Source organism: Kitasatospora sp. NPDC018058 (genome assembly GCF_044327205.1).
GTDB lineage: Bacteria > Actinomycetota > Actinomycetes > Streptomycetales > Streptomycetaceae > Kitasatospora.
In genome coordinates this window covers 1-57,671 of the sequence record NZ_JBIRFA010000039.1, presented here as the reverse complement: position 1 = coordinate 57,671, position 57,671 = coordinate 1, and the positions used below count along the sequence as shown (strand labels likewise).

Here is a 57,671-nt window from a genome sequence, read left to right as displayed (position 1 = left end):
AGCGCTTCGTGATGCTGGAGCGGCTGCCCCTGACGTCCAGCGGCAAGGTCGACCGGCGCTCCCTGCCACCGGCCGTGGCCGGGCCGGCACCGCGGCGCGAAGGCCTCACGCTCACGCCCGGCCAGGCCCGTCTGGCCGGGCTCTGGGCCGACGTCCTCGACGTCGAGGCCGAGGTCATCGGCCCGCAGGCGGACTTCTTCGAACTCGGCGGCAACTCGCTGCTGCTGGGCGTCCTCATCGGCCGGCTCGCCCGGGAGGGCGTCACGCTGCGGTACGCCGAGGCGGTCGCCGCGCCTTCGCTCGCCCAGATGGCCCGCACCTTGGCGGCCACAAGCTCCGCCCCGGTGCCGGCGATCCCCCGGCCGGCACCGGGCGCGGTCCCCCTCCATCCCCAGCAGCAAGGCCTGTTCGCGATCTGGCAGGCTGATCCCGAATCGCTGGCGTACAACATCCCGGTGCGCCTGGAGCTGACCGGGCCGGTGGACCCGGAGCGGCTCCGAACGGCGCTGGGCACCCTGGTGGCCCGGCACGGGGCGCTGCGAATGCAGTTCACCGTCGGGGCCGACGGGGTCCGCCAGGAGCCGAGCCCGCCCGCCGCACCGGAGTTCACCTTCCTGCCCGCCCCCGACGAGCGGACCGTCGCCGGCTTCGTGCGTCCCTTCCGGCCCCACCGGCCCGACGGCGCACCCCTGCTGCGCGCCCTGCTGGTGCGCGCTCCCGGCCCGGACCGGCACGAGCTCCACCTCGACACCCACCACGCGGTCTTCGACGGGGTCTCGCTGCGCATCCTGGTCGAGGAACTGCTGACCGCGTACGCGGGCGAGCCGCTTCCCGAGCAGGGCGCGGACTACCGCGCGGCGGCGCACTGGGCCCGCGACCGGGCCGTGCGCGGAGACGACGCGGCGGACGAGGAGTACTGGCTGCGGCAGTTGGCGGACGTTCCCACGGCGCCGGTGCTTCCCGTGGACCGCCCACGCGGGCCGGTGCGGGCCACCAGGGGAGCGATGGTCAGTGCCGTGCTGGGAGCCGAGCAATGCGCCGACGTCCGCGCGGCGGCACGTCGGCACCGCACGACGGCGTTCGGGGTGCTGTTCGCCGCGTGGGCCGCGACGCTGGCCCGGATCTCCGGGCGCCGCGACTTCACCGTCGGCACCCCCACCAGCGGGCGGGTCCATCCCGATCTCGACGCCGTCGTGGGCATGTTCGTGAACACGGCCTGCCTGCGCGTGCGGCTGGACGACGGCCCGGTGACCCTGGGCGACCTCGTGGCGCAGGCGGACCGGCTGGCCCGGGATGCGCTCACCCACCAGGGGCCCCCGTTCCCCCAGCTGGCGCAGCGGCTCGGGCTGATGCCCGAGCCGGGGCGCAACCCGCTGTTCGACGTGCTGTTCGCGCTCCAGGACATCGACTTCCACGAGGTGCGCCGGGGCGGGCTCACCGCCCGTACCGAACTGGTCAATCCGGGAACCACCCGCTTCGACCTCAACCTCCAGGCCTACCTGCGGCCCGACGCCTTGAGGCTTGACCTGGAGTACGCGACCGACCTCTACGACCGGGCATCCGCGCAGTGGCTGCTCGACGCGTACCTGGAGGCCGTGACCGAGCTGCTCGACAATCCCGCGGCCCCCGTGATCCGGGCGGGCCGCACGACACCGGCCGTCGACCTGCCGGACTTCGACCTGTGAGGGCCGCCGACGTGGACACGAAAGAGACCATGACCACCGCGTTCCAGCTCAGCCGAGCCACCCATGCCTTCCCGGAGCAGACCGCGTACTGGACCTCGCTGCTGGCCGGCTGGGAACAGCCCACCGTCCTGCCCCGCGACTTCCTGGCCCACGCGGGCGAGCCCTCGCACGACCAGGTCCTGGTGCCGCTGTCGGCCGCCTGCGCGGCCCGCTGCCGCGCCATGGTCAAGGACCGGCCCGCACTTGCCCAGGTGCTGGTCGCGGCCGTCGTCGCGATGCTCGGCGCACGCGCCACCGACACCGAGCAGGTGCAGGTGGTGACCGGCTACCGGCGCTCCCCGACCGCACGGGACGTCGCCTTCCCCCTCGGGGTGACCGTCACTCGGCAGACCACGCCGCGCGAGCTGCTCGGCGCCGCGCGGTCCGCCTACCAGGAGGCGACCGCGCACCTGGACGTGCCCGTCGCGCACCTGATGCGCTCCCAGGGGCACCTGCCAACCGACTTCGCGGCCGGCGTCGACGGGGAGCTCTCCGCGGCGCAGGCGGCGGACGCCGGGTGCGTGGTACACGCCGACGTACGGCTGCGCGACGCCGAGCCGCACCTCGTGCTGCGCTACCGCGCCGACCTGTTCACCGCGGACACCGCGCGGCGGCTGGCCGACTCCTGCGTCCACCTGCTCGGCGCGGTGACCCGCGCCCCGGACGCCCCGGTGGCGGACCTCCTGGACGCCTCCCCCGCCGAGCGTGCCGCGATCGCCGGGTTCAACGCCACCGCGCGCGACTTCCCGGGCGACGTCCCGCTCCACCGCTTCCTGGAGCGACAGGCCGCCCGGAGCCCGCAGTCGGTCGCGATCCGCGACGACGGCACCACCTACGGGGAACTGGACCGTCGCGCCAACCAGCTCGCGCACCGGCTGCGCGCCGCCGGCGTCGGCCCGGGCACGGTCGTCGGCGTGTGTCTCACCCGCTCGCCACTCACCCTCACCACGATCTACGCCGTCCTCAAGGCGGGCGGCGCCTACCTGCCGATCGACCCGACCCTGCCGGCCAACCGCATCGCGTACATGCTGGAGCACAGCCGGGCGGGCATCGTGGTCGGCGACGGTACGACGCGGGACGTGGTCCCGGCCACCGGGACCTTCCTCGACGTGAGCGAGCCGGGCGTCCTCGACGGCGACGCGCTGGCACCCGAAGGCGGCGCGGGACCCGACGACCTCTGCTACGTCATCTACACCTCCGGCTCCACCGGCCGCCCCAAGGGGGTCATGCTGGAGCACCGGGCCGTCGTCAACCGGCTGGTGTGGATGCAGCGCGCCTACCCGCTGACCCCCGACGACGTGATCCTGCACAAGACGCCGTTCACCTTCGACGTCTCCGTGTGGGAGATCTTCTGGTGGACGCTCGCCGGGGCATCCGTGTGCACCCTCGCCTCGGGTGCCGAGAAGGACCCCGCGGCGCTGGTCTCCCGGATCGGCGAACACCACGCCACCGTCATGCACTTCGTCCCGTCGATGCTCCAGGTGTTCCTGCAGTACATCGAACGCGACCCCGGCGCGCTGGCGTCGCTGCGACGGGTGTTCGCGAGCGGCGAGGCCCTGGGCACGGCCCATGCCGTCCGCTTCGCGGAGCTGTTGACCGGCCCGTCGGGTGCCGAGCTCGTCAACCTGTACGGCCCGACCGAGGCGGCCGTCGACGTCACGCACTTCCCGTGCGCGGACCTCGACCCCCGGGCCGGCGTCCCGCTGGGGCGGCCGATCGACAACATCGTCCTGCGGGTGCGCACCCGGGCCGGCACCACCGCCCCGGTCGGCACCCCGGGCGAGCTGTGCATCGGCGGGGCCGGTCTGGCCCGTGGGTACCTGAACGCGCCGGAGCTCACCGCCGAGCGGTTCGTCGAGGACCCCGAACTGCCGGGCGGGCGCGGCTACCGCACCGGCGACCTGGCCCGCTGGCTGCCGGACGGGACGCTGGAGTACCTCGGCCGGATCGACACCCAGGTGAAGATCCGCGGCTACCGGATCGAGACCGCGGAGATCGAGCACGTCGCCGAGTCCACGCCCGGTGTCGCCGCCTGCGCCGTCCTCGCCCTCGACGACGGCGGAGACCGCAGCCTGTGCGCGTACGTGGTGCCCGGCCCGGGCTACGACGAGGCGGCGGTGCGCGAGCGGCTGGCGGCCGAGCTGCCCGCCTACATGGTCCCGCAGTTCATCGTCACCCTGCCGGCGATCCCCACCACCCACAACGGCAAGCGCGACGTCAAGGCCTTCCCGCCGCCGCCCCGGCCGACCACCGACGCCTCGGGCCCCGCCCCGACGAGCCCGGTCGCGGTCCGGCTCGCGGAGATCTGGGCCCGGGTGCTCGGCGTGGAGACCATCGGGGTGGAGGACAACTTCTTCGCCCTGGGCGGTGATTCGATCAAGATCGTGCGGGTGCTGGCCGAGGCGCAGCACGGCGGTCTCGACTTCACCTTCCAGGACCTGTTCGCCCATCCCACGCTGGCCGGCCTGGAGCCGCTCGTCCGCCAGGGTGCGCCCCGGGGCGAGGTGGCGGAGGAGGCGAGCCCGCTGACCCGCGAGGACGAGGCCCTGCTGCCGCCGGACGCCGTGGCCGCCTACCCGCTGTCCGCGCTCCAGGCCGGCCTGCTGTACGAGGTGGAGCTGACCGGGCACCGGCCCGGGCTCTACCACGACGTGGTGAGCTACCGCGTCGGCGAGCCCCTCGTGCTGGACGCCTTCCGCGCGGCCGCGGACGCGGCCGCCGCCCGTCATCCGATGCTGCGCAGCTCGCTGCACGTGTCCGGCTACAGCGAGCCGCTACAGATTGTTCACGCCGATGCGCCGGACCTCGTCGAGGTGACGGACCTGTCCGAGTTGGACGAGGCCGCGCAGGAACGGGAGCTGGCCGGCTTCTACGATCGTGAGCTGGCCCGCAGTTTCCGCCCGGAGCAGGGCGGCCTGGTGCGCGTCCGGCTGCACCTGCTGGGCGAGCGCGGCTACCAGTACAGCCTCAGCTACCACGCGGCGGCGCTGGACGGCTGGAGCGTCACCGTGGTCCATCACGACCTGTTCGCCGCCTATCTGGCACTGCGCGCGGGCCGGGAGCCCGAATTCGCCCCGCTCGGCTCCGACTACGAGCGCTTCGTCCGCCTGGAGCGCGCCGCGGTGGCGTCGGCGGACAGCCGTGAGTTCTGGCAGGGCGTCCTCGACGACCACGACGGCGTCCGGCTGCCCCGGTACCCCTTCGACCCCGCGGCCCCCACGCAGGCCCCCGGCGTGGTCATGCACGACGTCCCGCTGGCGGCCCCGGTCCCGGCCGCCGTCGAGCGCGTCGCCGAGCGGCTGAACGTCCCGGTGAAGTCGGTCCTGATGGCGGCGCACGTGGCCGTGCTCGCCTTCGTCACCGGCTCCGGCGACGTGCTGACCGGCTATGAGCACAGCGGCCGGCCGGAGGTCGTCGGCGGTGACCGGATCGCGGGCCTGTTCCTCAACACGGTGCCGTTCCGGGTCCGCGTCGGCGACGGCAGCTGGGCCGACCTGGTGCGCGAGGTGTACCGCACGGAGACCGAACTGCTGCCGCACCGGCGCTACCCGATGGGTGAGATGAAGCGCGTGCGGCAGGTCCAGGAGCCCTTGTTCGAGGCCGTCTTCAACTTCACGCACTTCCACCTGCTCGACGACCTGCGCCGCGACCACGGGCTGCGTCTCGTACGCAGCCAGGTCGCCAGCGAGACCGAGTTCCCCTTCCGCGCCGAGTTCTGGCAGGACGCCTTCAGCGGCGAGGTCGCGCTGTCGCTGCACTACTACCGCGACGTCTTCCCGGCCGACCAGATCGAGCGGATCGCCGGCTACTACCGGCGCGCCCTGGAGCTGCTGACCGCCCGGCCCGAGTCCAGGGTCCGCGAGACAGCCCTGATGGGCGAGGAGGAGCTGGAGCTGCTCACCACGGGCCTGGCAGGCCCGGTGCGGGAGCTGCCGGAGGGCGGGACGCTCGGGCTGTTCGCGGCCCAGGTCGCGGCCCGGCCCGACGGGATCGCCGTACGCCACCGGAGCAGCACGTTGACCTACCGGGAGCTGGACACCGCGTCCGCTCACCTCGCCGACCGGTTGCACGCGTCGGGGGTCCGGGCGGGTGACGTGGTCGCCACCCCGATGGACCGCGGCATCGGGTGGGCGGTGAGCGTCCTGGCCGTGCTGCGGCTCGGCGCGGTGTACCTGCCGCAGGAGCCGACCGATCCCCCCGCCCGGCTGCGCGCCATGCTGGCCCGCTCCGCGAGCCGGCACGTCCTCACCGGCGCCCGGCACCGGGACGCGCTGGCAGAAGGGCTGGCCGGTGACGGCGATGGCCCCGCAGTGCTCTGCTACGAGGAGTTGACGGCCGAGCCGTCCGGGGACCGTGCGCCCGGCGCCGCTCCGGCTCCGGCCGATCCGGCCTACCTGATCTTCACGTCCGGTTCGACCGGCGAGCCCAAGGGCGCGCTGATCCACCACGAGGGCATGCTCAACCACCTGCTTGCCAAGGTCGACGCCCTGGGGATGACGGCCGAGGACGTCGTGGCGCAAGTGGCCACCCAGTGCTTCGACATCTCCGTGTGGCAGCTGCTCGCGGCCTGGGTGGTGGGCGGGACCACGGTCGTCCTCGACGCCGAACTCGTCACCGACCTGCCCGGCTTCGCCCGGGCCCTGGAGGACGAGCGCGTCAGCGTGCTGGAGGTGGTGCCCTCGTTCCTGGACGCGTTGCTCGGCGAACTCGCCGACCGTCCGCGTGCGCTGCCGGCCCTGCGCTGGAACCTGGTGACCGGGGAAGCCTTCCCGCCCGCCCTGAGCCACGGCTGGTTCGAGCGCTACGACGTGCCGATGGTCAACGCGTACGGGCCGACCGAGACCTCCGACGACGTCACCCACCACGTGCTGACGGGCCCGGCGACCGGCGAACGCCTGCCGGTGGGCCGCCCCATCGCCAACACCAACATCCACATCGTCGACTCCGACGGCCGGCCCGTCCCGTTCGGCACCTACGGCGAGATCCTGGTGACGGGGACGGGCGTGGGGCTCGGGTACCTGAACGACCCGGAGCGCACCGCGCGGGCGTTCGTACCCAACACCCTGGACACGCTCCCGTCGGTGTCCGGACGGCTCTACCGCACCGGTGACATCGGACGCTGGCTGCCCGGCGGGATCCTCGACTGCGCCGGCCGCCGCGACCACCAGACGAAGCTGCGGGGCTTCCGGATCGAGCTGAGCGAGGTCGAGGGGGCGCTGGCCGCGGTGCCCGGCGTGGACCACGCCGTGGCCCTGGTGCGCCGGGACGGCGGCCGGGACCGGCTCGCTGCCTGGTACACGGGCACGGCCGAGCCGTCGCCCGGAGCGCTGTCCGCGGCGCTCGCGCGGACGCTCCCCCGGTACATGGTGCCGGACGTCTTCGAACGCCTGGAGAGCTTCCCGGTGACCCGCAACGGGAAGGTGGACCGCGCCGCACTGAGCCGCCGCCCCCTCACCGACCGCCACCGGGAGGTGATCGAACCCCCGGCGAACGCCGCCGAGTCCGCGATGATCGCGGCGTTCGGCGAGATCCTGGGCGTGCCCGCGGACACCGTCTCGGCCACCGCCGGCTTCTTCGACCTCGGCGGTCACTCGCTGGCCGCGATGCGGCTCGCGGCCAGGCTGCCCGGGGTGTCCCTGCGGGACGTGGTGGACCATCCGACGCCGCGGGCGCTGGCCGCGCTGGCCGCCCGGACGGCTCCGGGCGTGGCCGCCGAGCGGGCCGGGGACGGGTCGGCTGCGGGTCGCGGCGTCGACCCGCTCACCGATCTGACCGCGATCGCCGGGCTGCCGACCTCCGGCCCCCTGGCCACGGTCGTCTGCTTCCCCTTCGCGGGAGGCACGGCCGCCAGCTATCTCGCCTTCACCAGGGCACTGCACGAGGCGGGGGCGCCGGTGCGGGTGCTGGCCGCCGACTTCGGCCACGCCCTCGCCGACGGCGCCGACGTACGGGATTTGGCCGCCGCGGTGGCCGACCGGGCCGAGGGGCCGCTGGTGCTGCTGGGTCATTCGGCGGGCGCCGCGCCGGCCGTGGACACCGCGTTCGCGCTGCGCCGCCGGGGCCAGGAGCCCGCACACGTCTTCGTGGTCGCGTCCCTGCCCCGCTCCGACGACCCTGCGGACCACGACCCGGAGGAATCGCTGCGCCGGGGCGACGAGGAGGTGTGGCAGTGGCTCGGGCAGTACACCGGCCTGGACAAGGCCGGGCTGCCGGCGGCCGAACTGCGCCGGATCGCCCAGGACTTCCGGCGGGACTCGGCCGCCTCGGCCCGCTCCTGGACACGGCTGCTGGCGCTGCCGGCCGGCAGCGCGCTGGACTGCCCCCTGTCGCTGCTGCTCGCCGCGGACGACCCGCTCACCCGGCACCACGAACAGCACGTGCACCGCTGGGCCCGGCTGACCCGCGAGCTCGACCTGAGCATCGCCGGCCACGGCGGTCATCACCTCAACTCGACCCGGCCGGACTTCCTGGCCGAGCAGGTCCGGAAGGCGGTCCGACCGTGAGGGCGCAGGCTGCCCACGAGCTGGGGGCGCCCCACGCCTTCCTCGAACTACCCGATTTTGTCGAGGAGTTCTCGACCCACCTGAAACTGGAGGGACTCAACCCGGCCGGGTCCATCAAGCTCAAGGTGGCTCGGGCGATGGTGGAGAACGCCGAGGCCGACGGCGTGCTCAAGCGGGGGGCGCGGCTGATCGAGTCGACCTCCGGGAACCTCGGCATGGCGCTGGCCTCCGTGTGCGCCGCCAAGGGCTTCCACCTGATGGTGATCACCGATCCGAACGCCAACGAGCACAGCATCCGCTTCATGCGGGCGATGGGCGCGCACGTGACGGTCGTGACCGAGCAGGACGCCAACGGCGGGTTCCTGCAGACCCGGATCCGCCTGCTCCATCGCCTCCTGGCCGAGGACCCGTCGCTGGTGTGGCTCAACCAGTACACGAACCCGGCCAACCCCGGGGCCCACCGGGACGGCACCGCCGCAGAGATCTTCCAGGGCTTCGGGGAGCCCGACTGGCTGTTCGTCGGGACGGGCACCAGCGGCACCCTGATGGGCTGCGTCGAGTACGTGCGGACCACCGGGGCGGCCACCCGGATCGTGGCGGTGGACACGCTGGGGTCGGTGACCTTCGGCGGGCCCGCGGGGCGGCGGTGGATACCGGGGCTCGGAGCGAGCAGACGGCCGGAGATCTTCCACGACGACAGGTCCTTCGACAAGGTCCTGATCGAGGAGCGGGACACCGTCATGATGTGCCGCCACGTGGCCAGGACCTACGGTCTCCTGCTCGGCGGCTCCACCGGCACCGTGCTGGCCGCGGTGCGGTCCATGCGCGACGAGATCGCGCCGGGCGCCACCGTGCTCGCGGTCTCCCCCGATCTGGGCGACCGCTATCTCAACACCGTGTACGACGACGACTGGGTGTACGAGCGCTTCGGCGTGACGGATCTGCTCGACATCGAAACCACCGACATGACGAAGGCACAGGCATGACGACAGACGAGGGAGCACCGGTGGCAATGTTCTCGGTGCTGGGCGGCAGTGATGTCCAGGCGCTGCTGGAGGGCCGCGAGAAGGACGTCATCGAGCAGGTGCTCGCGGCGTACCTGACCCACCACGCGGGCGGGAGCGTCAACCCGGACAGCTACTTCCTGCGTTTCCCGGAGAAGCCGGATGCCCGCATCATCGCGCTGCCCGCGTACCTCGGCGGCGAGGTCGGCGTCGCGGGCATCAAGTGGATCAGCAGCTTCCCGGGCAACGTCGCCAGGGGCGAGCCGCGCGCCTCGGCGGTGCTGGTCCTCAACGACTACGACACCGGCCGTCCGATCGCCCTGTTGGAGGCGGCGGGGATCAGCGCGGCCCGCACGGCCGCGTCGGCCGCGCTGGCGTGCACCGTGCTGAGCGACGCCAGGCCCGCCACTGTCGGCGTGGTGGGCGGCGGTGTGATCGCACGCACGCTCTCCCAGTACCTGCACGCGGCCGGCGTCCCGCTCGAGCAGGTCCGCTGCCACGACCTCGACCCGGTGTCTGCCGGGGCCCTGACCCGCCACCTGCGCGAGCGGTACGGCTCCGACGCCCGTGAGGGCGACCTCGCGGCCGCCCTGGACTGCGACCTGGTCCTCCTGGCGACCACGGCACCGGTCCCGTACGTGTCGGCCGACCACCGCTTCCGGGCCGGCCAGTTGGTGCTGAACATCTCGTTGCGGGACCTGGCGCCCGAGACGCTGCTGGCGGCCGACAACATCCTGGACGACGTCGAGCACTGCCTGAAGGCGAACACGTCCCCGCACCTCGCCGAACAGCTCACCGGCGGACGGGACTTCGTTACCGGCACGCTGGCCGGCGTGCTGCGCGGCGAGGTGGCGTGCCGCCCGGACCGGCCTGTCATCTTCTCGCCGTTCGGCCTCGGCGTCCTCGACCTGGCGGTCGGCCACTGGCTGTACCGGCGGGGGCTGGAGGAGGGCCGGCTGACGCCGCTGCCCGGCTTCTTCGGGGAGACGCGACGGTGGTGAGTGGGGAGCGGCCCGCGGCGGCCGATGCCGGACGTCCGATGGCCACCCGGCAACTGGCCGCGGTGGTGGTGGCACGGGCCACGAGCTGTGCGGGCTTCTTCTCCTTCCTGCCCTACCTGGGGCTGTGGCTGGTGGACACCCAGGGCCTGTCCGGCGGCAGTGCCGGCCTCGTCGTGGGCTCCTCCATCCTGGCCAACCGGGCCGGTGCGGTGCTGCTGGTCCCGCTGATCAACCGGCTGGGGCTCAAGGCCTCGGTCGTCTTCGGCTACGTGGGGGCCGTTGCGGTCTTCGTCGCACTCGGTTCGGGGCTTGGCCTTCCGGTCATCGGCTGGCTGGTGCTCGCCACACTGGTCGGCCTGTTCCTGGCGATGGCGACGACCGCGATGAAGGCCTCGGTCGCGGCCCTCCCGGCGGACCAGCGGCTGCGGGGGTTCAGCTACCTCAACATGGCGGTAAACGCGGGATCCGCGGTCGGCCCGGTCCTCGGGGGGCAGCTGCTGCACTGGCACGCGGGCTGGTTGCCGCTGGCGGCAGCGGCGCTCCACCTGGTGGCGCTGGCGACGGCGACGGCGCTGCCCGGCACCCGGCGGGGGTCCGAGCGTCCGGTGCCACCGGCCGGGGGCGGCGGGCACCGCTGGCGCGTGCAGCGCCCGTTCGTGGTCTTCTCGCTGCTGGCGTGCGGCACCTGGGTGGCGTACGCGCAGACGTCCGACGTGCTGCCGGCCTACCTGGGCGACACCATCGACGCCCGCGACCTGGGCCTGGTGTTCACCCTGAACGCCGTGATGGTGGTGGCCCTGCAAGTGCCGATGTCCTGGCTGATCCGCCGGTTGTTGGACGCGCCGCGCGGCGGCTTCGGCGCCCTGTGGGCCGCGGCCTGCGCGGTCCTGGCCGCGTCCGTGCTGCTGTTCGCACTCGGCCGGTCGACCGGCCTGGGCGTGGTCCTCGTGGCGATGGTGCTTTTCACCCTGGCCGAGCTGGTCTGGAGTCCGCTCTACGACGCCCAGATCAGCGAGCGCCGCGGAACGCTTTCCCTACCGGCCGCCTACGCCCTGGCGGGTGTGGCCTCGGGCGCCGCGGAGTCGGTCGGCGCGTGGCTCGGGACCTTCCTGGTGGTCGACCGCTCCGGGTCGGGACTGCTGTCGCCGGCGGCGTCACCGTACTGGGGCGCGGCCGTCCTCGCCCTGCTCACCGGCCTGGCCATGGCCCGGGACGGGCGCTCATCGTCCGCCGATCTGCCGGACGCGCACGAAGGAGAAGGAGATGACCATGAACTGGATGTGTCTGCTCGGGCCTAGCCCCGGCGGGGCCAGGGCGATCAGCCTGCACGGCCACCGGCCGGTGGTGCTGGTGGCCCCGGGCGTGGCGGTGCCTCGCGAAGTGGCGGCGCACGCGGAGCGCGTCGTCTTCTGCCCCATCACCGACCACGACGCGGTGCGGGCGGCGGTGGACCGTCTGATCGCCGAACTCGGGCCGCCGCGCCTCGTCCTGTCCTTCACCGAGTACGCCCAGGAGGTCTGCGCCCGCATCGCGACCGACCTCGGGCTGCCGTCCGTCTCCCCCTCCGCCGCGGCCCGTGCCCGCGACAAGGCGGCCATGCGCCGCCTGCTCGCGGACACGCCCTACGCCTGGCGGTACGCCGCCGGCACCGCCGACGAGGTCGCCGCCGCCGTGCGGGACGAGCCGGACGGTGTCCCGTGGGTCGTCAAACCGGCCGACGGTGCGGGCAGCATCGGGGTGTCGGCGCTGCGGTCGCACGCCGAGCTGGCCCGGTGGCAGGCCGAGGTGGCGGCCGCCGGGGCGCACGGGACGGCAGACGAAGGGCCGGGCACCTCCCGGTACATCGCCGAACACATGGCGGACGGACCGGAGTTCAGCGTCGAGGCGGTCAGCGCGGCAGGTCGGCACACCGTGCTGGCGATCACCGCGAAGCAGACCACGGGCAGCCCCGGCTTCGTGGAGACGGGACACATGGTCCCCGCTCCGCTGCCCGAGAGCGACGCCGAGCGGCTCCGCGAGGCGGTGCGCTGCGTCCTGGACCGGCTGGAGATCCGTTACGGCGCCAGCCACACCGAGCTGCGGCTGGACCCGGTGCACGGGCCCGTGGTCATCGAGACGCACACCCGGGTCGGCGGCGACTGCATCCCGGAACTCGTCGAACTGGCCACCGGCCAGGACCAGTACGAGCACGCGGTGGCGGCCTTGCTGGGTACCGCTCCGGTGCTGACCGCGGGCCCCGTGGCGCCGGGGGCGGCGATCAGCTTCGTGCTGCCGCCCGCCTGCGGAACCCTCACCGGCATCGCCCTCACCCCCGCTGACGACGTCCTGCGGTGGGACTTCGACCGCCGGCTCGGCGACAGCCTTTCGGACCTGAACAGCTCCTTGGACCGGGTGGGCTGCGCGATCGCCCTGGGCAGGACAGCGGTGGAGGCCATGGAGAGCGCCATGAAGGCGACGGCCGGCGTCCACCTCCAGGTCGTCGCCCCCTGATCCGGAACGCCGAGCCACCGGCTCCAAGACGTCCTACGCCCGCCGCCCCGGTACCTGGCCTGAGCCAGGTACCGGGGCGGCGGGCGTTTCGGTGCGGGCTCCCCTCAGATCCAGCGCGACTCCCGGGCGATGCGCAGCGCGTCGATCCGGTTGCGCGCCCCCATCTTCGCCACCATCGATGCGAGGTAGTTCCGCACCGTTCCCTCCGAGAGGTGCATCCGGGCCGCTATCTCGGGGACCGTGTCACCCCGGGCGACGCGTTCGAGGACGGAGAACTCACGCGCGCTGAGCGGGCAGTCACTGTTGCTCAGCGCCGCCACCGTCAGCTCCGCGTCGAAGACCCGCTCTCCTTGGTGCACACGGTGGATGGCCTCGACGAACTGGCGCGGTGACACGCTGCGTTCCACGATGCCGGAGATGCCGGCGGCGAATGCCTGACGGACGAGAGAACGCGTCACCGCGGTGGAGAGCAGAATGCTCCGGCAGCCCAGGTTCGCGATTTTCTCGGCGACGTCGATCGCGTCGCTGTCCTCGCCCTCGAAGCTGATGACCGCGACATCGGGCCGGTGCGTCTCGGCGAATTGCAGCGCAGCGGAGGTGCTTTCCGCGGGTCCGACGACACGGACTTCCTCGCGTCGCTCCAGCAGTGCGGCCAGCGCGACGCGGGACAGATGCAGGTCATCAGATACCAGGACGTCGATTCCCATGCAGTCCCCCTGACTAGTGACTCGGACAACTAGCTAGTCATTGTGGGGATCACGACTGGGTGAAGTCTGGACGCCGTCTATAGACGGGCCCGGGAAAGGAGTGTCGCCCGGTGGTTCGTCAGGTCACAGCTTCTGCGCTCCGTCACCGGTGGCGCGGGCGGGCCGGGGCAGGACGAAGAGCGCGATGAGGACGCCGCAGGCGAGGAGTCCGGCGCCGACCAGCATGCCGAGCGCGTATCCGTCGTTGAGCGTGGCGGGCGTGAGCACACTGCCTGTGCGGTTCGCGGCGACGGTGCCGAGAGCGGCGAGGCCGAGCGAGGCACCGATCTGGCGCGTGCTGTTGAGCACACCGGAGGCGGCGCCCGCCTCGTGCGGCTGGACGCCCCCCGTGGCGATGGAGACGGCCGGCGCGAGGCACAGGCCGATGCCGATGCTGGCGAGGACGGACGGGCCGAGGACGTCGGCCAGGAACGAGCCGTCGGAGCGCATCAGGCCGAACCAGGCGTAGCCGAGCGCGGCCAGCGTGCCGCCGATGATCAGCATGTTCCGGGGGGCGAACTTGTAGCCGAACTTGACGGCGAGGGTGGAGCCGACGACCACGCCCAGCATGAACGGCAGGAACTCGGCTCCCGCGCGGGCCGGGCTGCCGCCGAGCACCCGCTGGAGGTAGAGGGAGACGAAGTACAGGGCCGAGGCCATGGCGCCGCCGAACAGCAGGATGAAGAGATTGGCGCCGGCGACCGAGCGGTTGGTGAACAGGCCGAGGCGGATCAGCGGGTCACGCTTGGTGGTCCGCTCCACCTGGATGAACGCGGCCAGCAGGGCGACTGCGACCACCAGGGTGAGCAGGGTGGTCGGCGAGGTCCACGCGTACTGGTCGGTGCGGACGATGCCGAACACGAGCAGGGCCGCACCCGCCGTGGCCAGCACGGCACCCAGCACGTCCGGCCGGCCGCGGCGCGCGGCCGTGGCGTCCGAGGCGATGCCGCGCCAGGCAAGGGCCAGCGCGAGGGCGGCCATCGGCAGGTTCACGTACATGACCCACTGCCAGCCCGCGTACTGGGTGAGCAGACCGCCGACCAGGACGCCGACGGCGCCGCCGGAGGCGTTCATCGCGCTCCAGATGCCGAAGGCCTTCACGCGCTCCTTGCCCCCGGGAAAGGTCGAGGAGAGCAGCGCCAGCGCGGCCGGCGCGACCGCCGCGGCGCCGATGCCCTGCGCGGCGCGCGCGGCCACCAACTGACCGGGAGTCTGCGCGAGGCCGCCGACGAGGGAGGAGAGGCCGAACAAGCAGAGCCCGAACAGCATCACGCGCTTGTGCCCGTAACGGTCGGCGATCTTGCCGCCCAGCAGGAGCAGGCCGCCGAAGGTGAGGGCGTAGGCGTGGATCACCCAGGTCAGACCCACCTGGGTGAAGCCCAGGCCGCTGGCGATCTGAGGCAGTCCGACGTTCACCACCGTCAGGTCCAGCGACACCATGAACTGCACCACGGAGACCGCCGCGAGGGTGGTCCCGGGCCGCGCGCCGCGCGCGACGACCGTCGTGTTCTCACTTGCCACTTGCGTACTCGTCACCGCATCCAGCCCCTCTGCTTCTGGTCGTGCCAATGGAGTTTCCGACCGTGTTCCGAAATTAGCAGCGGAGACCGCGAGGTGTCGACCGTGCAGGTCAACGCCCGTGCGAACAGCGGGTATCGGAGCAAGGCATGATGGGGCGATGCAGCGAACGAACGCACCGCGCCGACCTGTCGGACGTCCCCCCGTGACCTCTCGCGAACAGATCCTGACCGCGGCCCGTGCCCTCATCGACGAGTACGGGTGGGAGAAGCTCACGGTCCGCCGACTGGCGTCCGAGATCGGCGTCGGGACGACGACCCTGTACTCGCACCTGCGGGACAAGGAGGACCTGCTGTTCCTGCTGATCTACGAGTACGCGGAGCAGATCCCGCACCCCGAGCTGCCGAGCGAGCCGCGGGAGCGGATCGTCACGGCCGCCGTCGCGATCCACGACGGCCTGGCGGCGTGGCCCTGGGCGGCGGAGGTCCTCACCACCGACGGGTTCATCGCCCGGCTGGGCGACTCGTTCCTCTGGCTGGTCGAGACGATCCTGGCCGGGGTCGTCGACGCCGGATGTCCCCAGGACCAGACCGTCCGGATCTTCCGCAGCATCTGGTACTACACGGTCGGCGAGATCCTCGTTCGCGCGCACACCCGCCACCGCAAGATGGACGAGGAGGACCCCACCTGCCTCAACCCCTACTTCGGCAACGCCGACGGCCCGCTCCGACACCCGACCCTGGCCGCCGTCGCCGGCCGGTGGGCGGCCCTGGCCGGGCAGGACACCTTCGAGCAGGGGCTGCGCGCCTTCATCGACGGCCTGCTCGCGCAGTGCCTGGCGGAGACCTCCGGAACACCGGGCGCGGGGTCGAGCTGACCGTTCAACTGTCTACCGCAGACAGTTGAACGGAGCGCGCCGGGCACGGCTTTCCGTGGATCCTTCACGCATTCGCGTGGGTATTTCCTTTTCGCCCGCCCGCGCCTAGCCTCGGTCGACGGTGGCGGCGGGCCCGGAAACGGGCGGACACCCGCGGAAGTCATGAGAAATGCACCTACGAGGGGCCGGGCCCGGCATTGTAGCGTGACCGTATCCCGAGAAAACCTCTCCGCGATCCGGTCCCCGCGATCCGGGGCCCGGATCGCGGGGCCTGACCGTGCTCACCGTGAACCGCTCACCGCAATCCCGTGCCAGACGGGCATCGAACTCGGAAGAAGAGTCGGACCATGAACATCCCTGTCTATATCGCGTCGGCTGCGGCCTGGATTCCGTCCGCGGAATCGGCAGCGGAAGCGGTGGCCGCCGGTCAATACCCCGCCGATGACAATGCCACCAACAAAATACCCTGCCTGCCGGTGGCCCCGGATGACATCTCGGTCCCGGACATGGGAGCGATCGCCGGGCGGAGGGCCCTGGAACGGGCCGAGGAGATCGTCGGCGGCCAGGTCGACCTGATCCTGCACGCGTCGATCTACCACCAGGGCCGCGACCACCACTGGAACTCGGCTCCGTACATCCAGCGCGAGCTGGGCGTCACCGACGCCTTCTCCCTGAACCTGGAGGGGATGTCGAACGGCGGAATGGCGGCGATCGACCTGGCGATGGCCCAGCTCGAGGCCGGCCGGGCCACGAGCGCGCTGATCACCACGGCGGACCGGTTCTGTCCGCCCGGGTTCGACCGGTGGCGGGGCTCGTACGGCATCCTCTTCGGCGACGGCGCCACGGCGATGGTCCTCTCCACGACCGGCGGTTTCGCCCGCATCCACGCCATCGCGTCGATCACTGACAGCTCCCTGGAACCGCTGCACCGGGGCACCGCCCCGTTCACCAACGCGTACGGCGTGGTCGAGAACGAGAACCTGCGCACTCCCAAGAAGTCGTACCTGGAGGAGGTCGGGACGGAGTCGGTACTGCGGCGCGCCGAGGAGGCGCTGATGAGCGTCCTCGCCAAGGTGCTCAGCCGGACCGGGAACAAGCTCGACGACTTCGCCAGGATCCTGCTGCCCAACATGGGGCACGGGCTGATGGAGGCCCAGTTCTTCAAGCCGCTGAACATCCCCGCCGAGCGCACGCTGTGGAACTGGGGGCGGTACGCGGGGCACTTGGGCGCGGGCGACCTGACCGCGGCGGTGGCCCGCCTGGTGGAGAAGAAGGAAGTGAGCCCGGGCGACCGCGTGCTGCTGATCGGCACCGGCGGCGGCTACTCGGTGACCGTGGCGGCGGTGGAGATCGAGTCGGTGCCGGAGTGGCCCGAGACCACGACCGACTTCATTCTGCCCGCCGACGTCACGGCCTGAGTCCGAAACGGCTGCTCGCGCCGTAGCCCGACCCCGTTGAACAGCCGGCCGCGCGGATCCGGACCGCCGGATCCGCCGCCGGTGTGACTCAAGGAGAGCCCTCTTGGCCATGGACCGTTTCGTCCGCGCCTTGATCCAGTGGCAGGCCGGCAGCCGACCCGAACCGGCGCGCACGCTCACCGTGGCGCAGCAGCGCGAGCGCTACGCCGCACAGGCGGCCCAGTTCAGCGCGGGCGCCCGGGACGCGGGCGTCGAGACGAAGGACCAGCTGCTCGACGGCGGAGACGGCGAGTTCGGCGTCCGGACGTATCTGCCGCCCACCGACCGGGGGCGTCTGGTGACGTACCTGCACGGGGGCGGCTGGGCCGTCGGTGACGTCGACACGCACGACCCGGTCTGCCGCCGCATCGCCACCGAACTCGGCGCGGTCGTCGTCTCCGTCGACTACCGCCGTGCGCCGGAGCATCCGTACCCCGGCCCGCTCCGGGACGGCATCGCCGCGTCCGACTGGGCGGACCGCGCCTTCCCGGGCCGCCGGCACGTGATCGCCGGGGACAGCGCGGGCGGGACGCTGGCGATGGGGATCGCGATGCACTACCGCGACCACGGCGGCGTGGAGTTCGCCGCGCAGCTGCTGGTGTACCCGGTGGCCGATCCGCAGCTGCGGTTCCCGTCCGCCCGCACCTACGGCTCGGGGTACCTGCTTGAGGTCGACGACCTGCGCTGGCACTACGAGCAGTACCTACCGGACCCGGCGCACCGGACGGACCCGGCGGTCGACCTGCTGGGCGCCGATCACCGCGGACTGCCGCCCACGGTGGTCGGCACGGCCGAGTTCGACCCGCTGCACGACGAAGGCGTCGAGCTCGCGGCGCGGCTGGCCCTAGCCGGCGTCGAGGTGCAGCACGTGCCCGCTCCCGGCCTGGTGCACGGATATCTCCTCATTGCCGGCGTCCTGCCGGCCGCCGCGGCGGCGACGGGGAACGTGCTGGCCGCCGTGGAACGGATGTTGACCTCGGCGCCCGCGGCGCAGTAGCCCACCGGCCGCACCCCGCTCCCGCAGCCCTGGTCCGTGCTCCGCCCCTGCGGCATGGAGCACGGACCAGGGCTGCGGCGCATGCCCGGGAGAAGGCAACCGCCCCGGCCGCCGCAGCCCTGGGAGCCGCCGCAGCCCGGGAACCGCAACCGCGCGTCGGCCTCAGGCGCCCGTGGGCGCGCCGCCGCGGCGACGGCGGAAGACACGGCCGGCGGTGGTGCTCATGGCGATGCGGTTGTGGCCGAAGCGGTCCTCGCCGCTGACCAGGACCGCCCCGTACCGTTCCAGGCTCGCCCGGGCGCCGAACTCCTCGACCGCCGAAGCTCCGGGGTAGACCCGCACGAACGCGGGCACGTAGCGGGCCGAGAAGCCCATGCGCATCTGCTTGGTCCGACCGGCGTGCGGGTGCGAGGCGTGCAGGAGGCGCGACCAGAAAATGACGAACTGCCCGGCCCGCAGCTCCATGGACACGGCCCGCGACTCGTCCGGCCGCCAGTTCGGGTCGATCTGGAGTTCGCGGTAGTCGTAGCCGAAGAAGCCGCGCCGGACGCCGTTCTTCACCACGGAGGTGTTCCGGTCGGGGTCGTAGCGCATGCGCTTGGTCTCGTCGTAGTGCATGGTGCGGTGCGTGCCGGGGATGAACTGCAGGCCGCCCATGTCGGCGGGGGCGTCGGTGAAGGCGCACCACACGGTAAGGCAGCCGCCCGGGCCCGATCCCGGCGGCCACTGGATCTGGGGCCGACCGGAGGCATTGGCGAAGGTGACGGACTGGTGCCAGTCCGTGCCTTCGTTCCCCGGGTACTTGGGGAAGAAGTCCGAGCGCCAGCACAGGACGTCAGGGCCGAGCACGGAGACGACCCGGTCCACGATGCCCGGCTGGGTGATGTGGTCGGCGAGGAAGGCGTTGTCGAGGTGCCGGTCGTGGTTGGACAGGTTCGCCGCCTCCGACCCGTCGGTGGCGTCCTGGTACACCGCGCCGCTGCAGTCCGTGAGGTCCTGGCGGGTCCGGGCCCACTCCCGTGCGATCTCGTCGGGCTCGTAGAGCGTGAAGGGGCCCGCGTACCCGGTCCGGTGGAACTGCACCAGCTCGTCGGCGGTGAGCCGGAAGTCGTGCTGTTGGGCGGACATGCCTCTCCTCGGTCGTGGCTCGGGACGTCTGGGGAGACGTGGACCGGCCCGGGAAAGCGAAGGGGCCCACGTGCCCGGGGAGCACGTGGGCCCGCCCGCATCCGCGGCGGCCTTCTCGAGCGGCCCGTGGGGGCCGCGTCCGTCACCTCAGACGTCATTGCGGTGTGGGTGCGGGTCAGCCCGCCATCGCGTCGGCCACCGGTTCGACCGGTCGGGCCGCTCGCGCCCCGCCGGCGGTGGTGCCGGTGGGCGGGGCCGGGGTGAAGGCGCCCGGCTGTCGCAGCTCGTCGAGGAGCTCGTCGACGAGCTCCCTGGTGAGGTGGCGCATCACGTACAGGTGGACGTACGCGCGGGCGGTACCGTCAACGTGCACGGACTCGCTGGCCAGGGAGTAGCGGCGGACGATGTCCGCGCGGGGCTGGCGGAACCGGATGCTCAGCGACTGCGGGCTGCGGGCGACCCACAGGTCATGGCCCAGTTGCTCCTGCAGTGCGAGGAGTTGCCGGTGGGTGTAGGCCGCGAGGTGGTCGCACTCGGCCGCCAGCCGGGCCTGGTCGTCGTAGGAGTGGCGGGCCAGGTAGTCCCACATCAGGAGCGAGGAGAAGCCGTTGCGGGAGCCCGCGAAGGTGGTGTCGGCGGCGCCGATGTACTCCGAGGCCCCGGGCGGGGCCATCTGCAGTCCGGTGCGGGTCATGAACACTCCGCACGCCCACGGCGTGCCCATCCACTTGTGGCCGCTCATGGTCAGTGAGTGAAGGTCGCCGAGCCGGAAGTCGAAGACCGGCGGTGCCTGCTCCACCATGCCCGCGTTCCGGGCCATCTCCAGGAAGGGCGCGTAGCCGGCGCCGAGGGCCCCGTCGACGTGTAGCCAGAATCCCGACCGTTCGTCCTGGCCGCCCTCCTCGCCGCGGCCCTGGTGGACGGTCCGCTTGTCCAGCCCGTACGCGGCGCAGATGGCGCGCACCGTGCGGGCGACCGCTTCGACGTCGTCGTAGGCGCCCTTGAAGGTGGACCCGTAGTTGAGGCTGACCAGGATGGGGTAGCCGCGGCTGGCGAAGAACCTGACCAGGACGGCGAGTTGTTCGACGTCGATGGCGCCGTCCTCGGTGGAGGGCACCTTCCGCGGCCAGGGGGTGCCCGGCGCGAGCGGGTTGTCGTCGGGGTAGCGCGTGGAGCCCAGGTCGTGGAAGGTGTCGATGGCCAGCGCCCGTACGGCCTTGGTCAGCGAGTAGTGGGTGTCCTCGGAGAAGAACGCCACCGGATGGAAGGCGTTCGGGCCGTCGCCCTGCGGGGCCTGCTCGACACCGGCCTGGCCCGGCTCGCGGTGGTGGGTGCGCAGGGGCTTGCCCGACAGGTAGTCCCGTGCGTTCCACAGACCGTACAGGTTGCCTTCGCTGGAGCCCATGGTCAGGACGTACCCCCAGTACGACTCGGGGTCCTGCGGGTCGTGCGGCCACTTCGCGTGCCACAGTGACGCGAAGTAGTCGAGGACGACGCGTTCGAGCACCTTCGAGTTGAGTGTGTACGAGCTGGACTGGTACGGGTCCCCGACGTTGTTGAGGTGCCGGTTGAGGTAGTGCCCCAGGCGTTGTTCGTAGTCGAGGTCGCTGGTGACCTGGTAGCCGGCGAAGTTGCGGGTCTGGGTGTCCACGTGGCGGCGGAACAGTGCCTCGGCCTCGCCGTACTGCTGCGCGTCGAGCCCGGTCGGCGGCAACTGCACCTTGTAGTGGGGCACTTCGGGAACGTGGAGGTAGGCCGCCCTGGGGTCGCTGGACGGCGGGGTGCCGTAGGGGCGGCCGCCGACGACCCCAAGGCTGCTGAAGGTCTTCTGCCACGGTGTGTCTTCGGGGCCGAACGGTATGTCCGCATGGGTTTCGGCTTCACGAACCATTGGAGCTGATCCTTTCCAGTGCGCGGCTCCCCGCTCGAGGCGGAGTCACTGCGCTGCTTGGGAGAGGCTGCCGGCGGGGTCTCCGAGCGGGGCGGTGGGCGGCGGCACCGGCATGGATGCGCCGCCGAGGCGGGCGTACCGGTCCGGACGGGCCGAGCGCAGCCAGGAGGCGAAGGCGATGCCGAGGCCGACGGCGACCAGCAGGAGCCACGGCAACGCGGTGACGACGGGATTCGTGGTCCCGGTCAGCACGTCGAAGTTCGACACCACCAGAACCGCCGCGGTGATCAGTCCCAGCGCGCCCAGCGCGGGCGCGATGACGGTCTGCCAGCGTTCCTCGCGCCGGTTCCGGAAGTAGCCGATCACCGCCACCGAGGCCAGGGCCTGGAGCAGGATGATGCCGAGGGTGCCCAGCCCCAGCATGCTGGTCGACATGTTCACGTACGGATCGAGGCCCGCAGCCGCGAACAGGGCGACCGTCACCGTGCTGAAGACGGACTGGGTCACACTGGCCCGGTGCACGGAGCTGTGCCCCGCGTGCGTGGCGTTGAGGCGGGCTGGCAGCAGCCCGTCGCGGCTCAGGGCGTACATGTACCGGTTGGCGGCGTTGTGCAGCGCCAGCCAGGAGGCGAAGAGGCTGGTGCACAGCAGCACTTGCATGGTCACGGTGGCGGCGTGGCCCAGGTAGCCGTCGCTGAGCAGGAAGAACAGGTCGCCGAGGTGGTTTGCGGCTTCCGCTTGGATCCGCTCGGGGCCCACCGCACCGACGGCGACCCAGCTGGTCAGGGCGTAGAACGAGGCGACGACCAGGACGGCGATGACGGTGGCGCGGGGCACGCTGCGGTGCGGCGCCTTGGCCTCCTCGCCGTACAGGGCGGCCGACTCGAAGCCGAGGAAGGAGGCGAAGCCGAACATCACGGCGACGCCGAGTCCGGGGGCGAGGACCTGGTGGGGGGCGAAGGAGGCGGACGGCAGGGCCGCGGCGCCGTGACGGGCCAGGACCGCGATGTCCAGTGCGACCAGGATGGCGATCTCGCACACCATGCAGACGGACAGCAGCCGGGCGCTGAGGTTGGCCTCCCGGTAGCCGAGCAGGGCGACCAGCAGCAGGCCGAGTCCCGCCCACACCTGCCAGGGCAGGTTCAGCCCGTGGTCCGCGGCCACGTTCTGGGTGAAGTAGGCGAACGCGCCGAGGACCCCGACCGTGGCGGCGTTGTAGGCGAGCACCGCGAGCAGTCCCGCCCCGGCCGCCACCCGGCGGCCGAGACCGTGCGCGATGTGGGCGTAGAAACCGCCCATGTCGCTGATCCGCCGTGAGATGGCGGCGTAGCCGGCGGAGAAGCACAGCAGGGTCAGGCCGGCGAAGAGGAACATGGCCGGTACGCCGGGGCCGGTGCCGAGGGCGAAGGCGAGCGGGACGGTGAACACCATCGCGGCCAGGGGGGCGGCTGCGGCGATGATGATGAACACGATCTTCGGGGTGGTCAGCGTGCGCTGGAAGCGCGCATTCCCCCCGGACGGGGATGTACCGGTCATGAGGGTCTCCAGATGAGGGGCAAGGGCCCGGAACCGAGCGGCGGATCAGGCTCATGGGAGGGCGGGTGGGCGGAAGGGCCGGACTTCAGCGACGGATCGCCACGGCGAACGACAGATCCGCCTGCGCGTGGATCCACACCGGCACCGATTCGCCGCCGTACGTCGCGGTCAACACGCCCTCGGAGCGACCGAGGTGGATCTGCCAGAACAGGAACTCCCCCAGCATGCCGAGGCAGTTCAGAGCCTTGAAGGCGGCCTCCTTGGCGGCGAACAGGTCCCGCGCGGTGTGGGGCCCACGCGGGGGGAGCAGCAGGCGCCGCTCCTGTTCCCGCAGGACGAACGCGGCCATGCGGGGGGTCATGGCCGCGGGTTCGATGTCGACGCCGACCGCCTCGGCGCCGGGGACCACCACGGCGACCGCGAGCCGGCCGGTGTGGGAGATCGAACCGGCGAACCCGTGAGGGAAGAGCGGCCGGCCGTCCCGGGCCCGCGGCACCGTCCGCTCGGCGGACCCGGCTGCGGCCAGCGCGGCGGCGGCCGCCCGGCGGCCGGCGGTGAACTGCTCCGCCGGTCCGTGGGGCGGCGCCACCCACGACGTTTCCAGTGACATCCGCGGCACCGTGCCCCGGGCCGGGGCCGGCTCGACGATCACCGTGCGAGCCCTCAGTTGCGCAGCGCCACGACGTGGCCTGCCAGTGAGTCGATCGAGCGCAGCACTTCCGGCCGGATGTCGTCGTCCCACTCGAAGCCGAACGCGTCCTCCATCGCGACCAGCAGGGCGACCAGTGCGGTGGAGGGGACTCCGGCCTCGCGGAGCGAGGCGGTGTCCTGCACCTGGCTGACGAAGGAGGGGCCGCCGAACACGCCGACCAGCAACTCGCGGATCCGCTGCCGCACCTCCACCGCGGTGTCAGGCATTGGCTTCCACTTCTTCGATGAACTTCCGCGTGATCTCCTGGAAGGCCACCGGCTCGTCGAGGAAGGGCACGTGGCCGGCCTTGGGCATGATCACGCAGCGGCCCTTGGGGAACAGGGCGGCCAGCTCGTGCCCCGCGGTCGGGCCGAGCAGGATGTCGTCGTCGCCCAGGGCGATCAGCGTCGGCGCCTGGATCCGGGTCAGCAGCTCGGAGCTGGGGTCGCCCTGCTGCGCCAGCGCCAGGCCGTTGTTGAGCTCCTCGGGCGTCGACATGGCCAGGAAGCTCTCCCGGAGGCCGAGGTAGCCCGGCACGCGGTACTCCTCGATCATCTGGGTGCTGACGAACTCGGGGTACATGTGGGCGAACAGCGTGGGGATGTCGTGGCTGTTCAGCGTCTGAAGCCAGGCGCGCTGGAGCATCCGGTGCCGGCGGATCTGCGGGCCGACGACCGGTCCGGCCAGGATGAGGCCGCGGACCCGGTCCGGGTGGGCGAGGGCCATGTCACGGGCGAGCTGGGTGGAGGCCGAGGAGGCGAGGAGGTAGGTCGAGTCGATCTCCAGGGCGTCGAGCAGCCGGGCCAGGTCCTCGACGTGCTCCTCCCAGGTGGGCTCCCGCTCCAGGCGGGTGGAGTGGCCGTGGTTGGCCAGGTCGTAGCTGACGATGCGGTGGTGCTTGACGAGCTCGTCGGTGTAGTCCCGCCAGAACGGGGCGGTGAAGAAGAAGTTGTTGAGCGTCGTGATGGCAATGCCTTCACCGGTGGACTCACAGTAGAGCTCGACGCCCTCCCTGGTCGGGATCAGCGGCAGGTCCTCGCGGTAGCTCAGGTCGTGGTAGTACTCGTCGTGCACTGCCTCAGTGGACATGGTGTTCCGGCCTTTCGTTGCTCTTGACTGTTTCGGGGCCCGGAAGGACCCGTGCGAACGCGGCGACGACGTCGGCCGCCGGGACTTCCTCGGTGATCTCGCCGCAGGACTGGCCGCAGTACAGCGCCATCTCCTCGATGCGGCCGCTGGTCGCATCGGTGGGGACCGCCGCGCTGAACCGCGGCACCAGGTACGGCTTCCCTTCGACCACCGTCTTGCCGATGAACTTCGCGGGCAGGCTCGGGTCGGCGGTGACGGCCGTGGCGAGCACGCGGTGCCGCCGGCCCGGCCAGCCGACCTCGTACACGTCGCTGATCACGGTGTCGGCCTGGTCCGCGGCGGTCACCGCGGACTTGAAGCGGGCGTGGGCACGCGACTGGTGGGCGACGACGAAGGCGGTGCCGAGCAGCACCCCGTCGGCGCCGGCGGCCAGCGCCCGTGCGGCCTCCTCGGGCGAGCCGATTCCGCCCGAGGCGACCAGGCAGGCGTCGGGCAGCAGTGCCCGCAGTGCTCCCACCAGGTCGTCGCGCCGCTCCGTACCGAGCAGGTGGCCGCCCGCCTCGATGCCCTGGGCCACCACCACGGCGCCGCGGTCGGCCGCGTGGACGCCGTCCCGGACCGACCCGACCTGCACCACCAGCTGCCGGCCCGCCGCGGTGACCCGGTCGAAGACCGCGTCGTCGGGCATGCCGAAGAAGGACAGGTGCACGCGGTCCGGTGTCTCGTCGAGCACCTGGGCCACTTGCCGGTCCAGCTCGTCGGGCCCCACCACTTCCGGTATCAGGTTCACGCCGACGGGCCGGTCGGTGCCGGAGACCAGCCGGGCGAGGATGGCCGACAGCGCGCTGCCGGCCAACTTGTAGCCGCCCACACAGCCCGCGGCGCCCGCGTTGGACACCTCGCAGGCCAGCTCCGAGCCGGCGACCCCGCCCATGCCCGACTGGAGCAGGCTCACTCGGAGGCCGAGCACGCTCGCTGCGGACGGCATCAGTGCAGGCTCTCGACCGCGGCGGCGGCGGCGTCGGCGCTGCCGAACCGGTCGGTCAGGACGTGCACCCAGCGCTCCAGGCCGAAGGCCAGGCAGCTGGTGTGCGCCGTGTCCTCGCCGGCCAGGATGCCGCACCGCTCGCCGAAGAAGTTCCGGTGGTAGTTGACCGAGCCGATGGCCAGGCCGCCCACCACGAACTCCTCCTTGACCGGGAACAGGCGCTGCATCTTCGCCTTGCCGCTGTTCTTGTCGAAGAAGGGGTCGGTGGCGACCTCGAGACGGAGGTCGAGGCCGAGCTCGGCGCACAGGGCGGTCACGGCGTCCTTGGCGCGCAGCAGGTGGTTCTTGGCCACGTCCTCCGCCGCCACGCAGACGATCTCCCGCATGGAGAAGCCGAGCAACCGCTGGAGGCCCTGGTAGTGGGTCTCGTTGCGGAAACAGGTGCCGACCGTGGTCCGCATCGTCCCCTCGGCGGGCAGCGTGGAGCCCGCCAGGTTGACGTAGATGGAGTAGCAGGCCGCCGAGGGCAGCGCGAACGCGGTCGGCTCCATCACGTCGGCGGGGATCCGCTCCACCGGCCGCTGCGACTGCTTGAGCAGGCCGCCGAGGCGCTCGGGGTCGAGCCGGGTCGCCGCGAGGCCCAGGTGCGGGAAGTTGTCGTAGTAGTCGAAGCGGTCGAGGTCCTCGCAGCGCATCAGGAACGGGAACCGGAACTCCGGGGCGCCCCAGCCGTCGGCCAGGCGCCGGAACACCGCGTCGATCGCCCGCAGTACCCGCAGCTGGCTGCCGTCCAGAACTCCGAGGCCGTTGTCGGTCACTGTGGTCATCAGGCTGCTTCCTTCATGAAGAATCGGGCGTTCACCGCGCTGAGGGTGCGGAAGTCGTCGAGGTCCAGGTCCTCCGGGTCGATCGACTCGCCGGTCAGCTCTTCCAGCAGGAAGATGAACTCGACGAAGGCCAGGGAGTTGATGGCGCGGCTGTCGATGAGGTCCAGGTCGTCGGGCAGCTGGTCGAGCTTGGGGTTGCGGGCCAGGATGAAGTCGCGCACCGCCTGCATGGGCTCGGTGGTCACTTGATCAGCTCCCTGCCGACGCCTGCCTTCGACAGGAACTTCCGCGTCCGCTTCAGAACCTGCGCGTGCGCCTCGATGCGGGCAGGGTGCTCCAGCGCCCGCCGGCGCAGCGCGAGGGCATCGGGGATGCCCGCGTCGCGGTAGGCGGCCGGGTTGTAGAGGGTGGCGATGCTGTACTGCAGGTAGCTCTCCAAGTACTCGGCGACCACCGGCACCTCGTTCGGGTCGCGCTTGGCCACCTGGGCGAGCAGGTCGGTGAAGATCATCCGGCCGAAGGCGACGTGCCGGCTCTCGTCCTGGTGGTGCACCCGGTTGATCTCGCGGGCGATCGCCGGCAGGGACTGGTCCGTCGCCATGTGCGCGTTGTAGTAGTCGACGATCTCCTCGAAGATCAGGATGCGGGCGAACACGATCAGCTCGCGGGCCACGGTGGAGAGGTGCTCGACCGAGTCGGCCTTCAGCGCCGGCTGCGCCGGGTACAGCCGGCCGCCGTAGCGCAGGCAGAACTGCGCGAAGAACCACATGTGCTCGTTTTCCTCACCGATGAAGTGGTGCAGGAATTCCGAGACGTCCGCGTAGGTCCGCTCGTGAATGCGCATCACGACGTCGTTGAGCAACTCGCGGATGCCGTGGATGTTCAGGCTGAAGAAGTTGATCGCCTCGTACTTGGTGAGCGCGATCTGCTGTTCGCGGGTCAGCTCGTCCCACATCTCGGTGCCGGCCAGCGTGGTCAGGCTCTCGCTCATCCACGGCATGCCGGGTTCGATGGCGTCGGGCCAGTCGAACATCGAATAGGGGTTGTAGTAGCCGGATTCGGCCAGGTTCTCCAGCCGTTCCAGGTCCAGCACGATCGGCTCGATTTCACGTACCGCCATGTTTCACTCACCCTTCCGAAGACAGTGGTGCAGGAGTTTCAGCTTCAGCTCGTCGATCGAATGTCCGCGCGCACCCGGACCGGCTCACGGGAGCCGCACTCGTGATGCCCGAAGGGCGCGTTGCCGGAAGCCGCGGACGGGATCACCTTGTTGTAGATCGACCCGAGGCACAGCTCCTGGAAGTCCGCGGTGTTCGGCGACAGGCGGGCGGCCAGCTGCGCCTTGGCGATGTCGATGGTCTTGAGCGCGCCGTCGTCGTCCACGACTTCCACGCAGGCGTGCGGCAGGTCGAGGGCGCCGCCCAGCACGCCGCAGAACCAGCCCCGCTTCGCCTCGGCCCGGTATCCGGCTGCCCGGAACCGCTCGGCGAGCAGCAGGCTCGCCGCGATGCAGCTGGTCGCACCGAGCGCGTGCACCAGGTCGTAGTCGGCCTGCATCGCGACGGGGATCATCTGCCAGCGGTAGCCGGAGTCGAGGTAGTCCCGGGTGATGCCGCGCAACTGGGCGGAGAGCAGGGGGGTCCGGGCGCCGACGATGGTGACCGTCGCCTCGTAGGAGGCCGAGCGCGCGCTCGGCTCCGGCGCCGCTCCCCCGGCCAGCCGCCCGCCGAAGCGGGCGGCTTCGGGCGCGGCGAAACGCCAGGGCGCCTCCCCCTCGCACGCGGTGCACTCCAGCGTGACCCTGAAGTCCCAGGACTTCTCGCGCAACAGGTCGTCGACCGGACGGCTGGCGAAGCGGAACAGCATGCGGAACGCGAGTTCCGGCTGGGTGTTTCCCCGGCCCGAGTACATGCCGAGGTTGTAGAGATCGTTCACATCGAAGTGGCGCACGCCCGCCCGGACTTCGAACGGAAGGCCCGCGTCCACGAGTCTGTCGAGGTCCGCCGAATCGCACCTCAGCATTTCCTGCGCCGTCGATTCGGGATGGGTCTTGTGGGAATACTTGGCGGGCATGAACTCGATGGATTTCGCCACCGTTTCCCACGGCTGCTCGGGGGTGACGTCTTGACGCAGCACAGCCTTTCCCTCCAGGAAAAAAGATCCGGCCGACGAATCGGCGCCTTCACTGCCACAACGCCAAGGCAACGCGACTGGATCGACTTTAGATGTCGGGGGTTGCCCCGCGGAATAGTGGTTCCGCATGCCCGTTCATGCGTTTTGCACACGCGGACCGGAGGAATCAATACGGGCGCACCCGGGTACGGCGGCGGCCGGGGGCTCGACGTTCCCCCCCCGGGGGTGCGAAAGGTTGCCGGCGGCGGCCCGACGGGCCGTGCGCGGCGAGCTGCGGGGCCGGCCGGTCGGATGAGGAAACCCGCGCCCGGGTTGCGCCGACGCCCGGTGGGGACGTCCCGGGCCGCCGAACCGACGCCGGTGGTCCGGCAGACGGCCCGCGGCGGCAGGGTACGTCACGTGGCCCCGCGCGGCTGGATCCGCCAGGACCAGGTGGGCCCGGGCGTGTGCCGGGCCGGACGGGGTCCTCGGCGAGCGCGGCGGAACCTGATGGCCGGCGGTGCCACGAGGTCGCACCGCCGACCGGCGAAATCGCTCGACGACGAGCTCAGGAAACCGGGGACAGGAACACCGGCAATTCCCGGTAGGTGTTCATCAGGAAGCTCTGCGCAGGCTCCAGCTCCTCCGGGCGGCACACCAGCCGCATGCGGGGAAAGCGCTCGAAGAGGGCGGCGAAGGCCGTTGTCGCCTCCAACTCGGCGAGCGGAGCGCCCAGGCAATGGTGCGTTCCGTGCCCGAAGCCGAGCAGATCACGGTCCTGGCGCAGCACGTCGAAGCGGTCGGCGTGGGGTCCGTAGCGCTCGGGATCCAGGCCGGCTGCCGCGAACGAGACCAGGATGGGGTCTCCCTTGCGGATCGTCACGCCGTCCAGGTCGATGTCCTCGACGGCGAACCTCATCGGCGAGTACGCGCCGGGCGTGTGCACCCGCATGGTCTCGTCGGACACGTCCTGCCAGGTCGCGCGGCCCGCCAGGACGTGCTCCAGCTGGTCGGGGTGGCTCAGCAACGCGCCCACGGCGTTGGTGATCAGCGCGGCGGTGGTGTCCTGACCGCCGGCTATCATGAGGAAGAGAGTGCCGAGCAGTTCCTCCTCGCTCAGGCGGTCCCCCTGGTCCCGCGCCTCGATCAGGGACGTGGTCAGGTCGTTCCCGGGCTCGGCCCGTTTGGCCCGCACCAGGTCCGACAGCAGCGTGAACGCCTGCAACCGCGCCGCCTCGACCTCCTGTGCCGAGATGGTGGTGCTGAAGACCTTGTGCAGGGCGACGCACAGCGCGTCCGTGGCCTCGCCCTGCGGGACGCCGAACAGTTCGCAGATGACCCGCATCGGCAGCACCTCGGCGAAGGCACGCCGAAGGTCGACCCGGGTTCCGGCCGGAAGAGCGTCCATCCGGTCGAGGAGTTCCGAGGTGATCCCGGCGACCCGGGGCCGCAGCATCTCGGTGCGCCGCATGGTGAACGCCCCGGCGACCAGCCGGCGCAGCCGGGCGTGGCTCTCCCCGTAGGCGAAGAGCATGTTCTCGTTCGCCACCCATGGGTACAGCGGCCACTCCGCGGTGATCCGCCCTTCGACGAACGCCGGCCAGTGCTGATGAGCGTCCTTCGACACCCGCCAGTCGGTCAGGAGTTGCTCGACGTGCCGTTGCCCGACCACGGCCCAGGCCACGACGCCCCCGGGCAGCTCCACCTGCACGGCCGGGCCCCGCGCCCGCAGCACCGCCGCTTCTCCGGCCAGGTCATGCCCCGTCACGTCCAGGACGTAAGGGCAGCCGGCAAGGTCCATCTTCTTCCCCCCTCCATCGTTCCCCGCGGCGCAACAATCTACTGCGCCTCGCGCCGGGCGGGGACTCCCCACCCGGCACATTGACGGGCCGGCACCACCACCTGCCGGGTCCCCCTCGCCGGCGGGCCGGACGCGTCGGGCAAGACGACGACCCCTCGCCGTGCTGCCGGGCGGTGCCGTGCGTGAACGACCCTGCGGGTCGACACACCTAAACGGCGGCGCGGGACTCGTCACGCAGCTTCAGCGCCGCGTCGTACACCCGGGCCCCCCGATCGGCGGCCAGGTCGAGTCGTGCGAACACCGGCGGCACCGCGATGGTCTCCATCAGGTGGCGCTGCAACTCCGACACCCGTTCGGGCATGTCGGCGTGATCGGTCATGATCTTGGACAGTATCTGCACCCCCGTGAACGCCCCGAGGAACATCCGCGCCGCGGCCGCCACGTCGACGTGCGGCAGCAGTTCGCCGTTCTCCCTGGCCTTTTCGAGCAGGACTCGGTTGCGCTCGATCCACCCGCTCATCGGCACACGCCGGTCCAGGCCGTCGTTCGGCGTTCCCTGATCCATCGTCAGTCGGATGCTGCCCTGCACGACCGGATCCCGCTTGGAGAGCATGTAGGCGAGCACGAACGCCTCGTCCAGGCCCTGCTGGAGCATCAGTTGCTGCGGCGGCAGTTCCGGCACCGAGGTGAGCTGGTCGGCCAGGACCGCCTGGGCCAAATCGGCCTTCGAACCGAAGTGGAAGTACAGGGACCCCTTGGCCGCCTTTGCCCGGTTGAGGATCTCGGCGATCGTCGCCGCTTCGTACCCCACCTCGGCAAAGACTGCGGCTGCCGCGACGAGGATGGCCCGCCTCGTCCTGATGGCCCGTTCCTGCACCGCCACGCCCTACCTCCGCCTTACTCCATCAGCGATTGGACAAAAACAAACCGATGGCATATGATCCCACGCCCTGCTGCTCGCACGGCCGACCGCCCAAGGAGCAGTCGTGACGAGCGCCCTAATGGATACATTAGACGCACATTAACGGCCTTTGGACAAGACGGGACGCTCGACTTTTTTCTCGGACTCGTCCTACCGGTCAGTAGACCGATTTCCTGCAATGAATAAGCTAATCCACCGCGGAATCACCGTACGCGAACGACGGGGCCCCTTCGATACGTTTCGGCGAGCGCGCCGACCGCCGACCCGAGCCCGTCAGTTCGCCCAGGATTCCGGCCGGTCAGCACCTTTCGGCCGCGCCCTCCACAGCCTACCGGCAGCGCTCGGGGCGACGGCCGAGAGGGCGCCCGACGCGGCCGCCTAGGACAAATCAGCAGAAAACGCAACACCACGCGCGGCAACGTTTTCATTGCTTGAAGTAGAAAACGATGGCCCCGTATCTTCTGGGGCGATCAATGTCCTGACCGAGGTAGATCAACCGGGGGAGACTCATGGCACTCGTGGCAACCGAACCTGACGTGCGTGCCGTCGAAACCTTGTCGGCCGCAAGACCGGAAGCGACGGGCACCTCGCCGGTCCGGCAACTGTCCCGGCTGCTGTTCGGACACGGCAGCGAACGGGAGAGGATCCACGGCACCTGGCGCCGGCTGATCAGCCACCCGACGTTCCGCCACCGCCCCGGCCGCTCCGCCGCCGAACAGGAAGCCCTGGCCTACACGTGGCTGCGGCTGGTGAACGACACCGTCGACGGAGCCGAAAGCCTCGCCGCAGACCCCGACCTGCTGGCGAGTCTGCACGAATGGGCCGCGATTGTGGACGGCGGAGGGAGCCTGTGCACGGTAGCGGGGATCCACTACAACCTGTTCCTGGGCAGCATCCTGGACCACGACCCGGACGCCCGCCGGGACCTGTCCGAGTTCACGGCCATGCGCCGCATCGGAACATTCCTGTGCACCGAGCTCGACCACGGCAACGACAGCTTCAACATCGAGACCACCGCCGAACTCGACCGGGACTCGGGCGGGTTCGTCCTCCACACCCCCCATGCCGGCGCGCAGAAGTTCATGCCCAACACCAGCACCACCGGCGGCCCCAAGGCCGCAGTGGTCGCCGCCCGCCTCCTGGTGGACGGCCAGGACCAGGGCGTCTTCCTCTTCCTGACCCCGCTCAGCGACGAACGGGGACCGCTGCCCGGCATCCAGGTGCGCCGGCTTCCCCCGCGGCCGGGCGCCCCCGTCGACCACGCCCTCACCTCCTTCTACCACGTTCGGCTGCCGCGCGAGGCCCTGCTGGAAGCGGACCACGGCCGGCTCGGTCACGACGGCACCCTGACCAGCGCCCTCGGCAGCCGCCGCAAGCGATTCCTGCGGTCCATCGGCCGGGTCACCGTGGGCAAGCTGTGCATGAGCGGGGCAGCCGTCGGTGCCTCACGGGCAGCGCTGGCCATCGCAGTCCGCTACGGCCAGCACCGCCACGTCACCGGACCCAAGCCCGGCCAGCGCCTCGCCCTCAACGTTCACCGCAGCCACCACAGCCATCTGCTGACATCGCTGGCCACCGCCTACGCGATGACCTTCCTGCACCGCTCGGTACTCTCCCGCTGGAACCACCACACCGCCGAGGACCGCAGCGAGGCCGAACGCCTGGTGGCGATCGCCAAGGGTTGGATCACCTGGCAGGCTCGCGCCATCGTCGTGGAATGCCGCGAACGCTGCGGTGCCCAGGGCCTGTTCGCCGTCAACGGCCTGGCGGGGTACGCCCAGTATGCCGAAGGAACCGTGACCGCCGAAGGCGACAATCTCGTCATCTGGAGCAAAGCCGCAGCGGAACTGCTGTTCAGCCACCAGGCCGATGCCGCTGCGGCGACCACCCCACCGGCCTCCGGTGAGCTGACCGACCCGCACGTCCTGCGCGCCCTGCTCGCCCGGGCCGAAGCCATCTGGCAGGCACGCGCCCGCACCGCCCTGCGCCGCGGACCCTTCAACGACCCCGTCGCACGCTGGAACGTCACCTCCTCGGCAGCCCTGCGGATGGTTTCCGTCCACGCCGCCCTGCAAGCCGCCGACGCCTTCATCGACGCGGTCCACCGGGCCGCGGAACCCCAGGCCCGGCATCTGCTGCGACAGCTGTGCACGCTCTTCCTGCTCGACCAACTCGGCCACCACTCCGGCGACCTGCTGGCCGAATCCCACCTCACCCCGGACCAGGTCCGGCAACTGCCCACCGTCACCGACTCGGTCTTCGCGGATCTCGCACCGCACATGACCACCCTCGTCGACGCCTTCGATCTGCCCGGTCAGTTCCTCGACGCCATACCCATCGCCAACGGCGCCCGCATCGACCTCGCCGACTACGCACCCGTCCCCGGGGAGCACGTCCGAGAGATCGTCTGAGCCGCTGGTTCGACGGCCGCTCCCCGGCCGGATCGCCTCGGCCGGGGCCCGAAACGCGTCGCCGCTCGTCCTCGACGGATGTCGAGGACGAGCGGCGACGGGCATTCGGCCGCCTGTTCTCCCTACGTGTTCAACTGCCCAAACACGGCACTTGAACACGCACCCGGGGCGATCGGCACACGGAACCGGCGAGTCACCGCAGGGGCCGGCACGAGCGTCCACCAGGTCGCGCGCCGTCCGCACCCCTGCGGACGGCGCGCTCGCGGACGCGTCGCCCCGGCCGGAGGATGACGCCGAGCAGCGGCACCACTAAAGTGAATTCCGCGGAGAGATCCCGGGTAACGGGAGGCCTGCTCATGACGCCTCTCGAACGCGCCTGCACGGCGCTTTTCCTGGTCAGCCGAAATCGGCTCGATGGATTCGGCGAGAATCCCTCGAAGTCATCCGCCGCACCGGTGCGTCCGCGAAGTGGATTTCCTCGCCACGCCGCCCGGTGTCGAGGAGCGGCCGATCCGGATAACCGGGCGGCACATCGGCTCCAGGGCGCCGCCCTTCCCCCGGGGGCAGCGCCCTGGTCGTGGCGGGCGAGAAGAATGTTGCACGAAGGGCCGGAATCATCAGGTCGGCGCTCCGAGGGGCAGCGGCGCGGGTGTGTGCACGATCATTTCCGCCTCCCCCGAGCCGCGGTCCGGTGCGAGCGCACGAACCGTCCGGATTCTCGCCCGACGGATACTTCGCACTCCCACTGCAGGGGCGTTTCAAAGTCCCGGTGATCATGTGAGTTCGCAGGTCGCGGCGATGAGAGGGAGCGGGCCGGGCCGTCACGAATGCGACGAAGCTCCGGTCGAACGGGGTGACCTTCCCAAGTCGCCCTGAACCACCGGAGCTTCGATGTGTCGTCAGTCTGCCACCGTTTGCCCGGTCAGGTCGCCCGCTCTGGAGGGCATGGCGGGGTTGCCGCTGGTGGAGCGGCACGCTCAGGTGACCAGCAGCCGGGTGACGGCTGCCAGGCCGACCAGGACGATCGTCGCGCGCAACGCGGGCGGCGGGAGTCGGCGGCCGACCCGCGCGCCGAGCTGTCCGCCGAGGGTGGAGCCGACGGCGATCAGCCCGACAGCCGCCCAGTCGATGTGCGAGACGAACAGGAAGAAGCAGGCGGCGACGGCGTCCACGATCAGGGCCAGCACGTTCTTCGCGGCATTGAGCCGCTGCATGTCGTCGGCCAGCAGCATGCCCATCAGGGCGATCAGCAGCACGCCCTGCGCCGCACCGAAGTAACCGCCGTAGACGCTGGTCAGGAAGACCCCCGCGATCAGCAGCGGCCCCTCGGCTCCGCCCCCGGCGCCGCCCTTCCGGCGGACGGCCATCGCCCTGGCGACCCGCGGCTGGATCACCACGAGGACCAGCGCCAGCAGGATCAGCACCGGCACAATCACGGTGAAGGCCCGGCTCGGCAGCTTCACCAGGACGTACGCGCCCAGCAGCCCGCCCAGCAGAGCAGCCGTGCCGAGCCGGAGCAACCGGCCCGCCTGGCCGTTGAGTTCCCGACGGTAGCCGAGCGCGCCGCTGAGCGTGCCGGGGACCAGACCGATGGTGTTGGACACGTTGGCGGTGACCGCAGGCACACCGAAGGCGAGCAGCACCGGGAAGGTGATCAGCGTGCCGGATCCGACGATGGTGTTGATGGTTCCGGCGCCGACTCCCGCAAGCAGGACGGCCGCCACCTCCCACGCTGACATCTGCCATCCCCTTCGATCGGTCCTGTTGTTCGGCTCAGGACGAGCATGCCGGACGGCCGGGGCGGGAACCAGTGTTCCCAACTCCGAACGCCGCGGCGGCTCTTCGGCGTGTGCGTGCCGCAGACCCCGCCCCGGCTCGGACGGGCGCGGGGCGACGGCGTCACCAGGTGGGGTGGTCCAGGACCTCGACGACGGCGGCGGCGAGGGAGATGCCGCCGCCGTTGCCCACCAGCAGAACGTGGTCGCCCGGGCCGACGGCGCCGGTGTCCACCAGACGGGCCAGGGCGAGGAACTGGTCGCAGGCGCCCAGGTGGCCGACGGTACGGCCGAGGTCGAGCATGCCGCGCTCGGGCGCGATGCCCAGAGGGCTCAGCAGGCCCTCCACGTACTGCGGGCTACCGCTGAACACGTGGGTGACCCGGGTGATGTCGGCGGAGGTGACACCCGCCTCGTCGATCGCCTGCCGGGCGATGGCGGTGCGGGCCTCCGCGAGTTCGCGGGCCATCGTCAGACGCAGGTCCCGGTCCTCCACCTGCTCCGCGTAGGCGCTCATCCGCCGGCCCAGCGGGATCCGGGGGCCGCCGCCCGCGGCGGCCGGCGGGAACATGTCCTCCGTCCCCCGGTAGAGCCGCTCCCAGGAGGAGAGCGAGGACAGGGCGAGCGAGCGGATCCGCAGCGGACCGGCGGTGGCGGACAGCAGCACGGCGCAGCCGGCGTCGCCGAGGATCGACGCGCGCCCGGTGTTCCAGCCGTGCGCGTAGGTGAACCGGTCCCACGTCGGCGTGCCGAAGTTGTCCGCCGCCGAGACGAGGACGGCGGACCCCTGCGGGGCGTGGACCAGGTGGCCGTGCGCGAGGCGAGCGGCGTCCAGCATCGCCGTGCAGCCCTGGTTCAGTCCGATCGCCGGTGCCGTCGTGCCAAGGACCTGGTCCTGCACGTAGTTCGCGGCGTACCAACCGTCCGGGCCCTGGTGGTAGACGCCCGCGTGCACCACCAGGCACACCTCCTCGGCCTTCAGGCCGGAGCGCTTGAGGGCGAGCCGGGCGGCCTCGGCGGCCAGTTCCGGCGCCGGGGTGTCGTCGGCCACCGACACGCTGGTCCAGCCGCCGTCCCGGGCCTGCTCCGCGCCGGACCGCCCGGCGGCGACCGCCTCGGCGATCGGCCACAGCCGGGGCAGGTGGCCGGCCAGCCCCGCGATGTACAGGTGGTCCGTCTTCATGGGATGCTCCCCAGGCCGATCAGCAGATGACAGATGAAGACGGCCGGCAGGTAGCCGGCCACCGCCGCGACGGGCCAGCGCGCCGCCCCGGCGCGGGTGAAGCTCCGGGCGGCGCGGACCGCGAGGACGGCCGGCAGCAGCGCCAGCCAGCCCCACCACCCGGCCGCCCCTCCCGCCCAGGGGCGCAGCACCGCCAGCGACGCCCCGGCGGAGCCGGCGGCAAAGACCAGCGCGAGCACGACGGTCGCGCGCAGGCCGAAGACCCGGACATAGGTGCGCTCGCATGGGGCCGGATCGCGCACGATCTTGCGGGCGAGCTCATGGTGGGCGGCCGCGAGCATGGTCACCAGCAGCGACGGGAGCACGTGCCGGCCCGCCTGCAGGACGGAGCCGGTGTCCAGGCCGGTGTCGTGCAGGAAGACCGCGTACAGGTAGAGGTTGAGCAGGATCTGCACCGGGGAGCTCAACAGGACGCCGGTGACCACCGCGTCCCCGCGCGGCCACCCGAAGCGCAGCTCCGCGCCCACCAACAGGGTGGTGTAGGCGAGTTGGGCGGCGAGCAGGAGCAGGGCGGCCCGGTTGCCCGCGTTGAGGAGCAGCAGCAGTACGGCGCCGGCGGCTGCGAGGAGGTGGAGGTCGCGTGGCAGCACGGCGCCGCGGGCCAGCGGGCGGGCCGGGTTGTGGCGCCGATCGTAGGGCAGGTCGCGCAGGTCGTCGGCGGCCCGCAGGAGCAGCAGGTCGACCAGGACGGTCACCGCCGCCACCACGGTGCCCCACCCGGGGCGCCAGTGCGCGGCGCGCCCGTCGGCCGCGGCGAACAGGCCGGTGGCGCCGAACGCCCACACCACGGCGAACACCAGCGAGAACGGAAGCGGGAAGCTGCCACGCACGAACGCGCCGAGGCGAACGGCGAGCGGACCGGGGCCGGTGGGGGCGGGGGCGGCCGGGAGGGCGGGGTGGTCGGTCATGCCGGCCGCTCCGCGGCGGGTCCGGCCACCCTGGCGGCGCTCCAGCGCACCGGGAGCCGCCAGACGCCGTTGACGAACATCGTCCGGCGCCATTCCAGTTCCTCCTCGGGGATGGCGAGTTCGAGCACGTCGAAGCGGCGTAGCAGCGCGTTGACGCCGATCTGTAGCTCGGCGCGGGCGAGTTCGGCGCCCAGGCAGAGGTGGCGCCCGTAGCCGAAGGCGAGGTGGGACGCGACGTCCGGGCGGTCGGGGTCGAAGGCGTCCGGGTCGGCGAAGACGGCCGGGTCGCGGTTGGCGGCGTCGGTGAGCGGCACCACGATCTGACCGGCCGACACCGGGCAGCCGCCCAGCACGGTGTCCTCGGTCACCAGGTGGGGCGCGCCACCGGTGTTGTTGAGGGAGGTGAAGCGCAGCATCTCCTCGATCACCGCCGGGGTGCGCCCGGGCTGCTCGCGGAGCGTCTCGGCCAGGGCGGAGTGCCGGAGGAGCAGCAGCACGCACATGCCGAAGGAGTTGCCGGTGGTCTCGTAGCCGGCCATCAGCATGCCCGAGCCGAGGGCCACCACCTCCCGGTCGGACAGCCGCCGGTCGGGGTCGCCGTCGGGCCGGGTCGCCAGTGCGGTGAGCAGGTCCTCGGGCGGGTTTCCGGCCTCGGCGGCACGCCGCTTGTCGGCGACGAGGGCGGTGAAGTAGTCATCCATCCGGGCCTGGGCGGCGGCGACCTCCTCGCCGGTGTGGCCGGAGGTGGACATGAGGATGTCGACCTCGGCGCGCAGCAGGGCGCTGTCGTCCACCGGCACGCCGAGCACCTCGCAGATCACCTGCATCGGGAACGGCACGGTGAAGCCGCCCACCAGGTCCGCCTCGCCAGCGGCGGCACCGGCGGTCAGCTCGTCGAGCAGGCGGTCGGCGAGGGCCTCCAGACGCGGGCGCAGCAGACGGACCTGGCGCGCGGTGAACGCGGGGAGGATCGCACGACGGCGGCGGGTGTGGTCGGGCGCGTCGGCGGTGGCCAGCAGGACGGACTCGGTCCTGCGGGCGAACAGCGGGCGGGCGAGTTCGGTGTAGCCGGCGCGGCTGAACCGGTCGTCCCCCAGGACGGCGGTGACGTCCTGGTGCCGCGTCACGAGCAGGGCGGGCTGCCCGCTGGACAGCCGTACCGGGTGCGGGGCGCCGGTGCGCAGCACGTCCTGGTAGCCGTCCGGCGGGCGGACGTCACCGGCGGGCGGGAAGGGGAAGCGGGCCGGGTCGGTCATGTCGTCTCGCCCTTCGCGGTCGTGACGGCCTCGGCGGCGTCGGTGGTCGTGGCGGGTGCGGATGCGGCTCGGTCGACGGGGGCGTTGGCGCCGGCGGTCGCGTCGGCGGTGGCGGCGGGTTCCGCGGGCTGGGCGGACGGCGGGAGCAGGCGCACGGTGCCGGCGGTGCCGTCGATCTCGATCCACGCGCCGTCGGGGATCGCGGTGGTGGCGCCCGGGACGGCGACGACCGTCGGGATACCGAGCAGGCGGCCGGTGATCGCGGTGTGGGACAGCAGGGTGCCCCGTTCGACCACCATGCCCGTGGCCGACATCATGAGGAACAGCCAGCCGGGGTCGGTCTCCCGGGCGACCAGGATCCGTCCGGCGGCCAGGTCGGGATCGGTGGACGGATCGAGCACCACCTTCGCCCGGCCGCGGACCACCCCGCTGCTGGAGCCGATGCCGCGCAGGAGGTCGTCGCTCGTCGTGCCGGCCGCGCCGACCGCGACCGCCTGGGGCAGGGCCCGGACGAGCGGTAGACCGGAGGGAGTCCCCAGCAGGGGAGCACGTTGCGGGTTCTCGGCCCACCGCTCGCGCCGGGCGCGGCGCAGCGCGACCAGCGCGCGCAGGTCGGTGACGGTGCCGGTGCCGTCGAACGCGCCGATGACCTCGTCGACAGTCAGGTCGGCCACGTCGAGCCGGTCGTCGAGCACACCGGCGCGGGCGAGTTCCGCGCCCAGCTTCCACATCACGTCACGGGACAGTCCGAACAACTGGGTGCGGCAGAACCGGGTGTCCTCGCGGATCCGGGCGAGGTCCCGGGCCAGGGAGGTGATGCCGAGCAGGACGGCGCGCTTCGCCGGGTTCGGACACACCTCGCGCAACCGCTCGCGGGCGCGCTGGACGGCGGCCTGCTCGCCGGCGCGGTTGGCCGCGACGGTCGCTCCCTGGCGCACCAGCGGCCGGATCAGGGCGAGCACGGTCCACGGGCGCTGGCGGGGCGTGGGCTCCTCCAGCTTGAGGTCGTGCAGCGCGCGGTCGCCGTAGCGGGCCACGTAGCCGCGGGCGGCGTCGGCGACGGCCACGCCGTGCCGGCCGGAGACGATCTGCTGCCACAGCTGCTCCGGGTCGCTCCGGTCCTCGAGCACCGCGGCGCGCAACTCGGGGACGGCGCTGACGAGTTCCGCCAGGGCCATGGCCGCGCGGACCGCTTCCAGGGAGCGGTTCTCCCTCCCGCCGCCCATCAGTCCGACCAGAACCTGCGGGCCCTCGCCGGTCCAGCGGCGCAGCAGGGCGCCGCCCGCGCCGAGCACGACCAAGGCGATGAACGCGTTGACCAGGGTCACCCCCCAGCGCTCGCCGGCACGCTCCCACAACCTCCGGTAGAAGGCGATCAGCTCCTCCGACGAGTCGCCGACGGTCTCCGCCTCGGCCATCTGCCGGTCCCACCAGCGCAGGAAGCTCTTCACCTGCCACGGGTGCAGCGCGCTGCGCCAGGCCAGCCCGGGCAGGGCGCGGATGACCGCCGGCGCGGCCCAGCGACGCTCGCCGCGGGCGGGGCCGGTGATGCCCATGGCCTGCTCCCAGCCGCGGCGCACCAGTTCGAACACCGGCATCTGCCCGTGCAGGGCGTGCCAGTCCTCCAGCCGGTAGTAGACCTGGCCTTCCAGGTAGCCGACCATCCGTGCGAGCCGGTGCGCGTTGTCCCGGACCCAGGACTCGGGCACACCCATCCGCCGGTAGAGGTCGGTGAAGGAGCGGCGGTAGAACTCCCGGGACTGGGAGAAGGTGAGCGCGCCCGAGACGCCGGGGAAGCTCTCGGTGATATTGTGGTTGCCCCAGTAGACGCGGGCGGGCCCGTCCCCCGCCGGGCCGGCGGCCGTGACAGCGCCGGTGGCGTCGGTGGTGGTGGGCGCGGGCGGGGTGAGGACCATCGGGCGGGCCTGCACCAGGTGGATGACCCCGTCCTCGGTGAGGGCGCCCTCGATGTCCTGCGGAACGCCGAAGACCTCCTCCACCCGGGCGGCCAACTCCGCCACCGCGCGCACCTGCTCGTCGTCGAGCACCGGCAGGTCGGCCAGCCGCTCGGCCACCGGCAACCGGACCGCTGTCCCGGCGGAGGCACCCTCGGGCAGGCCCACGAACCACCGCTTGTGCACGGTCCGCGCGCTCACCTCGCCGGTGGCCGGGTCGTGGAAGAAGTGGTCGATGTCCGCCTTCTCCTGGACGACGCCCTCGCCGATGCCGTACGCGGCCGCGACCACCCGGCGCGGCGAACCGTCCCGGGGGTCGCGGGTGAACGCCACGAACGAGCGGGTGCCGAGCACCATCCGCTGCACGCCGACCGCGACCCGGGCGCGCAGCGGGTCCACTCCGCGCAGGATGCGGTAGCGCACCGCCTGCGGGTTGAACGCGGAGGCCCAGCAGCGCACCACGGCGTCGGCCAGTCCGTCCTCGTCGACGTACAGGAAGCTGTCGCTCATGCCCGCGAACGGGTCGACGGCGCTGTCCTCCCCCACCGCCTCGTCCACCGACCCGGCCCCGGCAGGGGTCTCCGGCACGGTCACCGGGACGACGCAGGCCCGCACCGCGACCAGGCCGTCCCGCCCGGCCAGCACGGCGAACTCCTTGCGGACCCGCTCCACCAGCGCCGCGGGCAAGCTCGACGCGGCCAGCGCCGCCCGTGCCGCCGCGCACCAGACCTCCACCGCCTCCCGCCCGGCGTCGTCCGCAGGCACCGGCGGCAGCGCGGGGCGCAGCGCGTCCAGGGCCTCGTCGAAGGCGGCGGCAGGCAGGCAGAAGAACTCCGGCACCCGGAACCCGGCACGCCGCAGCACCTCCTGACGCGCGAACTTGTTCCCGACCCGCGCGGCGTCCGCCAGCACGTCCTCGTCGGCCGCCGTGGTCACCACGAGCTCAGTCATCCAACCCACCGCCCCATGTCCTGCCACCCCAGCCGTCCAGGTGCAGCACACCGTCCACCGACCGGCGCGGCGCCGGTCCGAATCCGTCCCCCAACACGTGCGCGGTGGGGATCAGTGCCCCCTGGCGCACGTCGCACGGCAGTCCGAGGATGTCGGCGACCTCCTCCTCCGCGTCCAGGTGCACCGTCGTCCACGCCGTCCCGAGCCCGCGGGCGCGGGCGGCGAGCATGTAGCTCCAGGCGGCCGGCAGCAGCGACCCCCACACACCCGCCTGGCTGCCCGTCGGCAGTGGCCGTCCATCGAGTTCCAGGCACGGGATCACCAGGACCGGCACCTCGTGCAGGTGTTCCGCCAGGTGCCGGCCGCCGGCCAGCATCCGGTCGGACACCGCGCCACCGGCCGCCCCCGCGGCGCCGTGCCGCGGGTAGCGGGCTTCGAAGACCCGCCGGTACACCTCCGCGATCCGCTGGCGCCGGCCGTCGTCGGTCACCACAAGCCAGTGCCAGCGCTGCCTGTTGCCGCCGTTGGGCGCCTGGAGCGCGATCTCCACGCACGCGCGCACCAGCGCGAGGTCCACCGAGCGCGTCAGGTCCAGCCGCAGGCGCACCGACCGGGTGGTGGTCAGCAGTTCGTCCGGGGTCAGCGGCACCGTGACCCGCGCCGGGCGGGCGGGGGCGCTCACCACAGTCCTGGCACGAGGCTGGCGTGGTCGGCCGCGTAGGCGCGGTACCCGGGGATGTTCACCAGCATGCGCTCCTCGGTGCGGATCCGGAAGATGATCGCGGCGGCCAGCGCGACGAGCAGTGCCAGGCTCAGCGGGTTCAGGAAGAAGCCGACGAAGCCGACGTGCGCCGACAGCATGCCCGCGTAGGCGGGGTGCCGTATGAAGCGGTAGACGCCCCAGGTGACGACCTGGTGGTCGGTCTGCCGCGTGACGTGGTGGGAGTAGAACCGCCCCAGCGTGTGGATCGCGACCTGGCGCAGCACCACCCCGCCGGCGAACACCGCCGCCGGAACCAGCAGCAGCGGCGACCAGGTGTGCCAGGGCAGCGGGCCGAGCACGGCCGCGGACACGGTCGCGATCCGGGCCGCCGCGTAGAGCAGCAGCGTCGCAGACTCGCGGGGCGCGGCGCCGGAGGTCCGGAAGGTCACCGGGATCTCGACCGCCAGCCATCCCAGGTAGCAGACGGCCAGGACGGCGGCGACCAGGTCCACCGGCTCGCCGGCGTGCCGCAGGTGCGTCACCAGCCCCGTGCCGGTCACGAGCACCGCGACGACGAACAACAGCTGCGGTGCCCGCACCGCCCAGGACGAGCCCGTGCCCGCCCCCTGTTCCACCGTGCTCACTTGGCCGCCCTCCGCTTCAGGTAGCCGGCGCGGCTGAGGGTGTGGACGCCGATCTCGCACCAGCCGTGCCGCTCGCCGCTCGCCGCGTCCGCCACCGTGAACCCGAACACCGAACGTGCCCCGCGCGCCGGTGCGAACTCCCACCGCAGCTCCAGGGGTACCGCGACCGGCAGACCGATCGGCAGGTCCGCGTTCAGCGACAGCCAGAGCATCTGCGCGTCCGCGTCCCGGCCGTGGGCGGTGTGGCCCAGCATCGTCGCGAGCTGCCGGGACGACTCGATCAGGGCGCCCGGTGTGTGCACGCCCGCGCCCGCCAACCGGTGTTCCGGCGGCGGCACGAGCACGGCCGCCCGCTCGGTCCGCACCAGGCCGCCCACCAGGACGTTCTCCGGCCGGAGCCTGTGAACCAACGCGGGGTCCGCCGGGGCCCCGGCCCCGCGCGCGGCGCCGGACACCACCGTCTGCGCGGAGCCGGACACCACCGTCTGCGCGCGGCCGGCCGGCACGGCGGGTCCGGTGGGAGCGGCGGTGCCCACGGTCGCCCGGCAGACGGCCGCGCCGTCCTGGACGGCGGTCAGCTGCCACGCGGGCCTGTCGCAGGCCGCGACCGGTTCACCGCGCAGCCACACCGGCCGGCTCAGCTCGCACATCCGGTCGAAGGTCATCGACAGCCGCAACCGGCCGCCTGCCGCTTCCATCCACCCCGGCTCCCTCGCCCGGACCAGGTCCAGCAAGCCGGCCACCAGCAGCATTCCCGGCACGTGGTCGAGCGGGTGGTCGAAGAAGCACCGGTCCCCCTCGTCCACCACCACGGGAACCAGCACACCCGGGCCGTCGGACATGTCCGAGGAGCCCGTCTTTTCCATGGGCAACGTACTCAAAGCCATCCCCCAAAGAGTCATCTGACGGTCAATCAGAACAACTGATGGTGACTCAGTTAGGTGTGAGACGCCTGATACTGAGGATGTCACGAGGACCGAGGAAACCATCGATCACCAGTCCGATCAACCTGCTCCGGTGCACACCTCCGACACGCCCGCGTCGACGTCCCCCGGTCCGACCGGCGCCGCGACACCGTCCGCCGCGGCCACCCGACGAGGACGCCGCCCGCACCGCACCGCTTCCTCGACGGCGAGGCCCCGGCTACACTCCCTACCCGGGACAGACCCGCGACCGTCCCGCCCCATGCTGCTTGTGGCGCCCCTCACCGGGACCGCCCGTCAGTGATCCGCGGCTCCAGGGCCCGAGCCCCTGGCCGCGCACACGACGAAGCGGGGCCGTCTCACCTCGGTGAGACGGCCCCGCTCGGCCGTCGTGCCCGGTCGACCGGCACGCCGGTGCCACCGGTGGGCCGGGCGCCCGCGTCCGGGGTACCCGGCCCGGTCTTGGGGGCAGCCGTCTCCTCGTTTTGCCCATCGGGCGGGTAGGTCCGTCAGGCGGTGGCCCCGCCTGCGGCTTCCTCGGCGTCGGCCGGCCGCTTCCGCAGCGCCACGACCCCGCCGATCCGGGACAGCAGCACGATCGCCGCGCCGACGTATCCCAGGACGTTGACGGTGGTGCCGCCGTCGAGCAGCCACGAACCGGCCCAGGAACCGGCCGCGCTGCCCAGGTTGAAGGCCGACGCGTTGGCGGCCAGGACGAGCGGCGATCCGCCGCCGGCCGCGCCCAGCGCCCAGGCCTGCAACGGTGGCACCAGGGCCCCGAGGCCACACCGATGAGCAGCACCGCGACGGTGGTCGGCCACGCTTGCCGGCGCCCGCGCGCCGATCAGCAGCAGCATCACCGCCAGGACGGCCAGCATCCCGGCGATCGTGCCGCGCAGCGACCGGTCGGCCAGGCGGCCGCCCAGCGCGTTGCCGACGAACCCTCCCAAGCCGAAGACGAACAGCATGCCGGCCGCCACGGCGCCGAGGCCGGTGAGGTCGCGCAGCAGCGGGGTGAGGTAGCTGTAGAGCAGGAACCAGCCGGTCTGGGACACCGCCGTGACGCCCATCGCCCACAGCACCTCGGAGCGGCCGAGCGCTTTGAGCTCGGTAGCCACCGACACCTTCTGTCCGCCACCGAGGCCGCCGGGGACCAGCGCCGAGATGCCGACTCGAGGGTCTCTTCGCCGCGGACTTTGCCTACCTGCAGGACCTGTACAGGCGGATCAATGAGAGCGGCGGAGACCGCACGCTCGTCGTCTGTCCGAACTGCCAGCATGAGTTTGCAGCGTGACTGACTGAGCCTGCGGTTGACCGCTTCTGACGCGGCTTTCGCCGGCAGGTGCGCCAGTTAGCTGTGTCGCAGCGATCTGCGGCGAGGCCACTGGCGCCGTTCGGCAGGCCTCCGTGTCGCCCTGCTGTCCGGCTTCCCCCGGCCGGGCCGCGACGGCAGCGTCTACCCGGCCATCGACCGCATGTTCAAACGCGGCCTGCTCGACCACCGCGTCGAACCCGGCTCCGTGGCCGCCCAGCCCTACGCCCTGAGCTTGGCCGACGCCGGCCGCGCCGAGCTGCTGCAACGACTGGGTCACCCCGCCGACGCGCCATCGGGGCCCAGCACGTAGGTACGCGGCGGCCCCATGTCCGCCACGGCCGCTCTGAGCGTGGCCTCCTTCACTGCGGGATCCGGAGCATCCGGATCCCGCACCAGGAAACCGTGAAGCCCGATGGCGACCGCATCCACGTCACCGGGATCCGGGCGGCCTTCCACGATGAACCCACAGAGCGCACGCAGTGCGTCCTCTCCCATCTCCAGCGGGTGGAACGGTAGCGCGTACGGCTCGGCATCCTCGTCCGGCCACGGGATGACCTCTGCACGGCGCTCCCCAGCCCAGTAGGGCGCTTCGAAGGGAAGCGGCTCGCCGATGTTCTCGACGATCCCGCTGTCCGGGGACAGACTCAGTGAGCGGATGAGACGCCCGTCCTCCCACACACCGAAGGCCAGCCAGTCGACCACGCTGTGCATGGCGTGCAGCACCATCCGCCGGCCCACGCTCGCCGCCACAAGCTCATCCGGGAGTCGAGACGGCAGATCGACCATCACACGTCGATCGCAGACCAACTCCACTCCTGGCCAGCTTCCCGCGTAGGCCCGACCGTCCGGAGGGTAGACCCCGTCCCACAGGTTCGAGCCGGCAGCCGCTTCGATCACCCAGCCCGGGTACAGGCGCTGCATCATGGCGGTCGTCCGCCCCAGGTCCGCCTCACCCACCTGCCCCAGGCGACGAGGCACGTCCCCGTCTGCGTACACCAGCAGACCAGTATTGGCGCCCAAGGATCCTCCTTACAGTAAAGCCGCGTTGGGGTCGCACCCTACTCACGAGCACCGACAAGAGGAGGCACAGCCGGCCGCTCGTTCAGACGTCCGCCACCGCGTAGCCGAGGAGGCGGGCACGCTCGGCTATCGCCTCGAAGTCCGCCGCCGGATTGAGCACACCGACCGTCCAAGGGTCCAGCGGGGCGCCCGCCAGGAGCGCAGCGACAGCCTGCCGGTCGACGGGCCGTCCGTAGTAGTCCTCCGCGTCACTGCAGACGGCCTCGGCACTGCCGTCGATCAGCACCCCGAAGAGCCAACCGGCTCCATCGGACTCCCCCGGCTCGAACACCACAGGACCGCACTGCCACGAGGTCGTGCCCGTCTCGCGCCAGGCACACATCGTCACGTCGAAGAAGCCCTCGAACTGAAGATCCGGATCAGCCGGGTAGTGCGCCAGCGCGGCGGGCAGGCCCTCCAACAGCCCAGGCCAGTGCGCCCTGGGCCACTCCCGCCACGGCGTGGCATCGCATTCATGGTCAAAACCGTAGAGAAAGACCCCGGCCGGATCGAAGACGATCCCGTACAGATCACCGGAACCGTTCTCCATCGTGGCCAGGTCCACGCCCGCACGCCAGCCCGGGACATAGCCGTGCCTCGGGGCGAAGCCGTCGAGCACGATGTCGAGCAGCGCCAGCGCCCGGCAGCGGGCACGCAGGACACCGGGGTCGGGAAGCACAGTCACGAGCTCGTGAACGTTCATGACGGTCATTGAACAGGCCGCCGCCGACAGCCGGACGATCGAGCGCAGTCTGCGCCTCAGCGCAGGAGCCCAGTCATGACATCAGCGGGGAGGGAAGGGTTGGCGGCGGCCGCCGTCACGACCTGCCAGTCCTCGTCGGCCAGCAGGCCGACGAGGACTGCGGAAGGGATCTCTGGACGCGCGGCGGCGACGCGGCGGGCCTGCGGGTCCGCCAGACATGCGAGAAGCGCCGCGAGCGAGGCGTTCGGGTGGCGGGCGATCTCCCGGAAGGCCTTGCGCGCGGAGACGGGCTGATGGGTCAGTCCCTCCAGGACGAGCGCGGTCGCGTCAGGGTTCGTGGCGGCCTTGGCGGCCACGCGAAGACCGTGACGGTCGATCATGGCGAGCAGCTGGTCCTCGGTGAGACCCTGGTGCGGGGCGATTGCTTTGAGGACCTTCGCGTCGCAGTCGCGGACGAGCATGTCGCGGATCGCGTCCGGCAGGTCCCGGCGCAGGGCGATCAGCATGCGCAGGGTCGGGTCGGCGGCCGTGGCGAGGTCAACAACCTCCGCAGGCGTGGCCGCGGCGATGCGTGGGAGCAGCGGAGAGCCGAGTTTGGTGGAGCGGGTGAGCTGTGCCAACACGTCCAGCGGCAGGCCCGGGTGGTGTGCGAGGGACCGCTGGACGTCGTGGCCGTGGTCCTGGGCCAGCCTGCGGATCATGGCCTCGTCTATCGACGGGTTCTTCGCCAGTGCCGCGCGGACCCACGGCACAGGGTCCCCGGCCAGTTGCGCGTAGGCGTGCCGCGGCAGACCCTCGCGTGCGGCGACGAGTTCACGCAGCAGCGCCGACGGGTGGTCGGCGAACCGGGCCACGGCCGGCGCCGGGGTGGCCGCGTTGTGCAGCGCCTGCCACTGAATGTCGTGCACGGCGGACTGATGGGATCCATCACACGCGTCCCCGGGCAACAGCACGCAATCGCCATGAGGGCAGTCCGGCCCATGGAAGAAGGGCACCTCCTCCTGGTCGCAGACTCGGCAGAACCGCACCGCAGGCAGGCCTTCGCCGGTGAGCAGTGCCGCCAGCAGCTCCGCTGGCGTCGCCTCATTGCCGGCGACCGCGCGGCGGACCTCTGCATGCGGATGGCACGCGAGTTCGGCGGCCAGGTACGTCGGGGCCCATCGGGCGATTTCGGCGACGACCCGGGTGTCGGGGTCGTCGGCGAGGCTTCGGGCCACGTCCGGCTGGAGCCCGGGACACGCGGCCAGCTTCTCCCGGTGTTCCACGCACGGATCTGCGGCAAAGTGCCGGGCCCACTGTGGCAGGCCGGTCCCCTGGTCGAGCAGGGCGAGTGCGGCGAGCGGCTGGGAGACCGGATCGACATCCTCCGGCTGCAGCCGGCCGCCGTAGGCGAGCTGGACGGCAACCGTGTCAGATCGAGCTGCCAGCGCGCGGCCCTGATCGCGGTCCAGGTCCGGACGCAGCGCCAGCTCACTTGCGAGCTCCTCGTCCGCAGCGTCGATCAGCCGGTCAACCAGGTCGGGCGGGAGGGCGGGGTTCACGGCGAGGCCGAGCAGCGCGGGATTCACAGTGCGTCATCCTGCTGTGCGCGCCGCGGAGTGTCCCCTGAATTCTTTGCCCGCCCAGCCTTCCGCTGGCCAGTACCGGGAAGCAGTTCGTCCAGACGCTTGAAGCCCTCGGGGACGTCTACGAACTCGCAGGTCCCCTCGTGAGAATCAGGTGGTCTACCCGCGAGTCCACCCTGCCGAACCTTCGGCTTCTTCGAACCCTTGGGGCTCGCCCGGCTGGGGCTCAACCCGATCCGAGGGCCTGGCGACTGACACGCTCGGCGTTGAGGCTGCCTGCCCAGGTGTGGGGTCACACGAATGTGAGCATCCAGAGCGCTACGCATCCGGCGAACCGAAGGTCCAGACGTTGCCGACGTTGCGGCCATCGCGGCGCAGGACGGTACCGAGTAGGGAGGTGAGATCGTCATCGACCACGGCGAGGAGTTCTTCGCCGAAAACGCACAGCGAATCTTCCCACAGGTGTCCGAACGTGCCCAGGCGCAGGTCACCAGTCAGGTAGAGGTAGTAGTCGCCATCGGGGTAGACGCCTCCGGGCCAGCGTGGTTGGCCGGGGCGGCCCACTCGGTGCGGGTCGAAGCGTGCTCCGGCGTGGTTCCAGTCGAGCCAGTACAGGAGTTCTCCCGGCCCCGCGCAGGCACGCAGCCCGCGTTCGACGATGAGCTGGAGTTCGTCGACGATGGTGTCGTTGGTGCCGTCGATGGCAGCGAGGCGCCAGGTGACCGAGGCCGGAGGCTCGGTGATCCCCGGGAACATCGCGATGCTGGGCTTGAATTCGAAGCGGGCCTCGAAGCGGTCCCACAGAGCGTCGTGTTCCGGGTCGTCGAACAGCCGCTTCGGGGCGATCAGGAGCAGCGGCTATGGGCGGAGTCCAATGGAACGATGTCACCCGGGTAATCTCGCGGAAGCCCGCCTTCGTGAGCACGTCGTACTGGCTGCCGTCGGCCTCTGCCACGAGGAAGCGGACGTCATCGGCGGGGCGGGCTGGCCAGTTGAGTCGGCGTGCCCAGGCGGCCAGAGCTGGAATGAACTCCGGGTGCGGGCCCGTCATCCCGCCGACCGACACGAACGCCGTGGCCTCCACGCGCTGTGCCCACGCGGCGCCCTGGACCCGCCCATCGTCCTCGAGCACCAGGATCTGGCGTGCGCTCCATCCGATGACGCCGTCGGCCTCCAGCTCGGCCAGCGGCGTCCTCTGCGGCCCAGCCTCCCCAGCGAGACGGAGTACGCGATCGTGGAGGTGGTGGTCGCCGTAGCCGAGCTCGCGTACCCGGCGCCGTCTGGTGCCGGCTTCAGGTTCGGCTATCTCGCCGATCTCCGCGACCAGTACGGCGCGCTCCCATTCAGTCGCGAAGCCTGCCGCGCGCAGGTATTCGCCGAGTCCCGGTGTCGAGTCGTGAGAATAGACCTTCCACTCCACCGGCTCACCGCGTTCGGCGAACACCTGCTGTTGACGCTGAATCAGCTCGGCCGGGTCCGGAACGAGAACGTCAGGCAGATCGACAGTACCGTGGGTGCCGTAGTGCGTTCGCACCAGCGACCCGTCCCGCTCCACCACCGCCCCCACGGGCGTAAACCTCGGCGCCCGCCCCCGCAGCTGCGCATCATGCGCGGCAAGCAACCTGGCTACTGTCCCGGACACTCAGCATCCTCCTCGAGATCGCATCGCCCTATCCCCCGTTTCGGCAACGGACACCGCCGTTGGCCAGCGGGCGATGGAACACCGCCGACGGGCAAGGGGATCGACGCACGGCGGTAATCTGGTTGCGGCCGAACAGGTACCGCTGGCAGGATCGGCCGTATGACGAACAGAATCGAGTCCGCTCCCCGCCGGTGAGCGCGACCAGCGAGCGCAATGCGCTCGACCCACGGATGTCGCTGTACGACCACGCAACCCGGCTGCTCCAGAAGACCCCGGATGGGCCGCTGCCCGACGGCGGCCGTCCATTCCCCGATGAGCCGGACCAACCGTCCCGCACACGTTTCCGGCGTGGCGAATGGCAGGAACGCCAGGCCGAGCTCGGGCGCCTGCTCGAAGCCTTCTTCGCCGATCCGAACAGTTCCCTCGACGCTCTCCAGACGAAGTTGTGCGCCTTGGACGTGTCGGACGGGATGATCTTCAACGTACTGGAGTCCCTGCCCGCACCGGACCGCCACCGCGCCGCCGACACCGGGACGGCACTCCTGCGGACCGGTACCGACCGCCGCACCGTCTGGCTCGGGCTCGGCCTCCTCGCCATCGTCGGCGGGCCGGCGGATACGAAGCTGATCCGGACACTTGGGCTGCTCATGTGCTGCAGCTCCCGGGCGATCGCCGCGCTGGCCACCAGGGCGGGCACCACCCCGGATCTGATCTGGCTCGCCGAACGCCTCCCGGCGCGGCAGCGCTCGGAAGCCGTAACCGCCTTGTGCGCCCGAGCAGATGAGCCGCAAGCCCGTGAGTGGCTGCTGCGCACGCCTGCGGACGAGTGCCACATCGCACCGTCCCGAGCCCGCAAGATCGCCGAAGCAGTGCACCTGGCCGAAGTGCTCGACCACAGTCCCGACGATGAGCGCATTCTCGAGCAGGCGGCCCGACTGCTGGCCGCCATGACCGGTGCAAACGACTATCAGGCGCCGATCCGCAAGTACGCTGCCGCCCGCCAGGTCTACAGCATGCTGGCCGACCGGGCCGGCCGGCTGTCCCCGTCACTCGACCGGTATGCGCTCCTCGTCTCGCTCGTCCTCGACCTGCACAGCGGCCCCAGCAACCTGCTGGACTGGCCTCCGGGCGAGCGGGAGAACACCCTGGACCGGCTCCGCGCCCTGCTGAGCCACCCCCGGTGGACAGCGCAGGTCACCGCCGCGCGAACATCCCAGGATTCGGGCGCCCGCTGGCGGGCCGGATGGATCGACCGCATGCCAAAGGAGGTGCTGACCGGCGGAGGCGAGCCCCTCGACGAGCAGGACCGGCTCGCGGTGCACGTGTGTGCCCTGGATCCCGTGAGCCGCGGTGGCGTCGAGACCCGCGTCCTCGTGGACGGCAGGCCGGTGATCGCCGCAGCCTTCGACCGCGGCGTGGCACACAGCCCGGAACGACTGCTCGGCAGCGGGCAGCTTCGGGCGACTGAGGAGCCGAGGGAGGTACAGCTCGCGGAAGCCTGGTGCCATGAGGGCTGCTGCGGCGCGCTCTACGTCACCATCGTCCGCGACGGCGACACCGTGCTGTGGCACAACTGGCGCCGCCCGCCCGCACCGAAGTCCGAACCGCCGCTGCCCGACCTGCCCGAGCTTCGCTTCGATGCCGCCCGGTACGACGCTGAGATCGCCCGCGCGGAGAACGACCACAGCTGGGAATGGCCGGCCCGCACGATCGCCCGGCTGATCAGGGAACGATTGCGCCAACAGCCCGACCTGTTGGCCCAGTGGAGCTGTCAGCCGGGCTGGATCAGCACGCACTACACCCAGCGCGACCAGGTGGAGTTGAGCTTCACCTATCCGGAGCTGCCACGCTTCGGATCTGACGAGAAGCCCTGGCTGCAGTTCATCTGGAGCATCCCGGACGACGGCACCCCACCGGAGGAACAAGCGAACACGATCCTCCGCCGGCTCGCCACGGCAAGCCCCACCACCTACGCGCACCTAGCCGGCGGCAGCCGCGAGGCCGCAGAAACCCTCGGCTTCTCCTGGCCACCGGAACCCGACTGAACCCGACCTCCCGCCGCCGTCGGCTCCCAGCCCAGCTCTGTGGAGCTGGGGCCGACGGTGGGCGTGGAATGTCTCATGGCGCACTGCTACGGCCCGAACATCTCCCGGTCGTGATCCGCTCGGCTGGTGATCGCGCGCTCTGGATAGTGCCAACACGGGCACCTGACGCCACGCCAGGAACGCTGCCCCACCTTCAAACGAAGGCAGAACAGCTACCTCATCGCCGCTCAGCCCGGCTGCCCCTTGGGGCTACTGGAACCTGCGGGCGTGCACTTGATCGACGGCAGATGCGTCAAGTGTGAACCCTCCAGCCAGAATCGCCGATCACAGCGAGCAATCATCCAACCCATTGCGGTGATCAGCAAATCGGACATGCGGGAGAATGACCGCACACAGTCACCAGTTGCAGCGCCGAGCGATCCCCAGCCCCGCCGTCGAACCGTGAAAACCGTGAGACGAATGTGAGAGGCATGCCCAGGAGCACGCCGAAGGCCGCTTCCTCGCGAACGAGAAAACGGCCTCTGACCTACGACAATGGAGCTAACTCCAGTCGGGACGACAGGATTTGAACCTGCGACCCCTTGACCCCCAGCAGGCGAAAGGGGGTGACGGACCGTCCGTTCAGTCCAGAACCCGCAGGTCAGGGCCTGCGATGTCCAGCATGCGTGACGCCCGATGCCGCCTCATGACACCCAGTCCGTGAGAGGCGCGTGAGAGGTGACAGACGACTGAAGCTTTCGAGAGTGACTTGCCTCACAACTGCATTGTGCGACTCGCTCGGCCAGTCTGAGCACCTATGTCCTCGGCCCACCAAGGCTTTTGCGACCTACTCGCTTCCGGCTGTTTCCGCCTGCCCGAGGACGGCCAGAGAACGACACGGTCGCAAACTTCGGTGGCGGCGATACGACATTCACCTGTCGCCGAGTTGATCTCGGTATTCGTAGACCACCGCCTAATCTCCGAGATTCTCGCCACTCACCGGTCGGTCGTCGACGGTGGTCCAGGTGCCGTCGCCCGCGCAGCCGGGGCTCGGCGGCGAGACGGCCCCGGATCGCTCCGCTCGCGAGGTCGACGACGTACGGAATGTTCCACCCGTCATCCTCGCTCTCGCCGGCGACGGTGATCACCGCAATGGCGGCATCAACGTAGCCGCCGCTCCACGCGATGTGGGGCTCTTCGACCTCGTCGTTGTCATCGGCGCTCCCGTCCTCGTCGGCTCCCGTGGGAGTCAGGAAGCGCTCGACGGCGAAGCGGCACAGCTCGATGCCGTGGGGGTGGGCCATCTGGTGGGCGCCCTGTCCGACCGTGGGCAGGGCGTACTCGGCGATCACCCGCCCGTCGGCGGCATCCACGACCAGCCAGCGGTCTCCGCCGTCGCCCCGGTCCAGCATGGCGTCCGGCCGAAAGATCCATACGTGCGAACCATCCAGTGAGAAGGCGCAGTTGGCGAGACCGATCGAGGAGTGCGCCGGGGCTGTGAAGGGGATCCGCCAGTGCACCGCGCCGTCGGCGTCCAGGCGTAGGGCCTCGTGCTGGGTGGCGGCAACGACACTGCCGGCGTCGGGCGCGAAAACGGCGCCCCACGCGTCACGCGGGCGATCGTCCAGTCGGAACTACGGGCTCGTTGTCGGCGGCCGAGAAGTCCACAGCGAGCAACGTCCCGTTTTACACCCACGACACGGGGCCGTGCCCGGCCGGAACCGCCGAGGCAACGGCTGGCGACTATGCCGTTTCCGGCGTCAACGGCTTGGTCGTGGCGATCGGTCGAACGGGCAGCAGCATCATGGGAATGCAATGCACCGGGCCGCCCTGACAGCACCGGTCGGGCCTGGAGCGAATCCGGATGCGTGGGGGTGGGACGCGATGGCAGCGTGCAGCCCCTTTCGGGAAATGAACCGCCCGACCTGAGCGTCGCCGCCATGCGTGCGGTGGACGGTCAGTGCGACGGTCGTCCGGAGCCAATTCGTCTCCGAGGCGGCGATTGCGTACGGCCTGTCCGCCGGTGACCAGCTATCCGGCAGGTGATGCTCCATGGATTCCTGGGCCGCCGCAGCCACCTGCTGCAGGCGTTTCCTCGGCGGCGGCGGAAATGAGATTTCGTTCTGTGCCGGCTGTGCCGTAGAGTCGGTGTCACCGACGCGGGGTGGAGCAGCTCGGTAGCTCGCTGGGCTCATAACCCAGAGGTCGCAGGTTCAAATCCTGTCCCCGCTACTACGCAACAAGGCCGGGCCCGTCGCACTGTGTGCGTCGGGCCCGGCCTTCGTTTTGGTTCGGTCAGCAGTCGACGGCGGTGTCGACCTCAAATCGTCAGCGGTGAGCGGGCCGTGTGATCATCCTGACATTTTGCCCGTAATATCCCCGTTAATGGAACGCTGGGCACTCACCTGCCGACGCGAACTCCTCGACGGGACGCTGACCTGGAACCAGCGCCATCTCCTGCATGCACTGCGGGAGTTCGAGGACCACTACAACACCCACCGCCCACATCACGCACTCCACCAGGACACGTCACTGACACCACGGCCCGTCCCGATCGCCGATCCCGGGCGGATCGCCCGGCTGGACGTCCGCGGACGCGACCGTCTCGGCGACACCCTCCACGCGTACCGACATGCCGCATGACCTGCACGGACTAACTCATCGGCAGCCACAGGGGCGGCGCGCGCCGGAAGACCCCCGGCAGGGGCCGCACCAGGCGCCGTCCGCCGTGCCAAGCCGCGCCGCCGTGCCGAGAGGTCGGCGATCAGTCCGCCGTGGCGATCAGCGGCTGGAGCAGGATGTCGGGTTGGGCGCGCTGGAAGGCGTTCAGGTGCCACTTGTCGGCGAACAAGGCCAGCAGCACGTCATCCGAGCGGCGGGTGAGCACCTCGCCGTTGGTCAGACGGGCTTTGGCCAGGGCTGCGGCGCCGTCGGCGTCGGTGATCCGGGCCAAGCGGTAGGAGAGCTGGTCGAGGGTGATCGGGGAAGAGAACTCGTGCTCCATCCGGTGCAGGATCACGTCGAACTGCATCGGACCGACCGCAGCCATGACCGGCGACTGGTCGCCACGCCGGTCGGAGACCAGCACCTGGATCACGCCTTCCTCATCGAGTTGGGCGACGCCCTTGCGGAACTGCTTGGAACGGCTGATGTCCTTGGGCCGTGCCACCGCGAAGTACTCGGGGGCGAAGGCGGGCAGCGGGGGAAACTCGGTCTTCTTGCCGGTGAAGAGGGTGTCACCGACCCGCAGCGCGCTCGCGTTGATCAGGCCGACCACGTCGCCGGGGTACGCGGTGTCGACCACGGTGCGCTCGGCCCCGAAGACGGTGTGTGCGTACTTGGTTGCGAAGGAGCGGCCGCTGGCCGCGCGGGTGACGTGCATGCCGCGCTCGAAGACACCGGAGCAGACTCGGACGAAGGCGATCCGGTCGCGATGGGCCGGGTCCATGTTCGCCTGGATCTTGAACACCAGGCCGGAGAACTCCTCGCCGACCTCGCGGCTGCCGCCCTTGGCCAGCGGGCGGGGCCCGGGAGCCGGAGCGAGGTCGACCACGGCGTCCAGCAGGGGCTTCACACCGATGTTGGTCAGCGCGGCGCCGAAGAAGACCGGGCTGATCTTGCCGGCCTCGAAGGCCTCCTGGTCGTAGCCGGGGCCGGAGGAGAGCACCAGCTCCAGTTCCTCCAGCGCGGTCGTCCAGGCTTCGCCCTCCTGCTCGGCGGCCTTCTCGGAGGTGAGCTGCTCCTCGAGGGCGGCGTGCGTGCCGGCCGGCACCTTGGTGTAGCGCAGCATCTGCTCGGTGTTCCCCGCTTCGACCAGGCCGCGCAGGTTGCCGGCGTTGCCGACCGGCCAGACGACCGGGACGGGGGTGATCCCGAGGTGCGTCTCGATGTCCTCGAGCAGGGTGAGTGCATCCCGACCGCGCCGGTCCCACTTGTTGATGAAGGTGATCACGGGGAGGCCGCGATGGCGGCAGACCGCGAAGAGTTTGCGGGTCTGCTCCTCCAGGCCCTTGGCCGCGTCGACCAGCATGATCGCGCAGTCGACGGCGGCCAGCACCCGGTAGGTATCCTCGGAGAAGTCGGCGTGGCCGGGGGTGTCGACCAGGTTCATCACGTGGCCGCGATAGCCGAACTGCAATGCGGCCGAGGTCACCGAGATACCGCGCTCGCGTTCCAACTCCATCCAGTCGCTGGTCACGCCGCGTCGGTCACCCTTGGCGTGCACCGCACCGGCAGAAGTGATCGCCCGCGCGTGCAGCGCCAGCGCCTCGGTGAGCGTGGACTTGCCCGCATCCGGATGGCTGATCACGGCGAAGGTCCGTCGGCGGCCGGCCTCATGAAGGACCTGCGGGACGGGGACGGACTGTTCGGTGCTCACGGGTTTCCTCGGGTACGCATCGGCAGCAGGCCGGGTGACGCCTCTCCGTACCTGGTGAGCCGGGGATCAGGTCCACAGGCCCAAGAAGCGATAATAGGCTGCCGGACGGCGTGACCCCGAAATTCCCGTTTGCCGGCTGCTGCCCCGGCTCCAGCCGGGAAAACAGCCGAACTGCCAGGAGTCGAATCCGAGGCCGAGCCGGTCCAGGGTCCCCAGCCACAGGTTGCGCCGGCCCCGCCCGGAGTGGATCGTCAACTCGCCTTCATCGACGCCCTGTTTGGCGACGGTGCCCTGGATGAAGCGCCGGGCGACCTCCTCGCTCTCGCAACCGGCCACCTGCGGGGCTCGGAGAGTCGTCGCCGCAGGTCAAGCCCACGTATCGGTATGCGCAGGCTGGCATCGCCCGGATTGGCCGGCCTCGCCCACGACAGGTGAGCAATCCGGGCGAAGCCGGCTCCGCAGGGCGCGATGATCCGGATGCTCTCAAGCCCGTGCTCAGCGGTCATATCGGGACGCTACGCCCTGCGACACCGAGCACAGCGCCAGCGAGTCCACGACCCCTTGTCGCCACGACAAGGGATCGCCGCAGGTCAGGGCACCATTCAGCCCGTTTGTGAGTATGGAGTGAGTGCGGGGGTTCACCGGCTGCTGACGCCCGCCGGGAGACCATGAGCGTGGCCGTTCGTACGACCCGCAGGAAGTGATCACCATGCGCTCCGCAGCCCACGCCGGGCACGTCTACCGCCGGTGCGGCTGCCGCGACCACCAGGGAAAGCAGCTCGGAGCCAGCTGCCCCGATCCCGCCCTCACAATGCACTCACCGGGGTTCCGCAGGAAATCGACCTTCTGGCAGGTGTTGCGCGGTGAACGTGCTGGTCAGCGCGTCCTGGGATAGTGACCGGGCCCAGATTGCC

General features: G+C 71.3%; 43 protein-coding genes and 1 tRNA gene (1 of these 44 running past the window's edge). 14 read left to right on the top strand and 30 right to left on the bottom strand.

What is annotated here, in order from left to right:
- The 6 genes in view from ACH4E7_RS35960 to ACH4E7_RS35935 are tightly spaced (at most 38 nt apart) and all read left to right on the top strand, a layout consistent with a single transcriptional unit that may run on beyond the window.
- Window positions 1–1,685: the 3' portion of an amino acid adenylation domain-containing protein gene (locus ACH4E7_RS35960; RefSeq protein ID WP_396253388.1), read on the top strand. Its footprint begins 1,426 nt before the window's first position; only the last 1,685 of its 3,111 coding nucleotides appear in the window; its start codon lies beyond the left edge, outside the window; it ends in the stop codon at window positions 1,683–1,685.
- Window positions 1,686–1,714: 29 nt separating this feature from the next.
- Window positions 1,715–8,227: an amino acid adenylation domain-containing protein gene (locus tag ACH4E7_RS35955; RefSeq protein ID WP_396253387.1), complete on the top strand. Its 6,513-nt coding sequence runs from the start codon at window positions 1,715–1,717 to the stop codon at window positions 8,225–8,227.
- Window positions 8,224–9,213, top strand: coding sequence for a 2,3-diaminopropionate biosynthesis protein SbnA (gene sbnA, locus ACH4E7_RS35950; protein ID WP_396253386.1), 990 nt, complete (start codon window positions 8,224–8,226; stop codon window positions 9,211–9,213). Before ACH4E7_RS35955 ends, sbnA begins: the two co-directional genes overlap by 4 nt.
- 20 nt (window positions 9,214–9,233) lie before the next feature.
- Window positions 9,234–10,232 (top strand): 2,3-diaminopropionate biosynthesis protein SbnB, encoded by a 999-nt coding sequence (sbnB, locus tag ACH4E7_RS35945; protein ID WP_396253385.1) that lies wholly within the window; start codon window positions 9,234–9,236, stop codon window positions 10,230–10,232.
- Window positions 10,233–10,270: 38 nt separating this feature from the next.
- Window positions 10,271–11,530 (top strand): MFS transporter, encoded by a 1,260-nt coding sequence (locus tag ACH4E7_RS35940; protein ID WP_396253384.1) that lies wholly within the window; start codon window positions 10,271–10,273, stop codon window positions 11,528–11,530.
- On the top strand, window positions 11,496–12,722 hold the full coding sequence (locus tag ACH4E7_RS35935) for an ATP-grasp domain-containing protein (protein ID WP_396253383.1): 1,227 nt from the start codon (window positions 11,496–11,498) through the stop codon (window positions 12,720–12,722). The genes ACH4E7_RS35940 and ACH4E7_RS35935 overlap by 35 nt, the downstream gene beginning before the upstream one ends.
- Window positions 12,723–12,826: 104 nt before the next feature.
- Here the strand turns inward: ACH4E7_RS35935 and ACH4E7_RS35930 are convergent, their stop codons facing one another.
- On the bottom strand, window positions 12,827–13,429 hold the full coding sequence (locus ACH4E7_RS35930; RefSeq protein WP_033352882.1) for a response regulator transcription factor: 603 nt from the start codon (window positions 13,427–13,429) through the stop codon (window positions 12,827–12,829).
- A gap of 123 nt (window positions 13,430–13,552) precedes the next feature.
- Window positions 13,553–14,989, bottom strand: a complete 1,437-nt coding sequence (locus ACH4E7_RS35925; RefSeq protein ID WP_396253382.1) for an MFS transporter — start codon at window positions 14,987–14,989, stop codon at window positions 13,553–13,555.
- 202 nt (window positions 14,990–15,191) lie between these two features.
- Here ACH4E7_RS35925 and ACH4E7_RS35920 point away from each other — a divergent pair, with 202 nt between their 5' ends.
- The 3 genes from ACH4E7_RS35920 to ACH4E7_RS35910 all read left to right on the top strand — a co-directional run bounded on the left by ACH4E7_RS35920 (window position 15,192) and on the right by ACH4E7_RS35910 (window position 18,317).
- Window positions 15,192–15,863: a TetR/AcrR family transcriptional regulator gene (locus ACH4E7_RS35920; RefSeq protein WP_396253381.1), complete on the top strand. Its 672-nt coding sequence runs from the start codon at window positions 15,192–15,194 to the stop codon at window positions 15,861–15,863.
- Between the two features lie 347 nt (window positions 15,864–16,210).
- Window positions 16,211–17,281: a ketoacyl-ACP synthase III family protein gene (locus ACH4E7_RS35915; protein WP_396253380.1), complete on the top strand. Its 1,071-nt coding sequence runs from the start codon at window positions 16,211–16,213 to the stop codon at window positions 17,279–17,281.
- 109 nt (window positions 17,282–17,390) lie between these two features.
- Entirely contained in the window at window positions 17,391–18,317 is a 927-nt protein-coding gene (locus tag ACH4E7_RS35910) for an alpha/beta hydrolase (protein ID WP_396253379.1), read from the top strand.
- 162 nt (window positions 18,318–18,479) lie between these two features.
- Here ACH4E7_RS35910 and ACH4E7_RS35905 read toward each other — a convergent pair whose 3' ends face one another.
- The 13 genes from ACH4E7_RS35905 to ACH4E7_RS35845 form a co-directional block, all read right to left on the bottom strand.
- Complete coding sequence (locus ACH4E7_RS35905) at window positions 18,480–19,445, bottom strand: chlorinating enzyme (protein WP_396253378.1); 966 nt, start codon at window positions 19,443–19,445, stop codon at window positions 18,480–18,482.
- A 175-nt stretch (window positions 19,446–19,620) separates the two neighbouring features.
- The gene (locus tag ACH4E7_RS35900; protein WP_396253377.1) at window positions 19,621–21,336 is read right to left on the bottom strand and encodes a pyridoxal-dependent decarboxylase; all 1,716 of its coding nucleotides are present in this window, start codon (window positions 21,334–21,336) and stop codon (window positions 19,621–19,623) included.
- Window positions 21,337–21,381: 45 nt separating this feature from the next.
- The gene (locus tag ACH4E7_RS35895; protein WP_396253376.1) at window positions 21,382–22,872 is read right to left on the bottom strand and encodes an APC family permease; all 1,491 of its coding nucleotides are present in this window, start codon (window positions 22,870–22,872) and stop codon (window positions 21,382–21,384) included.
- Between the two features lie 85 nt (window positions 22,873–22,957).
- Window positions 22,958–23,482: a 4'-phosphopantetheinyl transferase superfamily protein gene (locus ACH4E7_RS35890; protein WP_396253375.1), complete on the bottom strand. Its 525-nt coding sequence runs from the start codon at window positions 23,480–23,482 to the stop codon at window positions 22,958–22,960.
- A gap of 53 nt (window positions 23,483–23,535) precedes the next feature.
- Window positions 23,536–23,790 carry a hypothetical protein gene (locus ACH4E7_RS35885; RefSeq protein WP_350744100.1) on the bottom strand — a complete coding sequence of 85 codons (255 nt, stop codon included), beginning with the start codon at window positions 23,788–23,790 and terminating at the stop codon, window positions 23,536–23,538.
- Window positions 23,783–24,652 carry an alpha/beta fold hydrolase gene (locus ACH4E7_RS35880; protein ID WP_396253374.1) on the bottom strand — a complete coding sequence of 290 codons (870 nt, stop codon included), beginning with the start codon at window positions 24,650–24,652 and terminating at the stop codon, window positions 23,783–23,785. The genes ACH4E7_RS35885 and ACH4E7_RS35880 overlap by 8 nt, the downstream gene beginning before the upstream one ends.
- On the bottom strand, window positions 24,642–25,640 hold the full coding sequence (locus ACH4E7_RS35875; RefSeq protein WP_396253373.1) for an NAD(P)H-dependent flavin oxidoreductase: 999 nt from the start codon (window positions 25,638–25,640) through the stop codon (window positions 24,642–24,644). The genes ACH4E7_RS35880 and ACH4E7_RS35875 overlap by 11 nt, the downstream gene beginning before the upstream one ends.
- On the bottom strand, window positions 25,640–26,467 hold the full coding sequence (locus ACH4E7_RS35870; protein WP_396253372.1) for a hypothetical protein: 828 nt from the start codon (window positions 26,465–26,467) through the stop codon (window positions 25,640–25,642). Before ACH4E7_RS35870 ends, ACH4E7_RS35875 begins: the two co-directional genes overlap by 1 nt.
- The gene (locus tag ACH4E7_RS35865) at window positions 26,467–26,712 is read right to left on the bottom strand and encodes an acyl carrier protein (protein ID WP_396253371.1); all 246 of its coding nucleotides are present in this window, start codon (window positions 26,710–26,712) and stop codon (window positions 26,467–26,469) included. The genes ACH4E7_RS35870 and ACH4E7_RS35865 overlap by 1 nt, the downstream gene beginning before the upstream one ends.
- Entirely contained in the window at window positions 26,709–27,587 is an 879-nt protein-coding gene (locus ACH4E7_RS35860; protein WP_396253370.1) for a diiron oxygenase, read from the bottom strand. Before ACH4E7_RS35860 ends, ACH4E7_RS35865 begins: the two co-directional genes overlap by 4 nt.
- 44 nt (window positions 27,588–27,631) lie before the next feature.
- Entirely contained in the window at window positions 27,632–28,729 is a 1,098-nt protein-coding gene (locus ACH4E7_RS35855) for a hypothetical protein (RefSeq protein ID WP_396253369.1), read from the bottom strand.
- 418 nt (window positions 28,730–29,147) lie between these two features.
- Window positions 29,148–30,380, bottom strand: coding sequence for a cytochrome P450 (locus ACH4E7_RS35850; RefSeq protein WP_396253368.1), 1,233 nt, complete (start codon window positions 30,378–30,380; stop codon window positions 29,148–29,150).
- A gap of 208 nt (window positions 30,381–30,588) precedes the next feature.
- Window positions 30,589–31,263: a ScbR family autoregulator-binding transcription factor gene (locus tag ACH4E7_RS35845; RefSeq protein WP_396253367.1), complete on the bottom strand. Its 675-nt coding sequence runs from the start codon at window positions 31,261–31,263 to the stop codon at window positions 30,589–30,591.
- Between the two features lie 593 nt (window positions 31,264–31,856).
- On the opposite strand from ACH4E7_RS35845, the gene ACH4E7_RS35840 reads away from it, so the two are divergent.
- Window positions 31,857–33,713 carry an acyl-CoA dehydrogenase gene (locus ACH4E7_RS35840; protein WP_396253366.1) on the top strand — a complete coding sequence of 619 codons (1,857 nt, stop codon included), beginning with the start codon at window positions 31,857–31,859 and terminating at the stop codon, window positions 33,711–33,713.
- A gap of 977 nt (window positions 33,714–34,690) precedes the next feature.
- Here the strand turns inward: ACH4E7_RS35840 and ACH4E7_RS35835 are convergent.
- The 13 genes from ACH4E7_RS35835 to ACH4E7_RS35775 form a co-directional block, all read right to left on the bottom strand.
- Entirely contained in the window at window positions 34,691–35,452 is a 762-nt protein-coding gene (locus ACH4E7_RS35835) for a sulfite exporter TauE/SafE family protein (RefSeq protein ID WP_396253365.1), read from the bottom strand.
- 160 nt (window positions 35,453–35,612) lie between these two features.
- A complete protein-coding gene (locus ACH4E7_RS35830; protein WP_396253364.1) occupies window positions 35,613–36,671 on the bottom strand; it encodes a ketoacyl-ACP synthase III family protein in 1,059 nt (352 codons plus the stop codon).
- On the bottom strand, window positions 36,668–37,639 hold the full coding sequence (locus ACH4E7_RS35825; protein ID WP_396253363.1) for a hypothetical protein: 972 nt from the start codon (window positions 37,637–37,639) through the stop codon (window positions 36,668–36,670). Before ACH4E7_RS35825 ends, ACH4E7_RS35830 begins: the two co-directional genes overlap by 4 nt.
- Window positions 37,636–38,895, bottom strand: coding sequence for a cytochrome P450 (locus tag ACH4E7_RS35820; protein ID WP_396253362.1), 1,260 nt, complete (start codon window positions 38,893–38,895; stop codon window positions 37,636–37,638). The genes ACH4E7_RS35825 and ACH4E7_RS35820 overlap by 4 nt, the downstream gene beginning before the upstream one ends.
- Window positions 38,892–41,801: a PEP/pyruvate-binding domain-containing protein gene (locus ACH4E7_RS35815; protein WP_396253361.1), complete on the bottom strand. Its 2,910-nt coding sequence runs from the start codon at window positions 41,799–41,801 to the stop codon at window positions 38,892–38,894. Before ACH4E7_RS35815 ends, ACH4E7_RS35820 begins: the two co-directional genes overlap by 4 nt.
- Window positions 41,794–42,483 (bottom strand): nitroreductase family protein, encoded by a 690-nt coding sequence (locus ACH4E7_RS35810; RefSeq protein ID WP_396253360.1) that lies wholly within the window; start codon window positions 42,481–42,483, stop codon window positions 41,794–41,796. The genes ACH4E7_RS35815 and ACH4E7_RS35810 overlap by 8 nt, the downstream gene beginning before the upstream one ends.
- A complete protein-coding gene (locus tag ACH4E7_RS35805; RefSeq protein WP_396253359.1) occupies window positions 42,480–43,148 on the bottom strand; it encodes a methyltransferase family protein in 669 nt (222 codons plus the stop codon). Before ACH4E7_RS35805 ends, ACH4E7_RS35810 begins: the two co-directional genes overlap by 4 nt.
- A complete protein-coding gene (locus tag ACH4E7_RS35800; protein ID WP_396253358.1) occupies window positions 43,145–44,014 on the bottom strand; it encodes an AfsA-related hotdog domain-containing protein in 870 nt (289 codons plus the stop codon). Before ACH4E7_RS35800 ends, ACH4E7_RS35805 begins: the two co-directional genes overlap by 4 nt.
- Before the next feature lie 566 nt (window positions 44,015–44,580).
- Complete coding sequence (locus ACH4E7_RS35795) at window positions 44,581–45,228, bottom strand: hypothetical protein (protein WP_396253403.1); 648 nt, start codon at window positions 45,226–45,228, stop codon at window positions 44,581–44,583.
- A gap of 431 nt (window positions 45,229–45,659) precedes the next feature.
- On the bottom strand, window positions 45,660–46,406 hold the full coding sequence (locus ACH4E7_RS35790) for a DUF6928 family protein (RefSeq protein WP_396253357.1): 747 nt from the start codon (window positions 46,404–46,406) through the stop codon (window positions 45,660–45,662).
- A gap of 82 nt (window positions 46,407–46,488) precedes the next feature.
- Window positions 46,489–47,148: a hypothetical protein gene (locus ACH4E7_RS35785; protein ID WP_396253356.1), complete on the bottom strand. Its 660-nt coding sequence runs from the start codon at window positions 47,146–47,148 to the stop codon at window positions 46,489–46,491.
- A gap of 56 nt (window positions 47,149–47,204) precedes the next feature.
- Entirely contained in the window at window positions 47,205–48,716 is a 1,512-nt protein-coding gene (locus ACH4E7_RS35780; RefSeq protein WP_396253355.1) for a hypothetical protein, read from the bottom strand.
- Between the two features lie 315 nt (window positions 48,717–49,031).
- On the bottom strand, window positions 49,032–49,544 hold the full coding sequence (locus ACH4E7_RS35775; protein WP_396253402.1) for a DUF2716 domain-containing protein: 513 nt from the start codon (window positions 49,542–49,544) through the stop codon (window positions 49,032–49,034).
- A gap of 1,002 nt (window positions 49,545–50,546) precedes the next feature.
- Here ACH4E7_RS35775 and ACH4E7_RS35770 point away from each other — a divergent pair.
- The 4 genes from ACH4E7_RS35770 to ACH4E7_RS35755 all read left to right on the top strand — a co-directional run bounded on the left by ACH4E7_RS35770 (window position 50,547) and on the right by ACH4E7_RS35755 (window position 55,022).
- A complete protein-coding gene (locus tag ACH4E7_RS35770) occupies window positions 50,547–52,400 on the top strand; it encodes a hypothetical protein (RefSeq protein WP_396253354.1) in 1,854 nt (617 codons plus the stop codon).
- A 1,004-nt stretch (window positions 52,401–53,404) separates the two neighbouring features.
- The gene (locus ACH4E7_RS35765) at window positions 53,405–53,833 is read left to right on the top strand and encodes a hypothetical protein (RefSeq protein WP_396253353.1); all 429 of its coding nucleotides are present in this window, start codon (window positions 53,405–53,407) and stop codon (window positions 53,831–53,833) included.
- 704 nt (window positions 53,834–54,537) lie between these two features.
- A tRNA-Met gene (locus ACH4E7_RS35760) sits at window positions 54,538–54,611 on the top strand.
- 153 nt (window positions 54,612–54,764) lie between these two features.
- Window positions 54,765–55,022, top strand: coding sequence for an integrase core domain-containing protein (locus tag ACH4E7_RS35755; RefSeq protein ID WP_396253352.1), 258 nt, complete (start codon window positions 54,765–54,767; stop codon window positions 55,020–55,022).
- 121 nt (window positions 55,023–55,143) lie between these two features.
- Here ACH4E7_RS35755 and ACH4E7_RS35750 read toward each other — a convergent pair whose 3' ends face one another.
- On the bottom strand, window positions 55,144–56,757 hold the full coding sequence (locus ACH4E7_RS35750) for a peptide chain release factor 3 (protein WP_396253351.1): 1,614 nt from the start codon (window positions 56,755–56,757) through the stop codon (window positions 55,144–55,146).
- A 66-nt stretch (window positions 56,758–56,823) separates the two neighbouring features.
- Window positions 56,824–57,093: a hypothetical protein gene (locus tag ACH4E7_RS35745; RefSeq protein WP_396253350.1), complete on the bottom strand. Its 270-nt coding sequence runs from the start codon at window positions 57,091–57,093 to the stop codon at window positions 56,824–56,826.
- Window positions 57,094–57,671: the final 578 nt, after the last annotated feature.

What these genes read in the sequence shown, in the direction of transcription:
- ACH4E7_RS35955 (WP_396253387.1), top strand. Translation starts at nt 1,715, where the DNA reads ATGACCACCGCGTTCCAGCTCAGCCGAGCCACCCATGCCTTCCCGGAG.
- ACH4E7_RS35940 (WP_396253384.1), top strand. Translation starts at nt 10,271, where the DNA reads ATGGCCACCCGGCAACTGGCCGCGGTGGTGGTGGCACGGGCCACGAGC.
- ACH4E7_RS35935 (WP_396253383.1), top strand. Translation starts at nt 11,496, where the DNA reads ATGACCATGAACTGGATGTGTCTGCTCGGGCCTAGCCCCGGCGGGGCC.
- ACH4E7_RS35930 (WP_033352882.1), bottom strand. Translation starts at nt 13,429, where the DNA reads ATGGGAATCGACGTCCTGGTATCTGATGACCTGCATCTGTCCCGCGTC.
- ACH4E7_RS35915 (WP_396253380.1), top strand. Translation starts at nt 16,211, where the DNA reads ATGAACATCCCTGTCTATATCGCGTCGGCTGCGGCCTGGATTCCGTCC.
- ACH4E7_RS35910 (WP_396253379.1), top strand. Translation starts at nt 17,391, where the DNA reads ATGGACCGTTTCGTCCGCGCCTTGATCCAGTGGCAGGCCGGCAGCCGA.
- ACH4E7_RS35905 (WP_396253378.1), bottom strand. Translation starts at nt 19,445, where the DNA reads ATGTCCGCCCAACAGCACGACTTCCGGCTCACCGCCGACGAGCTGGTG.
- ACH4E7_RS35900 (WP_396253377.1), bottom strand. Translation starts at nt 21,336, where the DNA reads ATGGTTCGTGAAGCCGAAACCCATGCGGACATACCGTTCGGCCCCGAA.
- ACH4E7_RS35895 (WP_396253376.1), bottom strand. Translation starts at nt 22,872, where the DNA reads ATGACCGGTACATCCCCGTCCGGGGGGAATGCGCGCTTCCAGCGCACG.
- ACH4E7_RS35890 (WP_396253375.1), bottom strand. Translation starts at nt 23,482, where the DNA reads ATGTCACTGGAAACGTCGTGGGTGGCGCCGCCCCACGGACCGGCGGAG.
- ACH4E7_RS35885 (WP_350744100.1), bottom strand. Translation starts at nt 23,790, where the DNA reads ATGCCTGACACCGCGGTGGAGGTGCGGCAGCGGATCCGCGAGTTGCTG.
- ACH4E7_RS35880 (WP_396253374.1), bottom strand. Translation starts at nt 24,652, where the DNA reads ATGTCCACTGAGGCAGTGCACGACGAGTACTACCACGACCTGAGCTAC.
- ACH4E7_RS35875 (WP_396253373.1), bottom strand. Translation starts at nt 25,640, where the DNA reads ATGCCGTCCGCAGCGAGCGTGCTCGGCCTCCGAGTGAGCCTGCTCCAG.
- ACH4E7_RS35870 (WP_396253372.1), bottom strand. Translation starts at nt 26,467, where the DNA reads ATGACCACAGTGACCGACAACGGCCTCGGAGTTCTGGACGGCAGCCAG.
- ACH4E7_RS35860 (WP_396253370.1), bottom strand. Translation starts at nt 27,587, where the DNA reads ATGGCGGTACGTGAAATCGAGCCGATCGTGCTGGACCTGGAACGGCTG.
- ACH4E7_RS35855 (WP_396253369.1), bottom strand. Translation starts at nt 28,729, where the DNA reads ATGCGGAACCACTATTCCGCGGGGCAACCCCCGACATCTAAAGTCGAT.
- ACH4E7_RS35850 (WP_396253368.1), bottom strand. Translation starts at nt 30,380, where the DNA reads ATGGACCTTGCCGGCTGCCCTTACGTCCTGGACGTGACGGGGCATGAC.
- ACH4E7_RS35835 (WP_396253365.1), bottom strand. Translation starts at nt 35,452, where the DNA reads ATGTCAGCGTGGGAGGTGGCGGCCGTCCTGCTTGCGGGAGTCGGCGCC.
- ACH4E7_RS35830 (WP_396253364.1), bottom strand. Translation starts at nt 36,671, where the DNA reads ATGAAGACGGACCACCTGTACATCGCGGGGCTGGCCGGCCACCTGCCC.
- ACH4E7_RS35825 (WP_396253363.1), bottom strand. Translation starts at nt 37,639, where the DNA reads ATGACCGACCACCCCGCCCTCCCGGCCGCCCCCGCCCCCACCGGCCCC.
- ACH4E7_RS35820 (WP_396253362.1), bottom strand. Translation starts at nt 38,895, where the DNA reads ATGACCGACCCGGCCCGCTTCCCCTTCCCGCCCGCCGGTGACGTCCGC.
- ACH4E7_RS35815 (WP_396253361.1), bottom strand. Translation starts at nt 41,801, where the DNA reads ATGACTGAGCTCGTGGTGACCACGGCGGCCGACGAGGACGTGCTGGCG.
- ACH4E7_RS35800 (WP_396253358.1), bottom strand. Translation starts at nt 44,014, where the DNA reads ATGGAAAAGACGGGCTCCTCGGACATGTCCGACGGCCCGGGTGTGCTG.
- ACH4E7_RS35785 (WP_396253356.1), bottom strand. Translation starts at nt 47,148, where the DNA reads ATGAACGTTCACGAGCTCGTGACTGTGCTTCCCGACCCCGGTGTCCTG.
- ACH4E7_RS35755 (WP_396253352.1), top strand. Translation starts at nt 54,765, where the DNA reads ATGGAACGCTGGGCACTCACCTGCCGACGCGAACTCCTCGACGGGACG.